The sequence below is a fragment of the Arachidicoccus rhizosphaerae genome, from assembly GCF_900107765.1.
In the GTDB taxonomy this organism is placed as follows: Bacteria; Bacteroidota; Bacteroidia; order Chitinophagales; family Chitinophagaceae; genus Arachidicoccus; species Arachidicoccus rhizosphaerae.
The window spans coordinates 1-57671 of record NZ_FNQY01000025.1; the positions used below are offsets into that span (position 1 = coordinate 1).

The window sequence follows — 57671 nt, forward strand, 5'->3', positions numbered from 1 at the left end:
AGAGTTCTACCGTATGTCCCGGTGTTGTAGTGCTTGGATATGCTTCCAGTGACGCTGAACTTAAACCGGCCGAAACAGTAACATCCAAACTAGCGACAGGTGAAGGATTGGCCACCGAAATATGAGCACTCCCATAAGACTCAGCTCCTCCAGAAGGTTGATTAAAACGGATGGTTGCCTGCGTGGAAGAAGAGGAAATTACGGTTCCATTGGTAACCGACCATACCGCTCCAGAATAACTGCCACTGAGCATATAAACATAATCGATTCCTGCTACCGGATTAAGTTCTCCGCTCAAAGTCTGCGCTTTGCATATGGACAACGATCCCGTTAAGAGTATCAACAGCAATATGCTTCTGTAAAAATATATAAGCCCACATTTAAACTTTATGAAGAAGGTTTTCTTAAACATAAGGCAATTAGTTTATTGGTTTACATAGTGATACCTGTGTGTCTCTAAAATATTGCCCTCATCATCCTTTATGGAAATCAGCCTTCCCAGTCCGTCATACGTGTAAAATATGAGGGTTCCATCAGGCCCGCACTCACTGGTGACACCTATACCCGGTAAATATGTATAGGTCCAGATTTGCGCACCGGACAGGCCTGTTCTTAGAGCATTTAGGGCGTTTCGCATGTTAGCGTCAGATATCTGACTGTTTTTCAGGGATGCCTCATTGAGCAGCGCAAATGCAGCCGCATAACTACTGCCAATAATCTTGGCAACAGGATATAGCCCATCGTATCCCCAAATAATGGTTGTAACAATACCATCATCACCTTTTTGCTCTGTTATATGCCCATAATTATCATAGGACAGGACTTCTGTTTTTTTGTATTCAGCGCCCGTTCTGTGAGAAAAATAAACAGCTCCCGGAAGCGGATAGGCTCCTAAATACCGGAATTCCTGACGAGCCGTATGCATCAGAACGCCATCAGTACTGTCCTTTTGCGCAATAGGAGCGCCAATCCTATTGCCAGAGGCAAGAGTAGAAAGCATGGTCGTTTGCGTGCCCGTATATCCGGGCACACTACTTTGAAAGGGATACCAATAATGCCGCACTTGAGTGAAGCCTCTGCTGTCCACCGTTTTGGAACCGGATGGCTGCAGATGCTGCGTTTCATATTGGTAATCAGTAACAGTAATGATTTTTTGTGCAGAATTTTGATTATCAAAGGAAGTGTCTGTTTCTTTAGTCAGCTTGAGGCCGCCACATAAAATATTATAACTGACATGCGGAAATTTATCGACACCAGTAATAGGTGGGACGTCATTAAGTAATTGTGATTCTACAGGGGTATACCAGTTTAGATAAGTACCGGCCGCCGGCACTTGGTTGGTAATAAAAGCACTGTATTCAAAATGCTTACTTTTTTCAGGTATATAACTCCCTCCATCATATCTGTAACTAGTCACCGACTGAAACTTAATGTTTCTCCAGGCGTCTCTTGTATCAGCTATTAAAGGGGTCATGGCTATACCCGCAGAGACTGTATTAGGATTGATATTGTAATTATAAACAGTTTTACCCAGCGGTTGATTATTCTTACCTGACAGACTATATTCTGTAACCTCAGGATAGAGGACCGCTGCTCCATTACTGTAGGCATTATTTAAAAATGGCTTTGAATTTAGATAGGTAATTTTTTTGAACGTATCCAGGGGCTGGTTTAACCCTGTAGTATTTATATATTGCTGGTATATGAAGTTATAATCAGACTGTTGATTTTTGGTAACACCATAGCCGTTTTCATTACTGGTACCATAAGTGTATTTTTTTATAAGAGAGTCTTGGCCCTGGCTTGTAATATAATGGATTGTTTTTATACGAACACCTCCTCCATATACTATCTTATCAGGAACCACAAAAGACTCATAGCGGTTCTGCTCAAATTCAAACCTTGCTTTGCCGCCCGTAGGATAACTGATGGTGGAAATTAGCCCAAATAAAGCCTGATATGACTGAGTGGTCTCTTCCTGATAGTCTCCCAAAGCCATCCATATAGGCGTCACACCGTTGGATCCAGTAGTGGAATCATTAGGATCAGCTGTTGGAGATCCCGTAAACCATCTATAACTACCGATTTGGTAGGGCATCCGGGGTACAATTTGATCGCCTCTGTAAGATTTTCTATAATCCCAGTAATCTGTATTATAGTTACTGTAAACACCTAAATCATCCGTATTATACGTAAATCCGTATTTAAGTCCAGGCGCATTACTATCCATACCTTTAATGGTCAGAGAGTCCAGAAAGAAGCGTTTGCAGTAATTATTGTACAGAGAAGAGGTTATAAATGGGGGTGCAACACTTTGACTTTGTACCTGATGTTGTTTTAGGATTATTTGTTTAATTTGTCTGCCAGCCAGACGATATAAAATAGTAGTTAGCTGATTATTTGCATCATAGCTAAGCACAACACCTCCTTCCCGAAAACTTATGGAATCCAGTCTTAATTGTTTAACATAGTTCAGTTTGACTTCACTACCTTCGCTATAGGAGGCTCCATAATTACCGGAATGTGTCCAGACGGCCTTCTGGTTGATACTTGCCTGACTGATCAGCGTGCGGTCTGGGATCATTTTAGCATCACTGGCACCAGGCTCTTCTGTAAGCATTAAATCAAATCCTGATAATCCGGAAAAAGAATTGATTTTGAAGCCTGGTTTTAATACTTCATGGCCGGCATGTCCCTCTAAAGTGGAAGGCTCCTGCAGGGACGCATTTGTTCGGTAAACCTCCGGTTCTTTAAGATGAGCCGCGTCCATATAGTCAGGATATTCAATTACCTTCCACTGTGCATTAAAATAGGGAATAATCTGATTATACCTGGCTTGATTGTAATAGAACCTTATGGTATCGGATTTATTATAAGATATAATCTCGGTTATTTTCCAACAGGTGGTAATATCTATCTGATTATTATTTTCATTGGTAAATTCTGTCTGAGTACTGCTACCTGTACTATATTTACCGAATAAATAACTCGTTCCGTCATCATCAGTAATTATAAAGCTATTATCATCTGGATGAGATATTTTGACAGGCTGATAGGAGAGCGGAACAAAACCTGTATTTTGCTTATAAACAAAACTACCGCTCTTGGATAATAATGAATAAAAAAAATCATCCGGCTGTTCATCTAAATTGCCTCTTGCTGCAGATAAGAGATAGGCGCTTGTTGTACTTCCTAACTGATTATTTGCCGGATAACCTGAGTTAAGCTTATCTTCCTCTCCCTGGATACTTCTGGTAATCCCAAGATCTGGCGAAATCGTCCATCCAGTCCCTGCTATACCTGATAAAACAGAAGGTTTTACCTTGCCCACCTGATAGTCCAAGGTAAAAGGTAGATCTCTGCTTCCAGCTTTGGCTGTAAATAGTGGGATACTAATCTGTGGAGCTCCACTTACATAATCTGTGGGATAGGTCTGATACAGCATGATGCTTGCGGCCTCGGGGGAAGAGGGCACGACTTGCTGGGTAACCGTTTTTAACAGGTCTGTACTGCTCTGTGAATGAGCTAGTATAAATGATAGACAAAAAATAATCAATAAGCAGCTATGCTTACAGGATTTTTGCTGTTTTGCTAATCTCATAATTTTTGATTATTGAATGGTTGCAAACACTAAGACCTGACTATTAAAATTACCTTTTTATCACTTTTACATTCTGACTCCCCTCATCATATACAATACGCAGGATATAGCTCTGTACACCTAGTGGCAATGATGGCTGGATGCGTATTTTATATACACCAGGATTTAGATTTTCTGGTGCCTTAGCAAACACCTTAATGCCGTTAATCGTATATAGTTCAACAGAAACCTTGGACGCTCTTGTGACTTGAAAAGCAACATTCAGAAAACTGGCAAATGGATTAGGGTAAGCACTAGTAATATAGGCTGCAGGTCCAGATGCGGTATTATCTGCGGTCTTGACTTTATTCTTGTTGAGGCTTAGGCTACTGTCTGCAGCTGCGCTGGAGACTGAACGGACAAGCGCAATGAGTATTGGTTTTGACGGTTCATTACGCTCTTCAGAAAACATATAAATATTCCCAGCTAGAAATACACTATCATCTTTTCTGACAAAATTTAATGCTGCATCTTTAAACTGATAGGCAATACCATCCGCTGAACTATAATGATCTTTTCGCCTATATTTTGTTTTTCTAAAGACAAGTGAATCGTCTTTAAAATCTGCCTGAATCTTTACAGAAGCGTCCTTCTCCATCCACTTGCCTGTAATCTGGCTATTTGTGGCAGTTGTAGTTGTATCCGGGCGAAGCTCTAAGTGCAGCTTATCAGTACTAACTATATGGCGACCACTCCAGTCGTAATTGATGATATAACCCCAATAATCTCCAAATACGAGTTGTGCTTCAGGAACGACTGGTTGGATGGCAATAAATTGATTGACAGGTATTTTAGCAGGCAAAGCCGCATTATGTATTTTTGCAAGCAGCGCCTCTGCTTCCTGGCTACCGGTATATTCCGGATTCTTCGTATTGAGTTCCTGGATGGCCTGTCGATAGCCCAAAGCTGCGGCTTTTTGTAGCCAATATTTTGCAGAATCCAGATGATTAGGTACACTTACATAATCATTCCTATAGCAGAGGGCTAACATATACATACTATTGTCTCTACCCGCATATGCCCCCTGTCTGAAGTAGTTAGCAGCCAAGTCATAATTTTGTTGGCAGCCTGTTCCTTTATAAAAACTCATACCTATGGCATAAACAGACTGAGGATCACCTAGCTCCGCTGCTTTTGAAAAATATAAAAACGCTTTTTTATAGTTCCTGGGCAGAGAATCTCCTGATCTATAAGCCAATCCTAACCTGTAATATTTTTTAATCAGGGCTTCTTTAGAGGCTTGTTCTTGTGGCAAAGAGCGGCTACTATCTTTTGTCAATGCTTGCCTGTCAGCGGAAACAAACTGACAGAAACCTGTATAACCAATCATTAATAAAGCTCCCAGCAAAAAAGTCCTGTAAAGTAGAGGAGCTAATCTAAAAGGCCTACCGGACAATACTATTCCAGGACCTTTCTCATGAAGCGTCTGGCTCATAAGCAAAGATTTTATGAACAATAAAATATAAATAGCCCAGTCTTAGATAATGTACAAATGCAGTCCCGTTAGGCGTCACTGTACAACAATGCCACATAACTGCCCAGATACCTTCCCTTTTTTTAAACCAAAAGAAAAAAGGGTTTTGCATATGATTATACCAAAACTTTTTTATGTTTAATCTTAAAAATCTTTGTTGTAATGGAACTTGACGGCTGCATCTCTCCATTTCTTCACATAATCCTTCACAATCTTATAGCAGGAGTGTTCCAATTGCACAACGAGATTAATCCAAAAAAATAATTTTACCAAATATTTTTCTGATTTTTTTTCACAATAGGACAAAAAAAGAGGTCAACATTATCCCTTGATGCTGTAATCCAGTAATAGTAGCAGTAACCGAGAATTTTTAAAATTCACTTTCATAATATTCCTATTAAAACCGTACCAATATTATGGAAATATCCTTATATCAGGTTCACTCAAACAAAACAGAACTCGTTAAAATTCCGTAACTTAGGCTTAGCATTATTATTGACGTTAAAACCTGGCATATGCGTACGTTAAAACCCCTGTTGCTTTTCCTGCTCTTAATAGTCATGGGAGTTTTTACCTGTCAATGGCTATCAACAAAAAAAAAGAGCAACCAGCGCTTTATCAGAACAACAAAAGATACCATTGATATAGGAAATTATAGCTGGCAGCACATGCCTGACAATGCCATAGGTATTACCAGAGGGGATTTGAGCTATTTAATATTAGCTTACAATGCGCAATCAGTTGGTCAAAAATCAACAACAGCAGTCACTTGCCTACCTGTAGAAAATGCCAGCGACCTTTTGACTGCTGCAAACTATCCATCCACCAGACATTATGTATATCGCAGTACAAAAACCTGGTTCAGGCAAAATAAAAAAAGCCATTTATTCTCCAAGACAAGTATTGATATCAACAATCTAATCAGTGCTCACTTACTTGACTCAAACAGCCTACTCGTGGTATCACTAGATACTTTACAAAATGCCCTCACTTTTACCACCTTAGACACAGCTAGTCAGATTCTAGATCAACAAAGCTTTGCAGCACCTGTGAACAGTCCATACAAAACACTTTTAAACGGGGCCAGCATGCTGCAAGTGGACAGTACCCTATTTCTTTTTGCGTGGCATCAACCCATAGCCTATAAGATTAACCTGACAAGTCATCATATCAAAAGCTATACAATAACGCCTGGCAGCAATCCACATAAATCCCAGGAAAATAACCCAGCACCTTCAAAACCCTTACAAAGCCCAATAGCACGCTATGACTTTACAAATCATTTCTTTTATATACTACGCAGTCCAACTGCGATACATTTACCTAAAAAAGAGGCCCCTATACAATATATCAGTTACCTGGATTTTTATAATAAGGATTTTAACTATCAGTATTCTATCGCCCTCAGCAACCTGAACCCAGCTATTATAAGCGACATAGCGATATTTGAAGAGGAGTTATATATCACTGCAGGCAGAGTTTACCTATCCGTTCCATTATAAAGTAAAAATCCATTTATTAGTAATCAATACCACCTCATCCATGCATAAAAAGCGACCAAGCATTCCAAATATATGCCGAACCTTATGGGCCGTAATAGTCATATTATTACTGGCACCAGCGAAGTCGGTAAAGGCGCAGGTATCCATACAGCGGAGTTTTTATGTAGAAGACAGCATAGACCATACGCCACTTGGCTTTGCTCTGATTAAATTCACTAAAATTGGCAATCCGGTACCTAAAACGATGGAATTAAGAGCCAATAGTGCAGGCATTATTGAGTTAACAGGCATACTGGCCAAAGACTCCATAGCTTTTACCATTGAGCTGCCAGGTTATCAAAGTTACAGGGGACGCTGTCTGGCAAAAGATTTATATTTACGGCACATTCCACTACAATCAGATACCCATGAACTCCATGGGGTTACTGTCCATGCGGACAGTAGACGCATCAGATTTAAGCCAGCAGAGATGCGGATAAACTGGAATAAATTTACAAAAAGTCCTTCGGAGCCTCTAGCCAGCGTTATTAAAAGAGTCCCCACCATCATTAATAAAAGCCCGGACAAAAATACACTATCCTTACAAACCGGTGGCGGTAAAAAAATCGCCATATTTTTAGATGGCCGCAAACTAAGCGACCAGGAAGTTCAGTCACTACCGGCTATGATGATTGCTAAAGCTTCTCTCGTTACTTTTCCCTCAGTCTTGGATGCAGCAGATAATACCGCTATTTTATATCTAAGCAGCAATATGTTCGCCTATAATTACAGCTTTGACGAAATCAACCTTAACTACGATATAGGCAGGACCGGCCCTAGCTTTACCTTTAGGCATACCCAGAAAAAGGGCCTGTGGAGCAATAACGTCTTTATAAACGGCTATCATTATAAAATGCCCGAGTCTTATACAAATATCAATATAGACGGACAAGATTTTCAAAGAGACACTAGTAAGTCCAGCGTAAATACGCTGCTGATCATGGCTTCCCTGACTAAAAAATCCGTCAAAAACAATCTGTTTACAATAGGTGTTTTAAGTAATCTTTTTAAAGGCGGTAGCGACAGCAGGCACCTTCAAAATGACAATACAAGTAGCGTTAGCAGCTTTAGCAGCCATGGCAATAATACGCTTATAAATGCTACGCTATACGCTGCCTGGCGCAATAAAGCGGCTAGCGGTAACACCTGGCAACTACACGCCAGCAGCACTTTCCAACCGAATTCAAAATCTGATTATCAACAAAAAACACCCACATCTATATATTCAAGCACCAATACCCAGGAGCAGCTATATGCTCTAAGTGGTAGATATCTACTCAAAAAGACAAAACTAGGAGATCTTGACTGGAGCAGTAGTTTCTCCTTAGGGGCTAAAGCCAGCTTTGATAAAACAGCCAATCTTTTTAATCAAAACACAAACCCGGCTACTTCCATTCAGAGCAGTCAGCAATATGCGACTTATGGCGGTGTGAGTAGTGCTATTACAGGGGAAAAGCTGAAAATAGAAGGAAGTCTGTTAGGTAATTACGCCTGGCAAAAAGGCTATAGTTTCACCCATTTTAGCAACGGGTATATATATCCAAAACTGGTCTTTTCCTACGCTCCTGATGACAAGCAAAGCATCTCATTATCGCTCACTGCAACAACTCTTCGGCCCAGCTTTAAAATGGCGGTAACAGACAGCAGCTATAGCAATAACTGGATGATCAGTAAGGGCAACCAAGGGCTTAGAACCGAGCATAATTATCACCTGGATTTACTTTATAATTTATCGCTGAGGCATTTTACCTTTGAAGCGGAGGGAGAGCAGATATACTACAATAACGGTATTGTCCAGGTATGGGACCTGCAAAAAACGCCTGTAATCCAGCTCACCAGTAGTTACCAGAACCTAAATTACATAGATCGAAGTTTGTCTGTAACGACCAGTTACGACCTGGGAGATGCACTATATTTAACATGGAGTGGACAGCTGCATCATTTAAGTTTTAAACAAAAAGAATTACCTGCTGATTTTCAAAACGGATATTACTTAAGTTCACAGTTAAATATAAATTATTACAGCAAACATGCAGGTAATTATGCACTCATTGGCAGCTGGGACGGCAATCCGCTTACCTATCTTAAGCAATCAAAGACGCACCCAGAACTTAATTTCAACTACGATTACGACCTGACTAGGACCCTTAATATATCAGCAGGACTATATGATATTTTAGGTACTGGCGGCTGGAGAAAAGTGGTTATCTATAACCGCTATAATCAGCTAACTGATGCCAATAAGCGAACCTTTAGTCTGGGGCTTACCTGGAAATTCGGGCAGTTGTTTGGCAATACACAGGCCGGCTCAGTCAATTCTGCAGCCGTTCCTAATGACACCAAAAAGTTGTGAAGGGGGCGAAAATTTAGGTAGTCAAAATTTTCAAAATCGAACAGAACCTGTTTCAAAACCGAACACATATTTATTTAAAAAATACACAAATATTTGTTTATCAATTGCTATATTTTTGATCTCTTTTTAGAGACCTGATAAAAAATTCCGGTCCACGAAAAAAAAATCAAATAATAATAGCTATTCGGTACATACTTAGGAGCAAAGCGTATAGCCTTGTTGAGATTATTGGCTTGACCATCGGTTTAACAGCTTTCTGGCAGGTACTTTTATTTGTCCAGAGAGAAACCAGTTATGACCATTTTCATAAAAAAGGAAATCAGATTTACAGAGCATCAACAGACATTGAAACTCAATCAGAAAAGTTGGAGACGGCCTACTATTCAGGGGCATTGACCATTGATGCCAGACAGGCATTCCCCGAAATACCATCAGCCGGCAGAATAGCTCCTGCCAGTTTCCATTCCACAAAGACCCTTTTCTTACTATTTTGCTGATGATTATTTTGAAAAACAATACCGCGCAGACGAAAATTTCGGAAAACTATTTATTTGTTTTTCCATCTTGACGATTCTCATCTCCTGCCTCGGTCTAATAGGGTTATCATCCTACCTATACCATTTTACAAAAAAGAAAAAAAAATTGGTATAAGAAAGCTCCTTGGCGCAACTATCTCCAGCATAATAAGCCTGTTATCCAGGGAATACTTACAACCTATTTTGATGGCATTTGTATTAGCTTCTATAACAATCTGGTATCCTATGCATACCTGGTTAGAGGCTTTCCCATTCAGGCGTCCCATTCACTGGTGGATATTTTTAATTGCCGGAGGCTTTGTTATCATCATCGCATTTATGACAATAAGTATTCAAATAATTAAAGCTGCTTTAGCTAATCCAGTCCATTGCCTGAAGTCCTCTGAATAGATTTCCTGCACTGAGAGTAGCCATTCCATACAAACGCCCGAGACAAAAGTCTTCGGGCGTTTGTATGCAATGGCTGCTTATATTTTACCAGAGGTTAATATTAAATCCGGTTCGGATAATGGCTGTAGGGCGGGAGCGGAGGGTTCCTGCATTATCATAATAATTTTCTCTATAGGGAGAATTCTTATTATTTAAAAAGTCCATGCCTACGCTAAAAAAGAAACTGGACTGTCCAAATATTCGGTTGGTATAACCGATAGCACCTATCAGGCTGGGCGCCGAAGCGTTTTGTCTGTCAGATTTTTCCCCTTCCTGGCTGATATATCTGGAGCTGACCAGGTTTTCCTCAAAGGATCCTTCAAAAAATAAAAAATCAATCGGATAAACCCGCACAAAGGGAGCCACCCCCAGGTTCCAGGTCCGCCATTTACCGCCGTTATAATAATCTTTATTGTAATTATATACGGCATTAATCCCAAGACCTACATCCACATAAGGACTAAGAGAGTAGCCTATGGAAGGGTTGATTCCAAATGCACCTCCGCCATCACCAAATGAGGCAATAAAATTCCCGCCTACAAAATAATGCCGGAACTTGGCCTGCTTTTGCGCCGCTGGTTGCGGCTCATCCGGTTGCTGGTCATATTCATCCTGATTGCCATATCTGTTATCATTCTGATATTGTCCAAAACTACTGTTTACCAGTAATGCTAAAGTGATCACCAGTAAAAACTTTGGCAGTTGTCTGAAGCTTCCTTTGTTTATGTGTCGCATGATAATCTATTATTTATTTACCAACAAACTAAAAAACGCTAAAGGTCAAAAATTTTGCCGGCATTTAGAATATTATTAGGATCAAATGCCTTTTTGATGCCCCGCATTAAATTCAGTTGTGCATCATTAAAGACAATAGGCATATATTTTTTCTGAATCAGCCCGATACCATGTTCACCGCTGATGGTTCCGCCCAGACTGTGTACCAGTTTAAACAAATCCTCCAGCACAGCGGTCATTTCCGGATTTCCAAAACTATTAGGCTGTCCTTCTTTATTAATACGGATATGGAGGTTACCATCACCAGAGTGCCCGTAGCAGACTACCTTAAAATCGTGTTCCTTGCCCAATGCCTTTACCCCTTTAATGAGTTTGGGCAATTCAGCTCTTGGCACAACAGTATCTTCTTCAATGGTGTAGCCTTGCATTTTTACCGCTTCCGCTACCCGGCGACGCAATTTCCAGAGTTCTTCTTTTTGCTGTGCATCTTCAGCAAAGAAGATTTCCCCGGCCTCAAAATCACCTAACAGCACAGAAATCTCTTCCATTTCCTGCATCAATACATCCATATTATTGCCGTCCACCTCAATGATCAGATGCGCTTCTATATCATCAGACACAGGCAGGCTGTGGCTATCGACCATTTCACTGACGATTTTAAGCGCGTTGATTTCAACCAGTTCCAAGGCACTAGGCGTAAATCCGGCTCTGAATATAGCACTCACGGCCTCACTGGCCTTTTCCACACTGGCAAAAGGCGCCAGCATTAAAAGATCATATTTAGGCAGCGGAATGAGTTTCAAAACGATTTTGGTCACTATTCCCAGTGTTCCTTCGCTGCCCACTAAAAGCTGCGTGAGATTATATCCGGTAGAATTTTTCAGTACATTGGACCCTGTCCAGATAATGTCACCGGTCGGCAACACGACTTCCAGATTCAACACATAATCCTTGACCACACCATATTTTACGGCTTTAGGTCCGCCGCTGTTTTCTGCAATATTGCCCCCGATAAAACAAGAGCCCTTACTGCTTGGATCGGGCGGATAAAAAAGATTCTTTTCCTTGACGGCCGTTTGCAAAACTTCAGTAATTACACCAGGCTCTGTGGTTACCTGCAGGTTGCGCTCATCTATGGACAGGATCTTGTTAAGTCTTTCAGTTGATAAAAGAACACCTCCCAGATTGGGTAAGGCACCTCCGCTCAGTCCGGTACCACCACCTCTTGGGGTAACAGGGATTTTATGCGTATTACACAGGCGCATGATTTGGCTAATCTGCTCTGTAGATGCTGGTTTTAAGACGACCCATGGCAGATATAACAATCTTTCTGTTTCGTCATGTCCGTAATTATTTCTTGACTCTTCATCGGTCAGTACATTCCCGGCACCTACAATACCGGTGAAAGCTTCCAATAGTTCTGCAGAAATCATGATAATGGATTTGCGTTTTTGTTATTTTGTTTATGAGATGATGATTTTTGATGTGCGGTTTGCCTTATTGTACCGGGTTGCCGGTACCGGATTAGCCAAACAAAACATCCCGCATGGAGTAAATTCCTTTTCTGTCATTTAAAAATTCAGCGGCCACCACTGCTCCTGAAGCGAAGCCTTTACGGTTATGAGCAGTATGTTTGATTTCAATGTCGTCGATGTCGCTGGTATAGGTAATGACATGCGTACCAGGCGCAGGGTCCACTCTTTTTGAAATAATGGACAGTTCCTCATTATTTGCAGCAGGCTGATTCACCCAGTCTTTTTTACGACCCAGATTTTCAAGTATCTGCCGGGCAAGACTGATGGCTGTTCCGGAAGGTGCATCTTTTTTCTGGGTATGATGGATTTCTTCCATCTGAACATCATACTCAGGATAGTCTTTCATCAGACGAGCCAGGTAAGTATTCACTTCAAAGAACAAATTGACACCAATAGAGTAGTTGCTGCTATATAAAAATGCCCCGTCCTTGTCTTTAACAGCGTCCTCCACTTCTTTTAATTTATCCAGCCAGCCCGTAGAACCAGATACCACTGGAACGCCGTTTTCAATGCATTTGATGATATTATCAAAAGCCGTTTCTGGCCCGGTAAATTCAATGGCCACATCTGCTTTTTTAATAGCATCTGTAGTAAATTCCTGGATATTATCAATATTAACTTTAAGTACGATTTCATGTCCTTTGGCCAGTGCAATTTCCTCAATGGCATGGCCCATTTTACCATATCCTATTAATGCTATTTTCATCTAAAATAAGTTTTCAATTTTATATTGCGCTTACGAAACAATTGTTGTAATCAGTGGTGGCTATCCGTCCAATTTACCAATGACTTATGGCCGTTTTATTTCAGCGTAAAGCTGACCCCGATACCCGGGATTTTTGCATACTGAAAATAAACCGGCTTTACCTGCATGGATAGATCATCGCTCACATCAAACCCGTATAAATGTCCAAAAACGGTTGCGTCCGCAATTTGCAGTCCCCATCCCAGCAGAGCCGCCACAACAGAATAGTCCCTGTATTGCCTGAAAGTATTGCGGTAACTTTGCAGTGTAGACAGATAATTGGTTACATAATTCCCACCTTGTTCTTTATAACTATTATAAGCATCCTGGAATTTCTGATCCAACTTGGCAAATTTGGCGGCGTCCAGCTTACCCTTCCCTCCGGATATGACCGGCATCTCCTCAAAGACCACATTATAGGCAGTTCTGGCAGAATTATATTCCTTACTATTACTAAAATACAGATAAACCGGTATACCTACTGCGGCCACTGCCAGCGGTACCTTCCAATACTCACGATTATAGGCCTGACCCCACCCGGGAAGAATCAGGGAACGAATCGTGGCTCCCTTGGGTGTATGCTCTTTACTGCCCGGCAGATGTAAGGAAAAAGGTCGCAGCGCTCTTTTCAGCGTGCTGTCTTGTTGTAAATGACTGGAATCCGTCTGGCTGGCTACAGGCAGCACAGCAGTGTCTGCCACTGAAACATTGACCGAACTCGGAGCAGTTGTATCTATTACTGCCTGGGCATTTGCGCAGCAAATACCTAAAAGCATGCACCCCCCCGTACCCAGCGTTGCCACACGCTGTTTAACCAGGGTAAAGATTTTTTTTTCTATTGTCAATTTATTATTCACTACAACTGCTGCTCTAAAGAATCCACGGAGGCGAAAGGCTGTCATTCAAGGAGTATTTTCCGCTAAATATACGGTTGAAAATCACATCTGTTCAAAGGATTTTCCCGATCCACCAAACCTTAACGTTGCCTTTGCCTTAATTTTTATTTTTCTTAGCCTACCTGCACATTCATGCTATCCAGCAGTTTATTTAATTCCTGTAAGGAATAATATTCAATCAGGATGCTTCCATTCCCTTTTTTGCTATGTGCCAGTTTGACCTTGGTTCCAAAATGGGATGCCAGCTGATCCTCAATTTTCTTATAGGCAGGAGGCAGGCTGGAAGGGCTGGTTGCCTTGGGCTTGTCTGTCTGAGCCCCTTCATTTTGCATCTGACGCACTAATGCCTCTGTCTGACGCACACTGAGTCCCTTATCCTTTATCTCCTTGTAGGCATATAACTGTTTATCTACAAGATCCAGACTAATCAGCGCCCGGGCATGCCCCATGGAGATAATGCCAAACCGGACTGCCAGTTGCACATCGGGCGGTAATTTTAATAGCCGGATATAGTTTGCGACCGTACTTCTTTCTTTACCCATCCGCTCGGCGACCTGCTCCTGGGTATAGCCCAATTCATCCATCATGCGCTGATAGCTCAGGCTAATTTCAATGGCATTTAAATCTTCGCGCTGCAAGTTTTCCAGCAGGGCCAATTCCAGAATTTCTCCATCGTCCGCATTTCTGATATATACAGGAACATCCTTTAATCCGGCAATTTTAGCGGCTCTGAACCTTCTTTCACCCGCAATTAACCGGTACCTGCCGGTTGAAAGCTTGCTGACCGTTAACGGCTGGATAATATCGTGAATGGTGATAGAAGCAGCCAGCTCTTTTAACGCTTTTTCATCAAAATCATTTCTTGGATTTCTTGGATTAACCTCAATTTCCTCCACCGCAATCCGAAGCGAAGTAGTAGCTTCTTCCACCACTTTAGGGTTCAGGTTACCGGAGGTTGTCTTCAGGTCCGCATGAATATTATCCAATAAAGAGCGGATACCTTTTCCCAGGGCTTCTTTGCCCTGTTTAGGTTTGGCTTTTGCGTTAGGATTTAAATTCAGACCTGTTTTAGGTTTTGATGTTGCCATGCCTTTAATTTAATTGTTCCAGATTGTCAGGGGTTTAGGTTATCATACAGCAAAACCGCCAGTGGCGGTTATCAGCTAAATAGCTACTGCTGAAATTCCTGTATTATTTAATAATCTTCTTTTTTTGCGGGATTTTTGTCATATTGTTTTTCTGTAACACCTCCTTGGCCAGATTCAGGTAATTAACGGCCCCTTTGGAGTCAGAATCATATAAAACGACTGGTTTGCCAAAACTGGGCGCTTCACTCAGTCGGGTGTTTCTGTGAATAATGGTATCAAATACCAGTTCATCAAAATGTCTGCGCACTTCACTGACCACCTGGTTAGACAGACGCAGCCGGCCGTCATACATGGTCATTAATATCCCTTCGATTTCCAAATCCGGATTTAGCCGGTTCTGCACAATTTTGATGGTATTCAGTAATTTACCCAGCCCTTCAAGTGCAAAAAATTCACATTGAACCGGTACGACCACGCTATTGGCAGCCACCAGCGAGTTCACGGTAATCAGCCCTAAAGAAGGAGAGCAGTCAATAATGATAAAATCATATTGATCTTGAACAGGTTCCAGTACCTTTTTGAGTACGTTTTCCCGGTTTGGCGAGTTGATCATCTCAATTTCAGCCCCCACCAGATCAATATGGGAAGGGATCAGATCCAGATAAGGTACATCACTTTTTAAAATCACCTCACTGGCAGGCGTTTCGTTTACCATTACATCATACAGACTGGTAGTAATATTATGTAAATCAAAACCAATCCCTGTCGTACTGTTTGCCTGGGGATCCGCATCAATTAATAACGTCCTGAATTCCAGCACAGCGAAGCTGGCCGCTAGGTTTATGGCTGTGGTGGTCTTGCCAACACCGCCTTTTTGATTGGCTACGCCAATGATTCTTGCCATATATTATAAAAATAAATTTATCCGCTTCAAAGATAGTATTTCTGGACGGAGTTAAAGATTCTATTTTAGGTTTTTATTGAGTAAAATTAGGCGTTCCACGTGAATTTTAATTTTCGTGGAACATTTTAGACCTCGGTTGTCTTCCCAACTTCAGGCAGAATAAGGGTTTTACCCGCCTGCTGAAAAAGGGATACGGCTGCAGCTGTGTCTATTTTAATGATATCAAAGGTATTATAATGAACCCCAATGATTTTATTGCACTTGATAAAATCCGAAGCGATAACAGCGTCCGTTGCATCCATGGTATAATTGCCACCTATGGGCAGTATGGCAAAATCCAATATGGACCAATATGGAATCAGTTGCATATCCATGGTTAAAGCCGTGTCGCCGGCCGCATAGAAATTACCTTCCGGACTGTTAATGACATAGCCCAGCGGATTGCCGGCATAAGTGCCATCTGGCAAACTGGAGGAATGTATAGCGCTGACGGCTTTTAACTTGCCAAATTCAAAATCAATAAATCCGCCCTGATTGACAGGATGCACATTTTCCACCCCCTGCGTAGGCAGCCAGTCTGCGATTTCAGCTGCCGCGATCACTGTGGCCCCCGTTCTTTTTGCAATCGGCACCAGATCCGCCACGTGATCCCCGTGTCCGTGGGTCACGATGATATAATCCGCCTGAATGGTATCCGCGCTAATTCCATTAGCAGCCGGATTGCCCGTAATATAAGGATCAAAAAGAATGTGTTTATTATTAATTACCAGAGAAAAACTGGCATGGCCATAATAGGTGAGTTGCATATGATTGAATTTTAATAGTTATCGTAATACTCAGGTAAGCAAATATAATTTTTGTCCCTGATTTAGCCGAATGTTTCACAATGTTTCACAGAACATTTACCGAAAATAAGGATTATAACATTTTCAGGTAATGATAAATGCTATTTTGCCTTTAAATTTGATAAGCACGAGCAAAGCACCCTTAAAAATCAAGCAAGATGTATAGATTTTTACACGTCAGAATCATCCTGGCGCTTTTAATAATTATCGTTGATACCTATTTATATTTTGTCCTGCGCTTTATCACCCAGAACTATGGCCCCAAAACCCGTCTGACCATATTCTCTGTACACTGGGGCATCAGCGTTATTAGTATCATCAGCCTGTTTTTTCTGGGAATGGTCCAAGAGGATATCCGCAGATATCTTATCACCTTACTGGTTGGTATCCTGGTCGCAAAACTGCTTACTTTAATTGTTTTACTGATCGATGAAACCAGAAGAGGTCTTTTTTGGACCGTTAAAAGGCTGGCGCCGGCAAAATCCGAGGCCGCAAAGCAGCTGCAGGAAAAGATTCCCAGGTCAACCTTTCTGGTATGGCTGGGTATGATTATCGGCGGAGGCTTTTTAAGTGTGTTCATGTATGGTATGACCAATAAATATAATTACAGGATCCGCCGCGTGAAGCTTAAATTCAACAATTTCCCCAATAGCTTTAAAGGGCTTAAAATTGTTCAACTCAGTGATATTCATAGTGGTAGTTTTTCAAATAAAGCCGCTGTGACCAGAGGAGTGGAAATGGTTTTAAAGGAGAGACCCGATATGATATTGTTTACCGGTGACCTGGTCAACGACCGGGCCACCGAAATGGATCATTACAAGGATCTGTTCAGCCGGCTTAAAGCGCCCATGGGGGTTTATAGCACGCTTGGCAATCACGACTATGGAGACTATGCACATTGGGATTCCGATGCAGAAAAGGCAGCTAACCTGGAAGCCTTAAAACAAGTCCATGCGGATATGGGCTGGGACCTGATGATGAATACCCATAAAATTTTTGAGAAAAACGGCGAGCAATTCGCGCTGCTGGGCATTGAAAACTGGGGGGCCAAAGGCAATTTCCCAAAATATGGCCGGCTGGATCTGGCCTATAAGGGCACGGAGGATATCCCGTTTAAGTTGCTGATGAGTCATGATCCCAGCCATTGGGACGCAGAAATCCGCCCTAAATACGGTTTAATTGACCTTACCCTTGCCGGCCACACCCATGGGATGCAGTTCGGGGTGGAGTTGCCGCACTTCAAATGGAGTCCCATTCAATATATGTATAAACAATGGGCAGGTCTTTATAAAGAAGGCCGTCAATATCTGTATGTCAATCGGGGCTATGGCTTTTTAGGCTACCCCGGTCGCGTGGGCATCCTGCCGGAAATAACGGTTTTAGAGTTTGTCTAAACTAAAATAACGGTATATTTACCTCAGCGGTAAACAATAAAAACAAGGTATCCTAATCAGATAGCCAGTAATAAAATCCAAATAAGACTATGAAAAAAACAACAACAAGGAACACTTTGATATTAAGCTTATTAATAGTGGCAGCCAGTCTTACGACCCCTAAGTTGTGTCAATCGCAACAGGCGGCGCCTCCGGTGGCCCACATTACGCAAGCGCCAGCTTCCGCCAAGCAAATCATGGAAGCGGCTAAGGCAAAAGCCAGCGCCGAACACAAAAACGTGATGATCATCTTTCATGCCTCCTGGTGTGGCTGGTGTAAGAAAATGGATGCCAGCATCCAGGATCCGAGCTGTAAGGACTATTTTGAAAAAAACTATGTCATTGAACATCTGACTGTCATGGAACATGGGGCCAATGCAGCCTTAGAAAACCCGGGAGCCGAGCAGATGCTGGAAGAATACGGGGGCGGAGAGTCCGGTATACCTTACTGGCTGATTTTCTCTCCCGACGGTAAGCTGCTGGCAGATTCTAAATTCCATAGTGATGACCCGGCCAATGAAGCCAATGGGCAAAATATGGGCTGTCCCGCACAGACAACAGAGGTGGACTACTTCATCAGTGTCCTCAAAAAAACTTCCCAGATGAGTGACAGCGAGGCGGCTGCCGTGAAAGCCCGTTTTTTAAAAAATAATCCCAGCAAATCGTAGCTCAATTAAGGGGGGAGCAGCAGGACTTTAATTTTTATTAAAGCCGGGCAAAAGAATGTACCTTTGCCCGGCTATTGACCCGCGCTATCGCGGCCGGTACCCTTAAAAAGTACGGTCGAGGAAAGTCCGGACAGCATAGAGCAGCTTACCGGTGAAATGCCGGGGATTCTTGATAAAAGAATCACAGCCAGCACCACAGAAAATAACCGCCTTATGGCCTAAGTGGCCTGAGGTAAGGGTGAAAATGTACGGTAAGAGCGTACGGGAGAGGCTAGTAATAGCGTCTTTGGGTAAGCCTTAAGCGCTGCAATGTCACATATAGTCGGGGTTGAAAGCGGCTCGTTTGATGTCCTGTTTACAGGGCAACCCGATGGGGTAGGCAGCTACATCAAAACAGTAATGTTTTGGGCAGATAAATGATAGTGTAGAAACAGAATCCGGCTTACGAGGTTGATAGCATTTTTACCCTAAAAGCAAAAACAGCAATGGTGGCAGTCCTTAAAAGACGGCCACCATTGCTGTTTTATAAGCGCTGTTAAAAACCGCTGTTATCTGGTTGTAAAAGCCTGTTTATCTTCCTGGGTAATTTCCCTGAGTACCCGGCAGGGATTGCCAACTGCCACTACATAAGCAGGTATGTCTTTAGTTACTACGCTTCCGGCTCCGATGACAGCCCCTTCACCTATGGTAACACCCGGCATCACCGCTACCTGTGCTCCGATCCAGACATGACTGCCAATGGTAATGGGATATCCATATTCCTGTCCGCTGTTTCTCAGATCCTTATCCAGCGGGTGGCCCGCTGTATAAAACCCTACATTGGGACCGATATATACATGGTCTCCGATACGGACTTTGCCTGGGTCCAAAATCACCAGATTCACGTTTGAATAAAAATAGTCGCCTATCTCTATATTATACCCGTAGTCACAATAAAAAGGCTGTTCAATCACGGGTTCCTTTCCTAATTTACCCAACAGTTGCCTTAATAGGGAATGGCGCTGTTCTTTATCAATGGGCGCAGTTTGATTGTAGGTAAAACAAAGCTGTTTGGCCCTTAAAAGTTCTGATTGCAATTGCGGGTCAAGGGCAGGATTGTATAATAAGCCCGCCGCTAATTTTTGCTTTTCAGTCAGGCCGGATCCATTTCCTTTTGGCGGATGTTCGGGGCATTGTTCCATCTGTCTTGTTTTGTGGCTAAGATAAGCTCCCTTACTTATACCAAAAAGTTAAACAAGGTATCATCCTTATTGAGCTCCGTATAATTAATATGATGCTCCTGCATTCTTTGAATCAGGGGTGCATAATCTTCTTTATTTAACAGTTCAATGCCTACAAGTGCAGTTCCATGCTCTTTATTGGTCTTATGCAGGTATTCAAAACGGGAGATATCATCCGTCGGTCCTAAAACGAGATTCAAAAATTCTCTAAGCGCACCCGGCCGTTGAGAGAATCCGATTAAAAAGTAATGCTTCAGTCCTTCGTATTGCAAGGACAATTCTTTAATCTCGGGCATCCGGTCAATATCATTATTGGAGCCGCTGACAATACAAACCACCTTTTTGCCGCGAATCTCATCTTTGAAGTTCTCCAGCGCTGCAATTGACAAAGCGCCTGCCGGTTCTGCCACAATTGCGTCCCTGTTATACAGGTCTAATATGGTAGAACAAATCCTGCCTTCAGGCACCTGTGTAGCGATACCGCCCACCTGCTGAAACACCTCCAGGTTCAGATCGCCGATTCTTTTAACCGCAGCGCCATCTACGAAACGGTTAATTTTATCCAGCGTGACCGGCTGTCCAGCTTTTAAGGCTGCCGTTAAGGAGGCGGCACCTTCAGGTTCCGCTCCGATAATTTTGGTTTGAGCAGAATGCTTTTTAAAATATAAACCGATACCTCCGGCCAGGCCACCACCACCTACCGGAATAAATACATAATCAATATCTTTTTCATCTTCCAGAATTTCTATGCCAACAGTACCCTGACCTTCAATAATTTTTTCATGATTAAAAGGAGGGATAAAGGTAAGGCCATGTTCCTGGGTATATATTTTTGCCGCGGCAGCACAGTCATCAAAAGTATCGCCCGTTAGAACGATCTGGAGTTCTGAACCACCGAACATTTTTGTCTGCGTTATTTTTTGTTTAGGAGTAATGCTTGGCATAAATACCACTCCTTTGATACCTAACCGGTTACAACTAAAGGCAAAGCCCTGGGCATGGTTGCCGGCACTGGCACACACAACGCCTTTGGCCCGGACATCTTCCGGCAAAGTGCTGATCATGTTATAGGCGCCCCTGATTTTATAGGAGCGTACTCTTTGCAGATCCTCTCTTTTTAAAAAGACCTGACAATCATATTTTTTGGATAAACCCTCATTAAGCTGTAACGGGGTACGGTTGACAATGGGTTGTAGTCTTAGGGCTGCTGCTTCAAAATCGATTTCCATGCTAATCAAATATGCTTTTTTATATTGTTGCTGCGCTCTGCCTGTGAGCATCTCTGCATTTAAAATCGGACAGAGTAGGGTAGCAAATTAAGTCTGGTTCAAACAATCGAAAAGGTAATGAGTGGTCCGCAATGGATTAATCTACCCAAACGCTCACCTAACTTTTACCTGAAAAAAATAACCATAAAAAAGGCTGCCGTCCTTTTTATCAGCCAGGATTTTCCTGATGCTGAATACAGCGGCAGCCTTTCTATTTTGAATAATATCTGTATTGAACCGGTATTAGTTATTCTCTGGTCTTAAGCTTCTTACAGTCTTACCAGCCTGCCATAATTCACTGTCACGCAGTTCTTTTAATTCTGCATCCAGTTTTTCACGGTAGTCTGCCTGACTGTTGGAGTCAATGGAACGCTGAGATTCTTTACCAGTAGCAACGCTTTCATATAAGTCATTGAATACAGGTAAGGTAGCATCACGGAATTTTTTCCACCAATCCAGCGCGCCACGCTGAGCGGTAGTAGAACAGTTGGCATACATCCAGTCCATACCGTTTTCAGCCACCAGCGGCATCAGCGACTGCGTTAACTCTTCAACGGTTTCATTGAAAGCTTCAGAAGGCATATGGCCTTTTTCACGAAGTACCTGATACTGCGCTGCGAAAATACCCTGAATACAACCCATCAGTGTACCTCTTTCTCCTGTCAGATCGCTTAATACTTCTTTTTTGAAGTCAGTTTCGAACAGATAACCGCTACCTACAGCGATACCCAGTGCGATTACTCTTTCATAAGCTTTGCCGGTTGCATCCTGATAAATAGCATATGAACTGTTCAGTCCGCGGCCTTGCAGGAACATACGACGCAGAGAAGTACCAGATCCTTTAGGCGCTACTAAGAAAACGTCCACATCAGCCGGAGGAACAATACCGGTTTGTTCGTTGAAGGTGATACCGAAGCCATGAGAGAAATACAGTGCTTTACCTGCAGTCAGGTGTTTTTTAACGGTAGGCCACAGTGCGATCTGGGCTGCATCACTTAAAAGATAGCAGATGATGGTACCTTTCTCCAGTGCAGTTTCAATATCAAAAAGGGTCTCACCAGGTACAAAACCGTCAGCTACGGCTTTATCCCAGCTTTTAGAGTCTTTTCTCTGACCCACGATTACGTTGATTCCATTATCTCTTTGGTTCAGTGCCTGTCCAGGTCCCTGTACACCATAACCGATAACGGCTACTGTTTCATTTTTCAGCACCTCCTGCGCTTTCGCCAGAGGAAATTCTTCGCGGGTTACCACATTTTCTTCAACACCGCCAAAGTTTAATTTTGCCATTGTTTCTAGTTTTTTGTTTTTTTCTGATTTAATTTTCTGTTTCTGATCTAATTTCTATTCAAAAATTTTAATAGTCACCTGTATCTATAATTAATTCCTTTTGTATCCTGCCTCACCTGTATACCGATTTTAACTGATGAGTGCGCGAGCCCTGATGACGGCTTTTTGAGCCTTGGCGATCCCCAAATGGAGATTTTCATGAGCCAGACAACAAATCAGCGTATTGTCAATGCTATCCATCGGAATCTGATAGGTATCAGTGGAAGAACTCACCAGCCTTTCAAACGTGCCAGCTTTGATATCCGCTTCAATCTGATTCAGACTGGTCGCCACCAGGTGTTTTATCTTCTCCACTTCCTCAGCGGTAGCTTCCTTTTCAGGACGGGTACCTTTACCGAATCTTCCGGGAAAGGGTAGTTGCAGATCCTGCTTTACCTGACTGCGAATATAGCAAAGTCCCAGTGTACTTATAGCGATATGCCCCAGATTCCAGATAATATTATTATTAAAACCTTCCGGTATCCGGTTAAGCTCTTCCAGCGTCAGATCTTCGGCCATCCGCAAAAAAATCTCCCTGGATTTGCGTAAATAGGCTAAACTAATAGCTGAACTCATTTTATATTATTTTTTTTTAAAATACAACTACATCGTAAAGACTTCGTCTCTTTTGTCAAGAAATTCATTTTCAATCACTTCCTGTGAAGGTTCGTGCTGTTCGAATTCTTTCAGTTTAGCATGAAAGCCCTCACTGTCCTTAATGATAGCCACCCGGGCACTGCGGACAAATTCAATTAAGCCGTAGGGAGCCAGCGCATTGAGCAACCCGTCCGTTTCTTCCCGGTGTCCTACCGTTTCAAAAACCGTATAATCACTACGGATAGCCACCGCCTGAGCGCCATATTCTCTTAACAGACGCTCTACCTTAGCCTTTTCAGAGATGACACTGGTGGGTACCTTATACATCGCCAGTTCCTGCCATACAATATCTTCATTGACATTGTAATAAGACTTCAGTACTTCCACCTGTTTTTCAATCTGACGGTTCAGTTTACTGACCACTTCCTCTACTTCTGAGATTACAATGGTAAACCTGGATATTCCCTCAATTTCGGTAGGAGAGACATTCAGACTTTCTACATTGATCTTACGTCTGGAGAACATAATAGCGATTCTGCTTAGCAGCCCGATCTGGTTTTCCGTAAAAACAGAAATCGTAAATTCTTTTTTCTGATGTGGGGCACTGCTGCTTTCTGCGGCAGGCGCATATTTAATGGATGCTTGATTTTTCATTGTTTTTAATTTACTTCCTGTAACGGCCGGATGGATAGATTTAACTGACTGTCACAGAAATTTTTACTAAAGGTCGGATGGTGATGCCACCTGGCTGATTCAAAATTATTTCAGGCGGATTTCACTCACACTGCATCCTTGCGGAACCATCGGGAATACATTGTTTTCTTTACCCACCATGACTTCCAGTACATATGCCCCATCATGATCCAGCATTTCTTTAAGGGCCGCTCTCAGATCTGCTCTCTGATCAATACTTTTACCAGGGATACCATAACCTTCCGCCACTTTAATAAAATCCGGAGAAGTGATATTTACAAAAGAATAGCGCTTGTCATTAAAAAGCTGTTGCCACTGACGCACCATTCCAAGAAAATGATTATTTAAAATCAGCGTCTTGACAGCAGCGCCAAACTGCATAATCGTTCCAAACTCCTGAATGGTCATCTGCAGACCACCGTCTCCACAGATGGCAACAACTGTCCTGTCAGGCGCCCCGTATTTAGCCCCGATGGCAGCCGGTAACCCAAAACCCATGGTGCCCAGACCTCCTGAAGTTATATTACTGCGGGACCTTTTAAAATCCGCATAGCGGCAGGCCACCATCTGGTGCTGGCCCACATCGGTTACGATAATAGCCTCGCCGCCAGTAAGTTCATTTAATACCTTGATCACTTCACCCATAGACATCACTTCGCCAGTCGGATTGAGTTCAGGGTCTATTACTTCCTTAATCTCCTCGGCTTCCAGTTCCCGGAACTTAGCCAGCCACTCCTTGTGATCTTTGCTGTCCAATAAAGCCGTCAGCATCGGCAGTGTTTCTTTGCAGTCACCCCAGACAGGTACAGTTACCGGTACATTTTTATCGATTTCTGCCGGGTCGATATCCAGGTGAATAATCTTCGCCTGCTTGGCATATTTATCCAGTCTGCCGGTCACGCGGTCATCAAAACGCATCCCTACTGCAATCAGTACATCACAGTCATTGGTCAATACATTAGGCGCATAATTACCATGCATGCCCAGCATACCGACATTTAACGGATGATCAGTGGGGATGGCACTTTCTCCCAGAATGGTCCATGCAGCCGGCAAACCTGCTTTTTCTATAAAAGCCTTAAATTCCTTTTCTGCTTCTCCCAGAATCACGCCCTGGCCAAAAATAACAAAAGGTTTTTTAGCTTCATTAATCAGTTTAGCAGCCTGTTCTACATAGCTTTTACGCACTTTCGGAGCGGGTCTGTAACTACGGATATGATTGCAAGGCGTATACCCTTTGAAATCAAATTTCTGGATCTGCGCGTTTTTAGTAATATCAATCAATACAGGACCCGGGCGACCGGTTCTGGCAATATGGAAAGCTTTGGCCAGAACGCCGGGAATTTCATTGGCATCTGTGATCTGATAATTCCATTTAGTGACAGGCGCCGTTATATTTACGACGTCAGTTTCCTGGAATGCGTCCGTTCCTAGCAGATGAGCAAATACCTGTCCCGTAATACAAACCAGCGGCGTACTGTCAATCATCGCATCCGCAACACCTGTAATCAGGTTGGTTGCCCCCGGACCGCTAGTAGCAAAGACGACGCCTACTTTTCCCGAGCTACGGGCATAACCCTGCGCAGCGTGGATACCACCCTGTTCATGGCGCACCAGAATGTGCTCCAGTTTATCATGATAGTCATATAAGGCGTCATAGATGGGCATAATAGCACCACCCGGATAGCCAAAGATGGTTGTTACCCCTTCGATCAGTAACCCTTCCAGCAGTGCCTGACTGCCGGTTAAGGTCGTTACCTTTTCCGTCTGGGGTGTGGCGGCTTCTTTAACTTCTAGCGTATCCATTTTAATACTTTTTATTTATGGTAAAATAATTTGAGTGGGTTTTATTAAGGCTTACAACTTCTTTAAGTCCTCCGGTAATTCATCCGTTACACAGCCATAAGCGGCAGAAGCTACTGTATTGGCATATTTATAAAGTACTCCGGAACTAACTTTTAAAGCGGGTTGTTTCCATAATTTACGACGACGGTCAATTTCTTCCTGTGGTACTTTTAATTCGATTTTATTGTTAACCGCGTCAATTTCAATGATATCATCGTCCTGAACCAAGGCAATAAGGCCACCTTTATGGGCTTCCGGAGTGATATGTCCTACGACAAAGCCGTGCGTACCACCGCTAAAGCGGCCATCTGTAATCAGGGCCACGGTCTTGCCAAGTCCTGCGCCAATAATGGCTCCGGTAGGCTTCAGCATTTCGGGCATACCCGGAGCGCCGACCGGACCGGTATAACGGATCACCACGACATCACCCGGATGTACTCTTTTAGAAGCGAGACCTTCAATCAGATGTGCTTCACCGTCAAATACACGGGCAGTACCTTCAAATCTTTCCCCTTCCTTACCGGTGATTTTGGCAACACTACCATCTTCAGCCAGGTTACCATATAAAATCTGCAGGTGGCCTGTCGCTTTAATCGGATTTTCCAGGGGATGAATAATATCTTGTTTTTCAAAATCCAGATCCGGTGCATCGGCCAGATTTTCAGCAACCGTTTTACCGGTTACGGTTAAACAGTCGCCATGAATCAGCCCTTTAGAATACAGGTATTTCATCACAGCCGGTGTGCCACCGTACTGGTGTAAATCTTCCATTAAATATTTACCGCTGGGTTTAAAGTCAGCCAGCATGGGTACTTTATCACTGATTGTTTGAAAATCATCCTGAGTCAACGGCACTTTAGCGGTTCTGGCAATGGCAATCATATGTAAAACGGCATTGGTGCTGCCGCCCAGGGCCATAATAACCGTCATTGCATTTTCAAACGCCTTGCGTGTCATTATATCGGAAGGCTTAATATCTTTTTCTAGTAAAAGACGGATGGCCTTACCAGCTGCTTCGCATTCTCTTTTCTTTTCTTCGCTCAGTGCAGGGTTAGAAGAAGAGTAAGGCAGGCTCATTCCCAGCGCTTCAATGGCACTGGCCATGGTATTAGCGGTATACATCCCACCACATGCTCCGGCGCCTGGACAGGCATGCTGAACAATTCCTTTAAAGTCAGCGGGATCCAGATTGCCTGCAATTTTTTGCCCCAGCGCCTCAAAGGCAGAGACGATATTTAAATCTTCCCCTTTATAATGCCCCGGTGCGATTGTGCCACCATAGAGCATAATAGAAGGGCGGTTCAGCCTGGCCATCGCCATAACTGAACCCGGCATATTTTTATCACATCCAGGAATGGTAATCAATCCATCATAATACTGCGCTCCGGCGTTCGTTTCAATGCTGTCTGCAATTACGTCCCTGCTCACCAAAGAGTAACGCATCCCATCGGTACCGTTGGCCATCCCGTCACTAACCCCTATGGTATAAAAACGAAGACCGACCAGGCCGGTGTCGTTAACACTTTTTCTGACCTCTGTAGCCAGATCATTTAAGTGCATGTTACAGGGATTACCATCCCAGCCCATAGCGGCAATACCTACCTGCGCCTTTTGCAGATCTTCATCATTCATGCCAATGGCATAATACATGGCCTGGGCACCAGGCTGCGTTTCGTCCTGGGTCAGTGTTTTAGAATATTTATTGAGATTTGATTCCATTTTTATTACTTGTTATATAATGAACAATTTGAATAGTCGAACGATGTTATTTGCTTTTGCCTTTGAATTTAAATTTTGAAAATCCCCAAAACGAAAAAACCACTTCCTTAATGGGGAAGTGGTTTTCTTAATTTTATTTTGTTCGTGTATTACAAAACAAATCCACCCCCTCTGAAAGAAGAAATAATGACCACCACAATAATAATGACCACCACAGGGATTATATTTTTTACACTTGTTTTCATCTAATGAATCAGTTTGCTTTCGCTAACCGTGAAACAAATGTAGAAAAAAAATTAAAACAAAGAACAATGCTGAAAAAAAATATTTCCCTCAGCCTTAAAAACCAGATCCAAAAAACTTTTAAATAATGGTTGATTTACCCAGTTCTACTGATTTTTTATTGATATCGGCCGGAATTTTCTGCTCGATAAAATCTTTAATCAGGTCTCCAATCACACTGGTGCCATAGTTATTGACGCTGTCAATATCCTGACTGACAAATCCTTGAGACAAGGTCCAGGCCACTGCTTTTCTAACCAGCGCTGCTTCCTCATTCATATTGAAATGTTCCAGCATCATGGCGGCGCTTAAAATAGAACCGATCGGGTTAGCAATATCCTTACCCGCCGCCTGCGGATACGAACCGTGAATGGGTTCAAATAAGGTGGTACCTGTTCCTACGGAGGAAGAAGGAAGCAGTCCCAGCGAACCGCTGAGTACACTTGCCTCATCGCTGATAATATCACCAAACATATTTTCCGTGAGTACCACATCAAACTGCTTGGGATTGACAATAATCTGCATGGAGGCATTATCCACGAACATATAATCTACTTTGATGTCAGGATAACTGGGTGCGATATCCTGCACTACCTTACGCCATAAACGTGAGGTTTCCAGAACATTGGCTTTATCCACCAGGGTCAGTTTTTTTCTGCGTTCAGGACGTCCGGCATACTGGAAAGCCAGATGCGCTATTCTTTCGATTTCCGGTTGGGTATAACTGCAAAGGTCAGACGCTTCAGTCTTTTCTTCGTTGATTTTCTTTTCTCCAAAATAAATACCCCCGGTCAGTTCCCTGAAAATAACAAAATCCACGCCATCCATTTTCTCCGGTTTAAGAGGAGAGAGATGATTAAGCGCAGGATAAGTAATCACAGGACGGATATTGGCAAAAAGCTGTAAGGATTTACGCAGCTTCAGCAGGCCCTGTTCAGGACGTACTTTAGCCGTAGGGTCGTTATCATATTTAGGATCACCAATGGCTCCGAAAAGTACTGCGTCGCTTTTTAAGGCAGATTCAATGGTGGCATCCGGTAGCGGATTACCGGTTTTGTCAATGGCAATGGCACCCATCAACTGGTAATCATATGTAAACTCATGACCAAACTGTTCGCCAACCGCATTTAAAATCTTAATAGATTGTTCCGTTACTTCCGGGCCGATACCGTCACCTAAAATGACCGTGATATTCTTTTTCATTATTGATATATTTTAAATCTTATTTATGAGGTCTGTTTTTTAATTATTATTCAAAGATTTGATTGACCAGAACACAGGGCTTTTATCTAATGATCTCAGAAGGCTGTTTAACTTTTTCCATCCGGGCCACTTTAAAAATATGATATCCCCCCTTACCATCACCTAAAAGTTCCAGTACACTGGTCACCACCGCCGGAATTTCCGATGCATAATGACTGATATAAATCAGGGACGCGCCCGTTTTTTTGCAATAGTCCTCCACCAATTTTACAAAGGCCTCCGTCTGCCACTGATCCAGCCCCTGACAGGGTTCGTCCAGTATCAGTAAAGGCGGATTTTTAACAAAGGCTCTAAGTAACATGATCAGTCTTTGCTGGCCTGTAGAGATCTCAGAAAGTCTTTTTTGTTGGATCTGTGTCAGTCCAAGTACGGTTAACCAGTTATGGATGAGCTCCGTCTGTTTCTCGGAGAGTTTTCTATACAGGCCCATGGTATCAAAAAAGCCACTGGCCACCGTCTGAAAGACCGTAATATTTTTATCAAAAAAAGCGTGCAGCTCCGGAGACACAAACCCCATTTTCGCCTTGATATCCCAGATACTTTCACCGGTTCCTCTTTTTTTGCCAAATAGATAAATTTCATTGGCATAGGCTCTCGGGTTATCGCCATAAATAAGGCTTAGCAAAGTTGATTTACCGGCACCATTAGGGCCTTTCAATAACCACCTTTCACCAGCCAGCACCTGCCAGTTGAGATCATCAAAAATGACTTTGTCTGCATAGGCAATATGCAGATGCTCCATTTTAATGATGGCGTTATCAAATGCTGTCCCTCCATTAACGTCACTGTCTGCACCTGCCGCTTCTAAGTCTAAGGACGAAAGATCATAGCGCTGCACGGCAGGGTGAAAACCAGGCTGATAATCTTTTAATTCACCAAAATAACTGGCATTACCCTCCATTAGTTCTAATACGTGGGTAGCCACCACTGGAAAATGATCTCTGGCACCCGTTAGTGTGATCAACTGGATGCCGCTGCGGGTTAAATTCTCCAGAAACAGATTCAGCGAAGCTCTTGCCTGAATATCCAGTCCAACAAAGGGTTCATCTAAAATCACGACAGGAGCCGGATCGAGCAGCATTTTAACCAACTGAAAGCGTTTATGCTCGCCACTGGAAAGGGTGAGCAACGTCTTATCTAAAAGGTAATCAATACCAAAGGAGGACAAATGCGCTTTGATAATTTCCGGGTTATCTATAATGGTCATCAGCTCTTCAAGCACCGTATACGCATCCTCATTATCCAGGCTGTTATAACGCTGCTGATAATAGCCATCCACCGTATTACTTCGGTTTTTGATGGTATAGCGCTGATCCACCATCTGAACTTTTCTGCCGCCGGCTGATTTGGCATCCGTCGAGAGGTTTACTTCCAGCTGGCCGGTTACAAATAATTTTCCGGCAAGGGCCATGCCCAAACTGGTCTTACCGCTGCCGGAAGGCCCGGTAATCACCAGGTTCGCCCCCTGGGGCAATTCCATATTCAGATTATCCAAACCAAACCCGCCGGGTCTGGTCAGTTTAACTTGTTTTAATATAATACTTGATGTACTCACGCTAAACAATTCACTTTATGTTGCTGCTATCCGCGTGCCTGTTCAAAGGCCCCGATTTCTTCCCGCATATTCAGCAGGTAGTCAATATCATCAAAACCGTTGATCAGACAATCCTTTTTATAGTGATTGATATCAAAGCTTTCTTTTTCTCCCGTCGCCTCAATGGTGATGGTCTGATCTTCCACACTGACCGAAATTTCGGACTTAGGATCTTTTTCCACCTGTTCAAATATCTTTTGTAAGAAGCCTTCACTGACGGTTACTGGCACCAGAAAGTTATTCAGGGCATTATTTTTAAAGATATCGGCAAAAAAGCTGCTGACTACAACGTCAAAACCATAATCCTTGATGGCCCAGGCCGCATGCTCTCTGGAAGAGCCACAGCCAAAGTTTTTGGCTGCGACCAGGATTTTCCCGGCATATATCGGATTATTTAAAACAAAATCCTTTTTAGGCTGATCAGGATCATTATTTTCAAAACGCCAATCCCGGAACAGGTTTTCACCAAATCCTTCCCGGCTGGTTGCTTTTAAAAAGCGGGCCGGTATGATCTGATCCGTATCTATATTTTCAAGATTCAGGGGAACGACCGTAGATTTTATATGATTAATCGCTTTACTCATGACTTATTTAATTTACGCTTCTGTTTTAAAATTTTAAATGAAATAACCGGAAGGACTTACCTTTTATTTTTTATAAAAGGGGTTATACCAGCTCTCTTACGTCACAGACCTTACCAGTCACCGCCGCGGCAGCAGCCATCAGCGGACTGGCCAGCATGGTACGGGCATTAGGTCCCTGACGACCTTCAAAATTTCTGTTAGAAGTTGAAATACAATATTTTCCTGCCGGAATCTTATCCTCATTCATCCCCAGGCAGGCACTACAGCCTGGCTGACGAAGCTGAAAGCCTGCAGCTTCCAGGATTTTATCAATTCCTTCTTCCTTAGCCTGGGCTTCTACCTGTTTACTACCTGGTACCACCCAGCAGGTAACGCCTTCAGCCTTTTGTTTGCCTTTGACAAAGGCAGCCACCTGACGCAGATCTTCAATGCGGGAATTCGTGCAGCTCCCTATAAAGACATAATCAACAGGGTGTCCTAATATATGCTCACCGGCAGCAAGGCCCATATATTGAATGGACTTTTCAAATGCAGGTAAATCACCGGATTTTATCTCACTCAGCTCAGGAACATGACCGGTAACGCCTATACCCATACCCGGGTTGGTACCATAGGTAATCATCGGTTCAATATCCTCTGCCTTAAAATTATATTCTTTATCAAAAACCGCATCCTCATCAGAAAACAGCGTTTTCCACTCTGCCAGTTTTTTGTCCCATTCAGCCCCCTGGGGAGCAAATTTACGTCCTTTTACATAGGTAAAAGTTGTTTCATCCGGTGCGATCATGCCGCAACGTGCGCCCATCTCAATACTCATATTACAAATGGTCATGCGCGCCTCCATACTCAGTGCACGGATGGCACTGCCGGCAAATTCCACGGCATAGCCTGTGGCTCCGCTGGCAGAAATCTGACTTAAGATATATAAAACGATATCTTTAGAGGTAACACCTTTACCCAGCGTTCCGTCCACATTGATACGCATCAGTTTGGGTTTGCTTTGCAAAAGACATTGGGTAGCCAGTACCATTTCTACTTCACTGGTACCAATACCAAAAGCAATGGACCCAAAGGCACCGTGGGTACTGGTATGGCTGTCTCCGCATACATAAGTACATCCGGGCTGGGTTACACCCAGTTCTGGTCCGATGACATGAACAATCCCCTGAAAAGGATGCCCCAGACCATACAGCTCAATGCCGAATTTAGCACAATTGTCTTTTAAAGTCTGCACCTGGATTCTGCTCAGCTCTTCTTTAATAGGCAGTTCCTGATGCAGTGTCGGTACGTTATGGTCTGCTGTCGCGACCACCTGCTTTGGACGGAAGACAGGCAAGCCTCTTTTTTCCAGGCCCTTAAAAGCCTGCGGACTGGTGACCTCATGAATAAAATGACGGTCAATATATAATACGGAAGGCCCATCCTGAATCTTTTTCACGACGTGGGTATCCCAGATTTTATCAAATAATGTTTTGTTGCTCATATCACTGAATAAATAAACTTAAATAATTTGAATAGAAATATCAGAATCCTGATTTAAACGGTTTTAGCCAATTCAATCAAATCCTCATCGGTCACCTCTTTTTTCTCATCTGCTACAGCCAGAAACCTTTCATAAAGTACATCCACCTGATCTCTGGTAAAATCGTGCCCCAGTTTTTTAAACCGGTAGGCAAGGGCGCTTCTGCCACTTCTTGCGGTTAATACTATTTTGGAGATATCGGCACCTACTTCCAAAGGATCGATAATTTCATAGGTAGTCGCTTCTTTAAGAAAGCCGTCCTGGTGAATCCCGGAGGAGTGCGCAAAGGCATTGTCTCCGACAATGGCTTTATTGGGTTGCACCGGCATACGCATGGTATCTGACACCTGCTTGCTAAGTCCATGCAAACGGGTGCTTTCAATATTGGTATACAGTCCCAGTTCAGGGTGTTTTTTAATGGCCATGGCCACTTCTTCTAATGAAGTATTGCCCGCTCTCTCTCCAATGCCGTTAATGGTACACTCAATTTGACGGGCACCGGCGATAACGCCTGCCAGCGAATTGGCCGTTGCCAGCCCCAGGTCATTATGACAATGGCAGGAGATGGTTGCTTTTTCAATACCTTTTACATGATTGACTAAATAAGAGATTTTTTCTGCGTATTGATGTGGCAAACAAAAACCAGTAGTATCCGGAATATTAACAACGGTGGCACCCGCTGCAATAACAGCTTCTATTAGCTGCGCCAAAAACACAATATCTGCTCTGCCGGCGTCTTCGGCATAAAATTCCACATCAGGAACCAGGTTGCGCGCCAGCTTTACGGCAGCTACTGCACGTTCCACAATATTTTCCCGGGTGGTATTGAATTTATACTTGATATGGTTGTCAGAGGAACCGATACCGGTATGAATACGGGGACGGCGGGCGGGCTTTAACGCCTCGGCAGCCACTTCAATATCCTTTTGCACTGCCCGGGTAAGCCCACAGACCGTAACCTCCTTTACCGCCTTGGCAATCTGTTCAACAGACTGAAAATCACCGGGACTTGAAATAGGAAACCCGGCTTCAATTATATCCACACCCAGTTGTTCGAGTTCAAGGGCCAGTTTAACCTTTTCTGAGGTATTGAGTTTGCAACCCGGCACTTGTTCGCCATCTCTGAGCGTAGTATCAAAAATATCAATTTTGTGTTCAGACATAATCTTAGCGTTATTTAATGGTCATTTATTTGTTAGGTAATCTTGAATAATTAAACAAACAAATGTAAGTTTTTATGATCGTTTTTCTTTATTTTTCAAATGTATTTACACTACTTTTTACAATCAAATCAAATTATGCGGTAATCTACGGTGAAAAACGTAGCTTTGTAAGGCTCAAACCTAGTAGCATCAGGGGTTTGCTAAATTGATTATTACTATGCCCAATCGAAGAAATGACGAGCTTTTTCAACTGATTAAATCGCTGGAAAAGAGTGAAAAACGCCATTTTAAGCTATTTATAAAAAGATCCTCCGGCGCGGAGGATCTGAAAATTGTACAGCTTTTCGATGCTTTTGACAAGATGGAGGACTATGATGAGCAGGCACTGCTGCGTAAAAATAAGTCGATTAAAAAGCAACAGCTCTCCAATATGAAGGCGCATTTATCGCGTCAGATCCTGGCTTCTCTCAGACTGCTTAAAGATGACAGCAACCTGGAAATGTGGCTCAATGAACAAATGGCTTATGCACGGATCTTATACAGCAAGGGGCTATATATCCAAAGCCTAAAAACCCTGGAGAAAATAAAACAGCAGGCAACCTTATACCATCAGAATGTCTCGCTATTACTGTCACTTGAACTCTCCAAGAAAATTGAGCTCTTACATGTAACCCGCTCCATGCAGGACAGGGCCGAACAGCTCTCAGAAGCTGTAAATCAGGTTACTAGCAAAATCACACTACAAAACCAACTCTCGAACCTGGCTTTGCAAATGTATGGCTGGTATATAAAAATGGGACATGCCCGTGATCAGAAAGATGTGCTGGCCGTACAGTTGTTTTTTAAAGCGAATTTACCGGAGATCATAGAACCGCAGTTGTCCTTTTATGCTAAGATGCATTATTACCAGGCTCACTGTTGGTATCATTTTATTTTGCAGGACCTGCGCATGTTTTACCGGTACACGCAAAAATGGTTTGATCTGTTTATCAAAGAGCCTTTGATGCAACAGATAGAACCGGTCCTTTTTGTCAAGGCCATGCACAATCTGCTCAGTGCTCATTTTGACACCAATAACCACGACAAATTTGTGGAAGTACTCAAAGTATTTGAAGCCTTTAGTCAAAAACCAATTGCCGGCAGCAGTATCAATATTAAAATACAGGTTTTCATGTATTTGTATACTGCAGAAATTAACCGCCACTTTCTGGAAGGCAGTTTCAGTAAAGGCATTGAGCTCATACCGCTAATAGAAGAGAAGCTGGAGGCCTATAAAAGCCATCTGGATACCCATAGGGTGCTGGTATTTTATTATAAAATAGCCTGTCTTTATTTTGGTAGTGGCGACAATAGCAAGAGTATTGATTATCTCAATAAGATTATCCACCAAAAGTCAGATCTGAGAACAGACCTGCAATGTTATGCCCGGTTATTACACCTGATTGCGCACTACGAACTGGGCAATATGGAACTGTTGGAATACCTGCTCAAATCTGTTTACAGGTATATGGCCAATATGAAAAACTTAAATATTGTAGAAGAGGCCATTTTTGCGTTTCTAAGAAAATCATTTAAACTATCACCAGGCCGCATTATAGTAGCATTTAAGGCGTTAAAAGAACAGCTGGATAAGCTGGAAAAAAACTCCCTGGAAACCCGTTCATTTATGTATCTGGATATCCAAAGCTGGCTGGAATCCAAAATCCGCAAAGTACCCGTACAAAAAGTGCTCAGAGAACGTTATTTAGCCACCCAGCGTCAGCTACAAAAAAGAACAATTAAAGCAAAAGCTCCACAACCCGTAAACCTGGATAAAACCAAGAAGCGAGTCTCATAACTCATTAACAATAAATTACTTAAGTGCATAGCTGATCCACAGAGCGGATCAGACTGCCTCCATTTATAAAAAATGGTTAATGCTGATGCCCCCTTTACCTTAAGATAGTGGTAATCCACCTCATTTTAACAAATAGCGCCCAACATTCAGAGGAGCTGCCGGCTGATGACACCAATTCTTCCGAAAAAAACGGGTAAGATCATACCAAAAAGGCGACGGTCAATCCACAACCAACAAAAAAGTACAGTACTTCAGTAGTACTGTACTTTTTTGTTGGTTGTGCCCTCTTTTTACGGATAGGGATACCGCTGCGTTTTAAAAATTAAAGATGTGCTTTAATTTTCTGATCCAATACGGATTTAGGAACTGCACCTATTTGTTTGTCAACTACTTCACCGTTTTTGATAAACAAGATAGCTGGAATGGAAGTAATACCATACTTAACGCTGACATCCGGGTTATTATCGACATTTAATTTGCCTATTTTAACCTGACCATCGTATTCTTTAGCCAGTTCTTCAACAACGGGACCGATTGCGCGACATGGCCCACACCATTCTGCCCAAAAATCAACAACGGTTAATTTATCGTTTGCAATCACTTCATTCTGGAAGTTGGCGTCGGTAAATTCTAAAGCCATAACTTTTACTTTTAAATTTAATTAATTACTAGGTTGAAATACAAAGATAACTCCAATTTCTGATTGTCGCCTCTTTTGACATAAATGGCCCTGGAATTATAACAATTGGGTGACAGAAAGGCATGAATGAAAAAAAATACCGTCCACTGTGTCATTTTTATGCCTAATTTTGCCCACCAAATAGATAGATTATGGCCAAAATAGAATTAATCAGGGCCGGTGCCAATTATGCCTTTGATTCCATTGATGAGAACGGAGTGATTACCAGAATGGATACCAAACCAGAAATGGGAGGGGAGGGATACGGAGCGAGACCCATGCAATTACTACTCAATGCACTGGCCGGTTGTGCCAGCATCGACATACTGTCCATTCTGAAAAAAAGAAAACAAGAGATTACCGATTACAAGGTAACCGTGGATGGCCAAAGAGAGGTTGGCAAAGAACCCTCTTTGTGGACGGAGATTTTCCTGACTTTCAGCATTGACGGAGATGTGGACAGGCTGAGTGCCAAAAAGGCCATCGACCTTTCTTTGGATAAATACTGTTCCGTGGCTGCCACCCTGCGTGCAGCAGGGGCTACTATCAAATATGAACTTATTTTAAATGGTCAATAGTATCATCAGGGATCATTTATAGCCGTTCATCTGAAGCCTAGCAATTATCATCACATAATATTAATCAATACATGTCAAATAGAAAATTACACCCTGAGACCGAGGCGGTCCGTCTGCAGACCCCGACAACGGCTCAACATGAACATTCCACGCCCTTATTTCTGACCAGCAGTTTTGTTTTCGACAAAGCTGATGATATGCGGGCAGCCTTTGCCGGAGAAACCGACGATAATATTTACAGCAGATACAGCAACCCGAATGTGGATGAGTTTGCGGCCAAAGTTGCGGCAATGGAAAAATGTGAGGCAGGTTATGCAGTAGCCAGTGGAATGGCAGCTGTATTCAGCTCTTTTATGGCACTTTTGAAAACCGGTGATCACCTGTTATGCTGCCGCTCTATTTTTGGTGGAACGGTTACGGTTGTAACCAAATTCTTAGACAAATTTGGAATAGAATATACTTTTGTTCCGGCTAATGATGTCAGCAGTTGGGAACAGGAAATCCGCCCCAATACCAAAATGATTTACCTGGAAACGCCTACCAATCCGCAGCTGGAATTAGTGGATCTGGAAGCCGTGGGTAAACTGGCTAAAAAACACAACATCATTTTTAACGTGGATAACTGCTTTGCCACCCCGGTATTACAGACACCCGTTGATTTTGGTGCCGATATCGTCCTGCATTCCGCTACCAAATGGATGGACGGACAAGGTCGGGTACTTGGAGGTGTTGTCGTTGGCAAAAAAGAATTAATTCACGAGATTTACCTGTTTTGCCGTAACTCCGGACCAGCGCTGTCTGCCTTTAATGCCTGGGTGTTAAGCAAAAGCCTGGAAACTCTTTCCATCCGCATCGACCGTCATTCGGCCAGTGCTTTAAAAATAGCGGAAAAACTGGAAAAAAATCCGCAGATTGAATGGCTGAAATATCCGTTTTTACCCAGCCATCCGCAGTATGAGATTGCTAAAAAGCAAATGAAAGCCGGCGGTGGTATCGTTTGTTTTGAGATCAAAGGTGGCGTAGAGGCGGGTGCCAAGTTCATGGACAGCCTGGAGTTATTATCGCTGACACCGAACCTGGGCGACTCAAGAAGTATCGCTTCACATCCGGCCAGCACGACACATGGTAAGTTGACGGAAGAAGAAAGAGCCAAAGTAGGCATCACTCCGGGACTGATTCGTATTTCTGTTGGTCTGGAACATCCAGATGATATCCTATCTGATATTGAACAGGCCCTGGCCAAAATCTAATAAAATCAAAGGCCTATCATACGGCCAATCCTTTATGTATTAGACGATTAAAAGGCATGCATCCTTGAGGATACATGCCTTTTTTCATGGCAGGTTTTTTGTTATAATGCTGGCAGATAACATCAAAACAGAGAATACATGACTCAAAAGCGACGCTTCATTCATTCTTTTTTCGTATTTTTTCCCTTTTGCACCTTGCTTTTTATTTCACAAGGCCCCCTTTTTGCTCAATCAGCAGATGGTATCTGGGGGTTGGACATTTCCCATCATCAGGGCAGCATTGATTGGAAGACGGTTGGGGAAAAGAAGCCTGATTTTATTTATTTTAAAGCCACGGAAGGAAGTACGCACGGCGATGCTAATTATGAGGAAAACAGAGCCCAGGCACGTAAATATGGCATTGTATCCGGCGCCTATCATTTTTTCTCCTTTACCTCACCAGGCATCCGGCAGGCTTTGCATTTTGTCCATAGCGCCAAACTAAAAAAAGGAGATTTACCCCCGGTACTGGACGTTGAATGGATTAAGCCCATGCCTTCAGTCAGTGCTGTGCTCAGAGAGGTAACGACTTTTTTAACCACTGTAGAAAAAGAAACCGGTGTTCGACCGGTTATTTATACAGACTGTATGCTGTATAATCAATTTCTGAAAGCCGGGCTCCCCAAGCCTTATAAGTTATGGATTGCCAGCTATCAGTCCAGGCCCAGTTGTGATTGTATCTTCTGGCAAAAAAGCAACAACTACAAGATAAGTGGCATTGATGGGTATGTGGATTATAATGTCTTTATGGGCAGTAAAAGCCAGTTTCAGGCCATTAGAATCGATTAATCCTGGAAGGTATTGACAAAATATATGTAAGTGATCATGCACAAATAATAAAGCCAGTCATTTGTTGACTGGCTTTATTATTTAAGGCTACCGCCTGATGGTACGTATTGCCCGCTGCTGCGATTAAGCTTCCTGTCCGATTACTTCACTGGAGAAGGCGAAATGAATATCCGGATTATTGCTGATTTCCGTATTTAAAAACCATTCACTTTGCGCCAGATAGACAGGGTTGCCGTCTTTATCTTCCCCTGTATTTTGTTGTTTAAAACGCATAAAATCGGCCAGCATTTTCCCATCATTACAACTCAGCCAGCAGGCTTTGTAAAAGGGTAAGGTCCTGAATTCCACCGCAGCTCCATATTCTTGTAAAAGACGATATTGAATCACCTCAAACTGCAATTCTCCCACACAACCAATAATTTTTTTGGTACCTCCGTATTGGGTAAATAACTGCGCCACTCCTTCATCGGTTAATTGGGCAATTCCTTTTTCCATCTGCTTGGTCTTCATCGGATCCTTATTAACCAGTTCCTTGAAGATTTCAGGGGAAAAGGAAGGTATGCCGGTGAAATAAAACTTCTCACCCTCTGTTAAGGTATCTCCGATTTTAAAGTTGCCTGTATCAAACAGACCAACCACATCACCAGGATAGGCATCCTCAATAATATCCTTACTGCGCGCCATAAAACTATAGGGATTGCTAAAGCGCAGATCCTTATCCAGACGCACGTGTTTATAATACTTATTGCGTTCAAATTTGCCGCTGCAGACTCGCAAAAAAGCAATACGGTCTCTGTGTTTAGGATCTAAGTTGGCGTGTATTTTAAATACAAATCCGCTGAACTTATCTTCTCCGGCCGACACCTCTCTGAGCGTCGTATTTCTATCTCTTGGAACGGGTGCAATATCAATAAAAGTATCCAGCATTTCTTTAACCCCGAAATTATTGACAGCACTCCCAAAGAAAACAGGTGCCACCTGACCGGCCAGATAAGCTTCCGTATCCAGGTCTCCATACACTCCTTCAATTAATTCCACATCCTCTCTTAAGGTTTCTGCATCCTTTTCTCCCAGTTTTTTATCCAGCACCGGATCTGTAAGATCTTCGATTACGACGCTTTCGCTATCCGCTCTCGTGCCAGGTGTAAAGAGTACCAGATTCTTTTCCCTTAAGTTATAAACACCCTTGAAATCCTTACCACTATTAATAGGAAAGGTCATAGGATGCAAGGTCAGTTTTAATTCTTTTTCAATTTCTTCCAACAGATCAAAACGGTTTTTACCGTCCCTATCCATTTTATTGATAAAGACAATGACAGGTGTATCACGCATGCGGCAGACTTCTATCAGCCTTCTGGTCTGATCTTCCACACCGTTTACGCTATCGACCACCAGCACCACGCTATCCACTGCCGTCAGTGTGCGATAGGTATCTTCGGCAAAGTCCTTGTGCCCCGGAGTATCCAGCAAATTGATTAAAAAGTCCTTATATTCAAAGGTCATGACGGAAGTAGCCACCGAGATACCACGCTGACGCTCAATCTCCATAAAGTCTGAGGTCGCATGTTTTTTAATCTTATTACTCTTAACGGCACCCGCAGTTTGTATGGCCCCGCCAAATAGCAAAAACTTCTCGGTCAGCGTGGTTTTACCCGCATCCGGATGAGAGATAATGGCAAAAGTCTTACGACGGTTAATTTCTTTTTCGTATTTCATCTTTATAAATAGCTGGCAAAGTTAATTATATTTCAGGCGATAGCAAAGCCATAAACAGGAAAATCCTGACTGGGCCCCGATCATCCTTATTCCATTAACTCACTGAGTTCCAGCCAGCGCATTTCTTTTTCTTCCAAAAGTGCCAGGATTTCAGAAATCCTTTTACTATGCAGGCTCAGCTGTTCAAATTCCAGATTGCCCGCAGCAAGGAATTCTTCCAGATTAGCTTTTTCGGCCTCCAGATCAGCTATTTCGGTTTCCAGTTGTTCAAATTCCCGTTTCTCCTTATAAGAAGGCTTTTTTACTGTATTTTCTTTTTTTGGAGACGCTATCTGTATTTCTTTTTTAATCTCCTGATTTTTAACTTCTTGCTGATCTTTAAGTAATTTTTCTTTTGCTTCCTGCTGTTTCTGGTAGAGTCTATACTGGGTATAATTACCCGGAAAATCTCTGATTGTACCTTCCCCTTCAAAAACAAAAAGATGATCCACCAACCGGTCCATAAAATAACGGTCATGGGAGACAATCAGAATACAGCCCTGATAATCCATTAGGAAATTTTCTAATACCGAAAGTGTTGGCAAATCCAGATCATTGGTCGGCTCATCCAAAATCAAAAAATTTGGATTTCTAAACAAAATGGTCAGCAATTGCAGCCTTTTTTTCTCTCCACCGGAAAGTGATTCAATAAAAGTATATTGTTTATCCCCTGGAAATAAAAACAGCTCCAGAAACTGTGCTGCTGACAAAGACCCTCCACCGGCTAACGGAAAACTCTCAGCAATGGATTTAACGTATTCAATCACCCGTACGTTATCTTTAATTTCCAGGCCCTGCTGGGAGAAATTACCGAAAACAACGGTTTCTCCTATATTCACCTTACCACTATCCGCCAGTTCTATTTGCTGTATAATATTTAGTAGGGTAGATTTACCTGCTCCGTTTTTACCGACCACACCGATGCGTTCACCTTTGGTAAATGTATAATCAAATCCCTGGATAACTTTTTTGTCCCCGTAACTTTTATACACTTTTTTCAGCTCCACCACTTTGCCGCCCAGTCTGGTCATTTTAGCTTCCAGCTGTAATTGAGATTCCTCAATTTTCTGACCGGCCTTTTCGGCTACCTTATAAAAATTGTCCTGCCTGGATTTACTCTTAGTGGTTCTGGCCTTGGGTTGCTTGCGCATCCATTCCAATTCTTTTCTATAGGTATTGCGGGCCTTTTCAATGCTGGCCTGTTCGCTTTCCATGCGGGCCGCCTTGGCCTCCATATAATATTCATAATCACCACGGTATACCTGAATATCAGAGCGGTCCAGTTCCCAGATCACCTCACAGACACTGTCCAGAAAATAACGGTCATGCGTCACTAACAGCAAGGTGACCTTCTCCTGATTTAAATAATGCTCCAGCCATTCTATCATTTCTACATCCAGATGATTGGTCGGTTCATCCATCATCAGCAGCGTGTGACCAGGTTCAAAACCGATATCAACCAGTGTCCGGGCCAGTGCGACACGTTTGCGCTGACCGCCACTGAGTGTAGACACTTTCTGATGATGTTGCCTGATATTTAATTTGGCAAAAATCTGCCCTACTTTAGCGTCAAAAGACCATCCGCCGACCTCGTCCATCCATTGAAAAGCACTGGCCAGCTGATCTGCATCCTCGGATTCCACAGCCGCTTCATAGCTTCTGATGGCCTGAATCACCGGATGTCCGTCATGCAAAACATTTTCCAGGATAGATCCATTTTCATCAAATTCGGGCTGCTGTTCAAAAAGTGCCACTTTAACATCTTTATGAACCCAGAGTTTGCCTTCATCCGGCACTTCCTTACCCGCCAGGATTTTAAGTAAGGTACTCTTACCCACACCATTACGGGCGATAAGGCCGATTTTATCCCCTTCATTGATATTAAATGAGATATTTTTAAACAGTGGAATAATTCCGTAACTCTTGGTAAGCCCTTCGGCAGATAAATAATGCATTTTGCAAAGATAACTCCGGTAAACTGATATGCAAGTTCTCAAAACAGAATTAAAGAAATCTGTTTGATTTTAACGGTAAAGCCAGCGTCACTTATAATTAAATAACAAAATTTAAAATATGTAAATGAATATAATCTGATTTCGTTCATTTGCTTTTTTGCAAGTCGCCATCATCAACCATTTGCAGAATACATCTTATATTTGGGCCAATATTTACACAAAAAGTTATCTATGGCAATATGGGGTATCGATCTGGGAGGCACTAAAATAGAAGGCGTCATTTTATCTTCGTTAAATGACACGACACCTATTGTCCGTCAAAGAATTCCAACTGAAGGGGAGAAAGGATATGATCATATCATAGGCAGAATCGCCCAGGTACTTGAGCTATTGAAGACTAGTTCAGGCCTTGTTCCGGAGCGAATAGGAATATGCACGCCCGGTGTACTGGATCCCGGTATGCAGACCATGAAAAACTGTAATTCCACAGCCCTGAACGGTCGCCCTTTATTAGCCGATCTGGAAAGAGTTTTACAAATCCCGGTAAAAATGGCCAATGATGCCAACTGTTTTGCCCTGGCAGAAACCCACCTGGGCGTCGTTAAACAACAGGCTCCGGATGCTAAAACTGTTTTTGGGATTATCATGGGAACAGGCGTGGGCGGCGGCATAGTCGTAGACGGGAAAATCATAGAAGGCCATCATGGCATAGGAGGGGAATGGGGGCATAATTTTCTGGATATCAGCGGGGGCCCCTGTTATTGCGGTAAAACAGGTTGCGTGGAAACTGTCATTGCAGGCCCTTCCCTTGAAAGATATTATGCGCAGCAGTCGGGCCAGAAAAAACTGTTGAAGCAAATGGTGGCAGACCAACATACCGATCCATATGCAGGCGAAACCTTAAATCGTTTGTATGAACAGTTTGGCAGAGCCTTGTCCGTTGTGATTAACATACTGGACCCGGACGCCATCGTCATTGGCGGCGGTGTCGGTAATATTGAAGATTTATATACCAAAGGAAAAGAACGACTGGCATCTTATATTTTTAACGACCGGGTGGAAGTCCCTATTTTAAAACCACAACTGGGAGATAGCGCAGGTGTCTTTGGGGCCGCCGCATTAGTAGGCTAGAACCAGGAAGTGTTTGCGGAACCCGGTTATTTACAACAGCAGGCTCCGCTACCTATAATATAAAGAAGAAAAGAATTAATATATGCTGCATATAGACCATTTAATTGAAGAAGCATTAAGAGAGGATATCGGCAGTGGGGACCACTCCACTTTAAGTTGCATACCTCAGGAGGCCAAAGGCAAGGCGTTACTTAAAATTAAACAGGATGGTATTCTGGCCGGCATGGAAGTGGCCGAAATTATCTTTAGAAAAATGGAAAAAGACTGTCAGTTTTTTCCCTATAAAAAAGACGGGGATAAAATGGCAAATGGTGAAATTGCTTTTGAGGTAAGTGCCCATGTACATACTATATTAAGCTGCGAAAGGTTGGTTCTTAATTGCATGCAGCGTATGAGCGGTATCGCTACTTTGACCAGGCAGTATGCCGATATCCTGGAAGGCTATCATACGCAGATACTGGATACCCGCAAAACGACACCCAATTTCCGAATACTTGAAAAAGAGGCAGTACGCATAGGCGGGGGCATCAACCACCGTTTTGGACTGTATGATATGATTATGCTTAAGGACAACCATATAGATTACGCCGGCGGCATAGAACAGGCTGTTAACCGTGCGCATCAGTATGTCATAGCTTCTGGTCTGCCACTTAAAATAGAAGTAGAAACAAGGACGCTGGAAGACGTAAAAAAAGTGATAGAGATAGGGGAGGGCAAAGTATTCAGGGTCATGTTGGATAACTTCAGCCCTGCACAGTTAAAAGAAGCTTTGACTTTAATTGATCACCGGTTTGAAACGGAAGCCAGCGGTGGTATCAACTTAGAAAGTTTGCGTCAGTATGCAGATACAGGAGTTGACTTCGTCAGTGTAGGCGGGCTGATTCATCAGGCCAAGAGTCTGGATCTGAGCCTGAAGGCTGAAATTGAAAAGTAAAACAAGCGGATAGGTAACCAATTTTTCTAACCCAAAATCTTCCAATGCAATATGGCCAAGCATAAAAAAGATTACAGCAACACAGCCGGCGGTTATGTATATAGTACCAACCCCGATTTTAAACTGGAAAATGAAACCGAGCAGGTCCTCACACCTCCTGCCAAAGAGCAGCGGTTACGCATCTGGCTGGAAACTAAAAACCGGGGCGGAAAAGCTGCCACCGTTATCAAAGACTTTAGCGGCAATGAAGCAGACCTCAAAGACCTGGGTAAAAAACTACAGAAGTTTTTAGGTACTGGCGGCGCTGTTAAGGACCGGGAGATTATAATCCAGGGTGACCAAAGAGAAAAAGTCCTGACCTTTTTAACAAAAGAAGGATTTTCAGGAACTAAAATTGCAGGAAAATAATAATCACAATCACTCATGCGACTCAATCATTTAATAGATCATACGGTATTAAAACCGACCACGCTGATTAGCGATGTAGAGAAATGTTGTAAGGAGGCTAAGCAATACGGATTTGCATCGGTATGCATACCGCCGCCTTTTGTAAAAATGGCTAGTAGCCTGCTTAAAGAGACTAACGTCAAGGTGGGTACTGTAATCGGCTTCCCTTTTGGGTATAGTGCTATTGAAGCCAAACTTGCGGAATCCGTACTAGCAATGGTAGATGGGGCCGATGAGCTGGACGTGGTCATTAACTTAATTGCCCTGAAAAATCAGGACTGGACTTATCTGGCAAGTGAGCTGAATCACCTGATGCCGGTCATTAAAAAAGAGAAGAAAACCCTTAAAATTATTATTGAAAGCGGTATACTGACCGACGAGGAAATCATCAAATGCTGCCAGCTTTACGGCGTGGCAGATATTGACTTTTTAAAAACCTCCACCGGTTATGCTGAAAAAGGAGCCAGCCTGTATGCGGTAGCGTTATTCAAAGCAAATCTGCCAGCAAACATGGGTATTAAAGCCTCCGGCGGCATCAGGGATTATGCATTTGCCGCAGACCTCGTTCAGGCAGGTGCCACCCGGCTTGGCTGTAGTGCCAGCGTGGCCATCGTTACAGACCCTGCCAATACATAAAAAAATTGAATGTCCTAAGCAAGCCGGACATTTTCATCCTATTACATTCCTTCTATTATGCTGAAAGATAAAATAAAAGAACTCGCAGAAGCTTATCACAGTGAGTTTATAGATATACGCAGACATTTGCACGCCCATCCTGAGCTAAGCTATCAGGAATTTGAGACCTCTAAATTTGTGCAGCAAAAGTTAAAATCATTTCAGATTCCTTTTCAGGTCATGGCTGAAACCGGCGTTATTGGACTAATTGAAGGTAAGAATCCCACCAGTAGAGTGATCGCCTTAAGAGCAGATATGGATGCGCTGCCCATACTGGAAGCCAATACGACCTCTTATGTCTCACAAAATACCGGTGTCATGCATGGCTGTGGCCATGATGTACATACGACTTGTTTGCTTGGTGCTGCAAAAATCCTGGCTGAGACGAAGGATTTATGGGAGGGAACTGTAAAATTAATTTTTCAGCCGGGAGAAGAAAAAAATCCGGGCGGAGCCAGTCTATTGATAAAAGAAGGTGTGCTGGAAAATCCGGCTCCGGCGGGTATTATCGGCCTGCATGTGCATCCCGGACTGCCCGCCGGCAGGCTCAGTTTCAGAAGCGGCAGAGTGATGGCCAGTGCAGATGAGATATACATTACCATTCAGTCCGAAGGCGGTCATGCCGCAGCGCCGCACCTGACCGCAGATACGATATTGATTGCATCTGAATTAATTGTCAGCCTGCAACAGTTGATCAGCCGCAACTGTGATCCGTTTTCACCTTCCGTATTATCCATTTGTTCTTTCCAGGGAGGACACACCACCAATGTAATACCTTCCGAAGTAAAACTAAAAGGAACTTTCAGGGCCATGGATGAGACCTGGCGCTATAAAGCACATGATCTTATTAAAAAAATGGCTGAAGGGCTGGTCAGTTCAATGGGCGCCAAAGTGGATGTTCATATCGACATAGGCTATCCCTCTGTTTATAACCAGGCGGCCCTTACGGAAACCTGCAAAACGCTGGCGGAAGATTTTATAGGGGCCGATAAGGTGGAGGAAACAGAATTAAGAATGGGCGCCGAGGACTTCGGACATTATACGCAACATATTCCAGGCTGTTTTTACCGCCTGGGCGTACGCAATGAAGCGCGCGGTATTATCCATAATGTTCATACACCTCATTTTGATGTGGATGAATCCGCCATCAAAACGGGCATGGCCATGATGGCCTGGCTGGGGTCCCAGACTGGCAATATATAACTTACTGAGTAGCAAAGAGAAACGAATTCCTAAAATATCATCTTTTTTTTTGCTTATCTGAGGCTTTTTATACCTTCGTATCCACAACACATACAATATAATTATGTCAGATGCTAAGAAACAGGACGCTTTGCTTTACCACAGCAAAGGGCGTCCGGGAAAAATTGAAGTCATTCCAACAAAAGAAGCCAAAACCCAAAGAGACCTTTCACTTGCCTACAGCCCTGGAGTCGCCGAGCCTTGTATGGAGATCCATGCCAATCCGGAGGATGCCTATAAATATACGGCCAAAGGAAACCTGGTAGCAGTAATAAGTAATGGTTCTGCCGTACTGGGTCTGGGAAATATCGGCGCGCTTGCCGGCAAACCCGTTATGGAAGGCAAAGGTGTGCTGTTTAAAATATTTGCGGATATTGATGTTTTTGACATCGAGATCAATGAATCCGATCCTGAGAAATTTGTACAGATCGTCAAGTCTCTGGAACCTACTTTTGGAGGAATTAATCTGGAAGACATCAAGGCTCCGGAGTGTTTTTATATTGAACAAAATTTAAAAAAGCAACTCAGCATCCCGGTCATGCACGATGACCAGCACGGGACAGCCATTATCAGTGGTGCGGCCCTGCTGAATGCCCTGGAGATACAAGGTAAAAAAATTGAGGACATTAAATTTGTGATTTCCGGTGCCGGTGCTGCCGCCGTTGCTTGTGTACAGATTTATGTTGCGCTGGGTGCCAAGCATGAGCATTTTACTATTTTTGACATTGACGGTGTGCTGCATAAAGGGAGAACAGATTTAGGGGATATCCGGGCACAGTTTGCAGTCGATAACGCCAGCTTAACACTGGCGGAAGCCATGAAAGGCGCGGATGTATTCATTGGCCTTAGCGCACCTAATGTACTAAAACCAGAAATGGTAGCGTCGATGAATACCAAGCCCATTGTCTTTGCGATGGCCAATCCGACGCCAGAAATCTCTTACGAAGCGGCCAAGGCGGTCAGAGATGATATTATTATGGCTACTGGCAGAAGTGATTATCCTAATCAGGTAAATAATGTACTTGGCTTCCCTTATATCTTCAGAGGAGCCTTAGATGTTCGCGCCACCCAAATCAATGAGGCCATGAAACTCGCAGCAGTGAAAGCATTGGCAGAATTAGCTAAAACACCGGTTCCCGACATCGTTACCATGGCATACGGGCAAAAGAATATTATTTTCGGACCGGATTATATTATTCCAAAGCCTCTGGATCCCAGGCTACTGGCCTCGGTATCACCTGCAGTAGCCCAGGCAGCAATAGATAGCGGCGTTGCCAAACGTCCTATTAGTGACTGGGAGGGTTATAAAGTGGAACTCAATAAAAGGCTGGGACTGGACAATCAGGTCATCCGGGCTATCGGCGGCCAGGTGCGCCGCAATCCTAAAAGAATTGTATTTGCTGAAGCGGATAATCAGAAGATCCTTAAATCTGCTTCCATCGCTTATGAGGACGGCATCTGCTATCCGATATTACTGGGAGAACGCTCTAAAATTGAATCCATCGCCAGGGACAACGGCATTAATATTGAAGATTTTCCAATTGTGGATACCAGAGACCCCAATCTGGAGGAAACCCGCCAGAAATTTGCCGCTGCCTTCTTCACTAAAAGACAGCGCAAAGGCGTTAATTATTATGAAAGCCGTAAACTCATGCGCGACCGCAACTATTTTGGCTGCATGATGGTTGAAATGGGAGAGGCGGATGCAATGATTTCCGGTTTGACCAAGAACTATGCGGATGCTATCAGGCCGGCCCTGCAAACCATCGGTGTTGAGCCTGGTGTCAAGAAGATTGCCGGTATGTATCTGCTGCTGACTAAAAAAGGTCCGTTATTTTTGGCGGACACCACGATAAACTTTAATCCGACAGCAGAGGAATTAGCCGATATTACGCTGATGGTGGCTAAAGAAATCCGCAACTTTAATATCACGCCCCATATTGCCATGTTGAGTTATAGCAATTTTGGAAGCAATCCCTCCGATGAAGCCAAACTTGTGGCTACTGCGACTAGGATTGTCAGAGAAAAAAATCCGGATCTGGTGGTGGACGGTGAAATGCAGGCATGGCTACCATTTAACAAGGAAGTATTAAAGGAAAACTACGGATTCAGCCAACTGGTGGATAAAGATGTCAATACCTTGATCTTCCCTAATCTTACCGCAGGTAACGTCGCCTATAACTTGCTTAAAGAAGTGGGTGGAGCGGAACTGATTGGACCGATTTTGTTAGGGCTTAAAAAACCCGTACATGTATTACAGTTAGGAAGTTCCGTCCGCAATATTGTCAATATGGCCAATATTGCAGTTCTGGATGCCCAGCTTAAATGTGCAGATCATTCCAACAAGGCACTCTTAGATTCTAAATACTGGCAGAAACTAAAAGCCAAAATGAACCTGATTAAATAGGTCAAATAGACTGGTATGCATTATAAAAAGTGTGCAGCTCGTTATAAGCTGCACACTTTTTTCCAGTAAAAGGTGAAAAAATCATCTTTTAGATAAAACAAGACTAATCCCTTTCTTTATAATGATAGCCGTTATGCATTATCACTTTATTGTCTTTATCTAAAACATCTGATAGTCTATTAAAATTGTCATATTTATATTTTTTGATCACTCCATTTTCATCTGTTTCCATAGTTAGGCCTACCAGAGGTAAATAGATATAGGTCTTCACCAATACATCAGTTTTGTTTTTCAATTGTGTGCGGAGTTGGCTTAAATACGGGGAGATATCGTCATCTGTTTTATTATAAATGGCAGCAGTATCTATCAAAGGATTTATCTCATTAAAGGAGGCTCCTTTAATTTGTGCGACCGGATATTGCCCTTTGTATCCCCAGATTAAAGTCGTAGGAGTACCAGCTACGGTGTATTGCAACAGATTATTATTTCCATCATATATGTCATACGTTGCATTTGTCGTTTCTGGGTTAATATTGCCATAACGTTCAGAAATGGAGGACAGTAAATAGGAATTAGGTCTGTTCCCAGCTATAAAATGGTTACTTATTGAGTGTTCATAATGACCTGTCATGTCTCCCTTTAAATCAGAAGTATTTACAACTTCGGCAATTCTATTGTCATTAACCATTTGGGTATACACAACATTAGAAGCACTATAATCAAATGGATAATAATATGCAGTTGAATTAGAAGCACCTTTCGAATCCTGATAGACATTTCGGTGTATCAATCGGTATTGTGATTCGTAAATATTGGTTTCTTTCATTTTAAGCGAATCATTTAGTGAATAATTATAAACAATGGTACTATCCGGTAGGGTTTCTACATCAAATACAGGATACCAAACTAAAAGGTTATGAGGATTAATTACATAATGAGAACATTCATTACCAACAGGGTCATTTACATTAACCAAAGCAGGATACCCTGCAACCATAACACTGTAATAGATAGGCGAGCTGTGATTAGAATAGTAATTGAGCGTCCTTTTTGTTAAAACCTGATTACTATCTCTTATATCTTCTTTGGCAACGGAACCACTTTCGGGTTCTTCCGGAGATTTAAAAGAGGGGACAGAGAATATGACTGCACTTCCACTAGTAATACCAGCATTACCTAGGATATCTTGACTATTATTGAAATAGGTATCCACAGTACCTATATTATTGTCAAGGTTATCCAGATTGTATTGAATCACTTCTGAATATCCAACACCAGCGTGGCTCCCAAGTGGATTAGAGGATAAATATTGTGAGCCGTTTATAACAGTCTGGTCATAAGTATATAGGCTATAATACCCGTCAATTAATTCTCCAGTTTTCAATACGGACAACTGCTCGTCTCTAAAAAATAATTTTGGTGAGTTATTGATTCCTCCAAAATATCCATAAGAGATTCTTTTTGAAGGGCTTATTGACCCATTTGTATAAAAATATATAGATTTTGTACGCAGCCCTTCCCCTTTGGTTATAACATTATTTAGAGAGTCTTTGTCAGGAGCAAAATAATTATTGAAGGTATTCAACTCATAGGTAAAACTAGTTTTTCCACCAGTAGGATAAGTAATGGAGGTTAATATACCTGCTTGGCTGTAAACAACATCCGCTCCATGGTTATTGTGACTATCGCCAAGAGAACTTTTTAATGGAAACCTAACAGGATTAGGAATCAGCGTGATATTGGTTAACGCTCCATTATAGAATCCCCAAAAATCAGTGGCACAGCTATTTTTATGGGGTAATTTCATTGGGTTATAGTCAAACTGGTACCAGTTGGAATCATTTTGCTTTATTTGATTCAGTTGCATTCTAAGATATGAATATTTACTAGTATCATTATAATAAGCTCCATTAGATATTACATGATCATTTACTGCGCTTGAGTTGATATAACTATAATCAAAACTAAATCGGTCAATGGTTTGTGCGTTTTGATTAATGATAGATAGACTATCTAGGCGCACACCTCCATTAACATCCAGCCTCGGCGAGACATGAAATGTCACTGTGGCAAACTTAGATTTGATTTCTGTTAAATGACATTCTGGTTCCCTGAATGTAATTATAGTGGTTAGCGGGTTTATCGTATCGAATCCAATATTACAAGAAAAAAGCATACCTGTGCTGGAACCGGAAACATAACCTGTAAATGAGTTATAGCTGATACCATGGGAAGAAGCACTTTTTTGAACTACAGCGGATTGATTATTTTGTGGGAAAGATCTATAAAGACTGTCCGATTGTTCATAATGAAAGCTGATTGTATCTTTATTTAATGATACAATTTTAGTGACCATCCATTTTTTGCTGGTAGGCTTTATATAGGTCGGAGGAATGGTACATCCATTTTTATCGGAATTATCTGTATATACAGGTACGTATTGGGCAAATATAAACGTTTGTCCCGTTGGGATCGTGATAGCAAATGCATTTTGTTGAAATTCAATTTTATAGCCTTTTTTATTAAGAGATACAAAATTATTCGTCACGACATCGTAGATAAAATCAATAGAGTTGCCCAGGAAATTGGCTTTAAAAATATCATGTTCTGAATCAAAGTACTCATGTGTTTCAAAAAAATATTGGTATTGCTTATTGATGTTGCCATTATAAGGCATATAATACCTGAGTGTGGTAGCCGCTCCATAAGCAGCAATGGGTGTTTGTGGAGTATAAGTCGGTGTTGTGGCGGGCATATAGGTTCCGCACGCATCATGGTTATAATTGTACAAAACAGAAAAAGGCCCATGTATAAAGTCTGGTTGCAGCCATAAAGGATTAGCGCTAGTCCCTTTGGAATTTTGAGATGCAAGATAATAAACATCCGCTAAGTCATCTTTGTCCATGACAGTTTGAACGATTTGCCCTAAAGGCAAGTTCCATCCAAGACCGACCCAGCTAGCTTCTTCATTCACTTTAATGCCGCCTGTGTGATAATTGATTGTAATAGGTATAGTTAAATCGCCTTGCTCAATGGTATATAACGGAACCGTAACATCAGCAACACCAGTATATTTACCAATGGGCAAATCCTCATATTTAGTGAATTGGTAGGTAGTAGGAGAGACGGGAAGCAATTTATCTTCTACCGTTTGAGAAAGTTGTGCCCTGGATGATGAAGTTAATAATAATGACAAAATAATAAGAACGTACAAGTGAATAAAATGACCTCTCATAATGTCTTATGTTTTAATGAATAAACACAGTTGATTGCTATTTTAACTTAAAAGTACAAAAAAATATAAAAATATGCAAAATATGTAATTATTTAATTAAATTGCATATAGCTATAGAGATTAGTTGCGCTTTCTTATTTATTACATGTTGACTAAAACGTAGATTATGAGGATAACCTTATTATTATTGCTATTGTCAGTATTTTATAGTTCAGTCCTAAATGCGCAGGTAAGCATAAGAACAAGTATCACAAAAGCGCTAGAAAAACGGTCTTCAACGGCCCTAGAAGTGTACAGAGAAGGTGTAAAATATTTAAAGAATGGACCTAATGATTATGAAAAGGCCTTTTTATCTTTTAAGACGGCAGCCAATATGGGAGATGATCAGGCCTGCTTCGCAACGGCGTACTGTTTATTCAAAGGAATTGGATGTAACCAGCAATACGAACAGGCGGTGCAACTTTTTAGAGAAGGGGCAATCAAAGGTAGGGATAATTCCATGTATTTTCTGGGTTTGGCCTTTAAAAACAATTATGGAATCCAAAGAGATGAAGACTCAGCTAAATATTGGTTGGGGCGGGCAGCAACACTAGGCTATAAACAAGCTATTGAGGAGTTGAAAACGACTGAAGCGGAAAATGCAAATAATATAGCCGCAATCCTGATGGAGAAAATTAACCGCGCAAAATCTCCAAAGCTTGCCACATTAAATGAATTTAAAAGGGTAGAGGGAGGCATCCCATCTAAAAGATTGATTGCCGGAACATATCAAGGATATACGCTACATTATGACTGGAGCGGAAAGTATTTAATCAGCAGTACGCCATTAAAATTAGTTTTGCAGGATTTTCCAAAGGGAACTTCGGACTCCATCAGTGGGACCTGGACAGATAAAACGGTCTCTCCAATACAGCTGTCAGGGTACCTGACAGGAGACTCCGTATTATTTGAGCATACCTCCTACAAAGTAATAGACCACTATAGTTGGGGTAAGCCCATTAATTATGATTTTAAATCTGCAACACTAAGCTTGACCCAGTCTGGAGATAGTGTATATCTGTCAGGCATGCTGTCATTATTTTCTCCAGATAGAAACGAACCTAGCAAACCTACACTAATTGCTCTTGTCAGGAATAACGCTATTGCCAAAAGCTTACGTGATAGCCTTGGCAATCAAGAACTTGATGACATCTCTAGTTCCAGTAATGTCATCAGCAGTGTACGGGTATACCCAAATCCTTTCAGCACAGCATTTACCTCAGAGTTTATATTGAAAGAGGATGCCTCCATACAACTTGCGCTGTATAATATGGTTGGAGATCGGGTATATACGAAGGATAAGACACCCCTTAAAGCTGGAAAATATGCCATTTTAATAAGTCCAGGTAGATTAGCTTCTGGAATGTATATACTAAAATTGCTGTTAGAGGACGGTCGAAATGTTGACCTAAAGGTGATTAGAAGATAACTACAGTCAACTGGCAATTGGCTGAACAGCTAGCTATTTATTGGCTAATATGTTACCTAAATCATTAATAACAGGTAATCACAACAATCTTAAACTAATTGAAAACATTATTACATGCTTAGCAATATTAAGTCCAGAACGCTGTTTCTTAGTTTTTGCCTGGTACTCCTTTGTTTTAGTCTTACTCAAGAGGCAATCTCTCAGTGTACCTTTAGCAATTATAGCCTTACACCCTCTGGTAATATCTGCGGAACTACGACTACGATAACGATGTCTGGCTCCCAGTCGGGCGTTACTTATCAGTTAAAAAATACTTCTGGTAATCTGGGAAGCACTGTTGCCGGGACCGGAAGCTCTATTAGCTGGAGTAATGTCAGTTTGGTTAGTGGCGGAGCCAGTTATGCAGTGGAAGCTACTAAAAGTGGCTGTTCTAATAGCACAATAGTGGCCACCACCTATATTACTTCCTCCTCACCAGTTACTACAAGTGACGTTGTGATTACGGCCAGTGATGCAGTGCTTTATCAAAACGACTCCATCGTTTTTACGGTAGGTAAAGCTTCTGGATCTGGAGCGGTATTTACCGGCTATCAGCTCTTTGATGGTTCACCCATCGGAATCCAGAGCACCAGTAATACCTTTGTTGTTAAATCTATGCCCGCACACAGCTATTCTATTTTGATAAGTTCCAGCTGTGGCTCTGCAATGGTCTCCTGCCCGACTTTTGTTGAGGGCGGGATAAGACCTGCAGATACTAGCTCGCCTACGGCATTGAGCAATCAAAACTATATCGCCATCTGGACAGCAACAGCACCCATTACAGACCCAGATCTACTCATTACCCGCCCGCTTTCAGACGTCAAACTCTCTGTTCAGTATTTTGACGGTCTGGGCAGACCTATCCAGACAGTTTTAAAACAAGGTTCTCTGGTAACAGCTACTAATACCAGCGCAGACCTGATTACCACCACACTCTATGACAGTATGGGTAGACAGAATAGCACCCTGTTGCCCTACGCTGCCAGTGACGCTGCCGATGGCCATTTCCGCCCTAATGCAGAAGCTGACCAGATAAGCTGGTATAACGGCAGTAGCCCCATCTCTAAGCCCGGTCAGGGGGTAAATGCCAGAACGCTTACCGTCTTTGAACCCTCCCCTTTAAACAGAGTACAAGAGACCTTTGCGCCAGGTGATAGCTGGCTGGGATCAGCCGGCGAACCTGCTGAAGCCAGTCGCCACTCTGTCAAACAAAAATACTGGATTAATACCGCTACAGATGCGGTTAGAGTCTGGGATGTCAGCTATGTAACTACACCCGGTTCCGGTTTTGGCACCTATACCCTTAACCCCCTTGGCACTTACCCTGCAGGCAATCTTTATAAGAATCTTACGGTAGACGAGCAAAACAGACAGGTAATTGAGTTTAAGGATAAAGAAGGGCATACCATCCTTAAAAAGGTTCAATTATCCGCTACGGCCGATAACGGCAGTGGCAGCCCGCATGCGGGCTGGCTCTGCACTTATTACCTTTATGATGATTTTGGTAATTTACGCTGCGTTATCCAGCCAGAAGGGGTAAGGCTACTTGAAGCGAACGCCTGGAGCTTTACGAACACGGTAGGGCAAAATATCCTAAAAGAACAATGCTTCCGTTATGAGTATGACAATAGAAACCGGATGATTATAAAACAGGTCCCTGGTGCGGGACCTGTCTATATGGTCTATGATAACAGGGACCGGCTGGTAATGACACAAGACTCTCTAATGAGAGTAAGTCATAAATGGCTGACTACCCATTATGATAACCTGAACCGGGCTGATACTACCTGGCTGTACAGCAGCTCCACAGCGCTTACCAGTATCCTTGCCACCGCAGCAGATACCAGTAAATACCCATATACAGCACCTACTGCTTCCACAATACTAACCGAGACGCATTACGACGACTATACAAAGCTGCCTACTGGGCTAAGTAGCAGTTATTTAGCTACCTGGAACAGCTATTTTGTTCCTGCCAGTACCACCAGCTTCCCCTATGCAGAGACGCCTACACAGAATAGCACTATTACCACCAAGGGCCTGGTGACCTGGACCAGGGTAAAGGTGCTGGACAGCACCCTTACCCTGGCAGCAGTGAACATCTATGACGATAAGGGGAGGTTAATCCAGACCCAGAGCCAGAATATTACGGGTGGGGTGGACGTTACCACCACCCAGTACAGCTGGGCTGGCTGGCCACTGGTCACTGTCCAGAAGCAAGAGGAGAAAAAGGGCAGTACCACCCAAACTACGGTTGTGGTGACCAAAATGACGTATGATGACCTAGGTAGAGTCGTAAAGACTGAGATGAAGCAAAGCAATAGCCATGTTAAATCTGGAGCCATGCCGGCGGCCTATGCTATAGTCAGTGAAGTAGGCTATGATGCACTGGGGCAGGTTAGTGAGAAAAAAATCGGAAAAAGAAGGTCTACTACCGTCGTAAGCGGTGAAAACAGCTATACCACCACGCCGCTGGAGACCCAGGATTATGATTATAATATCCGAGGCTGGCTGCTGGGTGTAAACAGAGCTTACGTCAGGCAAAACAGCACTACGGATAGCCTAAATACAGCTACCACTACAGGCGTAATCAGTGGTGAGATGTTTACAGAGAGCTCCTCTGACTTACAGACTGTTACGTTCCCTGACTCGCATTATTTTGGCTTTGATTTAGGCTATGACCAAAAGCAAAATGACAGAATCAATGGCATTCCCTATGACACTGCCCGTTATGATGGTAATATTACTGGTATGACCTGGAAGGGAGCTAATGATAAAAAGATCCGAAAGTATGACTTTGGCTATGACAAAATGGGCCGACTGACGTCTGCCCATTTTGGTCAGTTTACCAATTCAGTTTTCAGTAACGCTCTGGTTAAATATGATGTAACGGGCTTAACTTATGATAACAATGGTAATATTCTAACCATGAACCAGTACGGGTTAAAACCAACTGGCAGTTCTGCTATTATCGATCAGTTGACCTATCATTATAAGCCCCAGAGCAATAAGCTGCAGTATGTCGTTGACGCAGCCAACGACCAAAACAGCACACTGGGGGATTTTAAATATCCCAGTGTTACTAAGACCAGTGCGACCGTCGACTATACATATGATGGTAATGGGAATATGACCAGTAATCAGAACAAAAATATCTCTCAGATCAGCTATAATATCTTAAATTTACCCAGTCAAATTTGGGTACCCGGTAAAGGGACTATCAGGTATTACTATGATGCTGCTGGCAATAAACTACAGAAGCGCACCTTAGATTCTACCGTTAGCCTTATAACTCCTTCAGTAACCACTT

General features: G+C 42.7%; 45 protein-coding genes and 1 other RNA gene (1 of these 46 running past the window's edge). 20 read left to right on the plus strand and 26 right to left on the minus strand.

Annotated features, from left to right (window positions below; translation table 11 throughout):
• The 3 genes from BLU80_RS16035 to BLU80_RS16045 all read right to left on the minus strand — a co-directional run.
• The coding region (locus tag BLU80_RS16035; RefSeq protein WP_139188177.1) for a hypothetical protein at positions 1–298 on the minus strand (298 nt) is incomplete at its 3' end.
• Positions 299–424: 126 nt separating this feature from the next.
• The gene (locus BLU80_RS16040; protein WP_091400506.1) at positions 425–3601 is read right to left on the minus strand and encodes an RHS repeat domain-containing protein; all 3177 of its coding nucleotides are present in this window, start codon (positions 3599–3601) and stop codon (positions 425–427) included.
• 49 nt (positions 3602–3650) lie between these two features.
• Positions 3651–5075: a T9SS type A sorting domain-containing protein gene (locus tag BLU80_RS16045; RefSeq protein WP_091400508.1), complete on the minus strand. Its 1425-nt coding sequence runs from the start codon at positions 5073–5075 to the stop codon at positions 3651–3653.
• Positions 5076–5629: 554 nt separating this feature from the next.
• Here BLU80_RS16045 and BLU80_RS16050 point away from each other — a divergent pair.
• The 4 genes from BLU80_RS16050 to BLU80_RS20165 all read left to right on the plus strand — a co-directional run bounded on the left by BLU80_RS16050 (position 5630) and on the right by BLU80_RS20165 (position 9934).
• Complete coding sequence (locus tag BLU80_RS16050) at positions 5630–6616, plus strand: hypothetical protein (RefSeq protein ID WP_139188178.1); 987 nt, start codon at positions 5630–5632, stop codon at positions 6614–6616.
• A gap of 40 nt (positions 6617–6656) precedes the next feature.
• Positions 6657–9008, plus strand: coding sequence for a TonB-dependent receptor (locus BLU80_RS16055; protein ID WP_139188179.1), 2352 nt, complete (start codon positions 6657–6659; stop codon positions 9006–9008).
• Between the two features lie 233 nt (positions 9009–9241).
• The gene (locus tag BLU80_RS16060) at positions 9242–9505 is read left to right on the plus strand and encodes a hypothetical protein (protein ID WP_091400514.1); all 264 of its coding nucleotides are present in this window, start codon (positions 9242–9244) and stop codon (positions 9503–9505) included.
• Positions 9506–9559: 54 nt separating this feature from the next.
• The gene (locus BLU80_RS20165; protein WP_170831265.1) at positions 9560–9934 is read left to right on the plus strand and encodes an ABC transporter permease; all 375 of its coding nucleotides are present in this window, start codon (positions 9560–9562) and stop codon (positions 9932–9934) included.
• 84 nt (positions 9935–10018) lie between these two features.
• On the opposite strand, the gene BLU80_RS16070 is transcribed toward BLU80_RS20165, so the two are convergent.
• From BLU80_RS16070 to BLU80_RS16100, 7 genes are all read right to left on the minus strand, one after another.
• The gene (locus tag BLU80_RS16070; protein WP_091400519.1) at positions 10019–10708 is read right to left on the minus strand and encodes a hypothetical protein; all 690 of its coding nucleotides are present in this window, start codon (positions 10706–10708) and stop codon (positions 10019–10021) included.
• A gap of 38 nt (positions 10709–10746) precedes the next feature.
• The gene (locus BLU80_RS16075; protein WP_091400521.1) at positions 10747–12141 is read right to left on the minus strand and encodes an FAD-binding oxidoreductase; all 1395 of its coding nucleotides are present in this window, start codon (positions 12139–12141) and stop codon (positions 10747–10749) included.
• 91 nt (positions 12142–12232) lie between these two features.
• Positions 12233–12949, minus strand: coding sequence for a 4-hydroxy-tetrahydrodipicolinate reductase (gene dapB, locus BLU80_RS16080; RefSeq protein ID WP_091400523.1), 717 nt, complete (start codon positions 12947–12949; stop codon positions 12233–12235).
• Positions 12950–13044: 95 nt separating this feature from the next.
• On the minus strand, positions 13045–13890 hold the full coding sequence (locus BLU80_RS16085; protein WP_091400525.1) for a DUF5683 domain-containing protein: 846 nt from the start codon (positions 13888–13890) through the stop codon (positions 13045–13047).
• Between the two features lie 107 nt (positions 13891–13997).
• Positions 13998–14972, minus strand: coding sequence for a ParB/RepB/Spo0J family partition protein (locus BLU80_RS16090; protein ID WP_091400527.1), 975 nt, complete (start codon positions 14970–14972; stop codon positions 13998–14000).
• 103 nt (positions 14973–15075) lie between these two features.
• Positions 15076–15876 (minus strand): ParA family protein, encoded by an 801-nt coding sequence (locus tag BLU80_RS16095; protein ID WP_091400529.1) that lies wholly within the window; start codon positions 15874–15876, stop codon positions 15076–15078.
• Between the two features lie 125 nt (positions 15877–16001).
• Complete coding sequence (locus BLU80_RS16100; protein ID WP_091400531.1) at positions 16002–16682, minus strand: metal-dependent hydrolase; 681 nt, start codon at positions 16680–16682, stop codon at positions 16002–16004.
• A 197-nt stretch (positions 16683–16879) separates the two neighbouring features.
• On the opposite strand from BLU80_RS16100, the gene BLU80_RS16105 reads away from it, so the two are divergent.
• The 3 genes from BLU80_RS16105 (at position 16880) to rnpB (ending at position 19283) form a co-directional block, all read left to right on the plus strand.
• Entirely contained in the window at positions 16880–18115 is a 1236-nt protein-coding gene (locus BLU80_RS16105; RefSeq protein WP_091400533.1) for a metallophosphoesterase, read from the plus strand.
• Positions 18116–18204: 89 nt separating this feature from the next.
• A complete protein-coding gene (locus BLU80_RS16110) occupies positions 18205–18822 on the plus strand; it encodes a thioredoxin family protein (RefSeq protein WP_091400535.1) in 618 nt (205 codons plus the stop codon).
• A 71-nt stretch (positions 18823–18893) separates the two neighbouring features.
• Positions 18894–19283: RNase P RNA component class A (gene rnpB, locus BLU80_RS16115), an RNA gene on the plus strand.
• An 87-nt stretch (positions 19284–19370) separates the two neighbouring features.
• Here the strand turns inward: rnpB and BLU80_RS16120 are convergent.
• Together BLU80_RS16120 and ilvA are read right to left on the minus strand one after the other, a co-directional pair.
• Positions 19371–20003 carry a sugar O-acetyltransferase gene (locus BLU80_RS16120; protein WP_091400537.1) on the minus strand — a complete coding sequence of 211 codons (633 nt, stop codon included), beginning with the start codon at positions 20001–20003 and terminating at the stop codon, positions 19371–19373.
• Between the two features lie 35 nt (positions 20004–20038).
• Entirely contained in the window at positions 20039–21322 is a 1284-nt protein-coding gene (gene ilvA / locus BLU80_RS16125; protein WP_262482938.1) for a threonine ammonia-lyase IlvA, read from the minus strand.
• Positions 21323–21388: 66 nt separating this feature from the next.
• Between ilvA and BLU80_RS19780 the strand changes: the two genes are divergently transcribed.
• Positions 21389–21574, plus strand: coding sequence for a hypothetical protein (locus BLU80_RS19780; RefSeq protein ID WP_091400539.1), 186 nt, complete (start codon positions 21389–21391; stop codon positions 21572–21574).
• On the opposite strand, the gene ilvC is transcribed toward BLU80_RS19780, so the two are convergent.
• The 10 genes from ilvC to BLU80_RS16180 all read right to left on the minus strand — a co-directional run bounded on the left by ilvC (position 21554) and on the right by BLU80_RS16180 (position 33901).
• Positions 21554–22600: a ketol-acid reductoisomerase gene (ilvC, locus tag BLU80_RS16135; RefSeq protein WP_091400541.1), complete on the minus strand. Its 1047-nt coding sequence runs from the start codon at positions 22598–22600 to the stop codon at positions 21554–21556. The two genes, BLU80_RS19780 and ilvC, sit on opposite strands and share 21 nt — an antisense overlap.
• Positions 22601–22729: 129 nt before the next feature.
• Positions 22730–23215, minus strand: a complete 486-nt coding sequence (locus BLU80_RS16140; protein WP_091400543.1) for a DinB family protein — start codon at positions 23213–23215, stop codon at positions 22730–22732.
• Between the two features lie 27 nt (positions 23216–23242).
• Entirely contained in the window at positions 23243–23890 is a 648-nt protein-coding gene (gene ilvN / locus BLU80_RS16145) for an acetolactate synthase small subunit (protein ID WP_091400544.1), read from the minus strand.
• A gap of 105 nt (positions 23891–23995) precedes the next feature.
• Positions 23996–25735: a biosynthetic-type acetolactate synthase large subunit gene (gene ilvB / locus BLU80_RS16150; RefSeq protein WP_091400546.1), complete on the minus strand. Its 1740-nt coding sequence runs from the start codon at positions 25733–25735 to the stop codon at positions 23996–23998.
• A 51-nt stretch (positions 25736–25786) separates the two neighbouring features.
• Positions 25787–27493, minus strand: coding sequence for a dihydroxy-acid dehydratase (gene ilvD / locus BLU80_RS16155; RefSeq protein WP_091400548.1), 1707 nt, complete (start codon positions 27491–27493; stop codon positions 25787–25789).
• 363 nt (positions 27494–27856) lie between these two features.
• Positions 27857–28978 (minus strand): 3-isopropylmalate dehydrogenase, encoded by a 1122-nt coding sequence (gene leuB, locus BLU80_RS16160; protein WP_091400550.1) that lies wholly within the window; start codon positions 28976–28978, stop codon positions 27857–27859.
• Positions 28979–29060: 82 nt separating this feature from the next.
• Positions 29061–30593 carry an ATP-binding cassette domain-containing protein gene (locus BLU80_RS16165; RefSeq protein WP_091400552.1) on the minus strand — a complete coding sequence of 511 codons (1533 nt, stop codon included), beginning with the start codon at positions 30591–30593 and terminating at the stop codon, positions 29061–29063.
• A gap of 26 nt (positions 30594–30619) precedes the next feature.
• Positions 30620–31216 (minus strand): 3-isopropylmalate dehydratase small subunit, encoded by a 597-nt coding sequence (gene leuD, locus BLU80_RS16170; RefSeq protein WP_091400554.1) that lies wholly within the window; start codon positions 31214–31216, stop codon positions 30620–30622.
• Between the two features lie 82 nt (positions 31217–31298).
• Complete coding sequence (leuC, locus tag BLU80_RS16175; protein ID WP_091400555.1) at positions 31299–32699, minus strand: 3-isopropylmalate dehydratase large subunit; 1401 nt, start codon at positions 32697–32699, stop codon at positions 31299–31301.
• A gap of 53 nt (positions 32700–32752) precedes the next feature.
• Positions 32753–33901, minus strand: a complete 1149-nt coding sequence (locus tag BLU80_RS16180; RefSeq protein ID WP_091400557.1) for a 2-isopropylmalate synthase — start codon at positions 33899–33901, stop codon at positions 32753–32755.
• 217 nt (positions 33902–34118) lie between these two features.
• On the opposite strand from BLU80_RS16180, the gene BLU80_RS16185 reads away from it, so the two are divergent.
• Positions 34119–35738, plus strand: a complete 1620-nt coding sequence (locus tag BLU80_RS16185; RefSeq protein WP_211481884.1) for a hypothetical protein — start codon at positions 34119–34121, stop codon at positions 35736–35738.
• A 322-nt stretch (positions 35739–36060) separates the two neighbouring features.
• Here the strand turns inward: BLU80_RS16185 and trxA are convergent, their stop codons facing one another.
• Positions 36061–36378: a thioredoxin gene (gene trxA / locus BLU80_RS16190; protein WP_091400558.1), complete on the minus strand. Its 318-nt coding sequence runs from the start codon at positions 36376–36378 to the stop codon at positions 36061–36063.
• 191 nt (positions 36379–36569) lie between these two features.
• Between trxA and BLU80_RS16195 the strand changes: the two genes are divergently transcribed.
• The 3 genes from BLU80_RS16195 to BLU80_RS16205 all read left to right on the plus strand — a co-directional run bounded on the left by BLU80_RS16195 (position 36570) and on the right by BLU80_RS16205 (position 39073).
• The gene (locus BLU80_RS16195; RefSeq protein ID WP_091400560.1) at positions 36570–36995 is read left to right on the plus strand and encodes an OsmC family protein; all 426 of its coding nucleotides are present in this window, start codon (positions 36570–36572) and stop codon (positions 36993–36995) included.
• 71 nt (positions 36996–37066) lie between these two features.
• Entirely contained in the window at positions 37067–38245 is a 1179-nt protein-coding gene (locus BLU80_RS16200; protein WP_091400562.1) for an O-succinylhomoserine sulfhydrylase, read from the plus strand.
• A gap of 138 nt (positions 38246–38383) precedes the next feature.
• Positions 38384–39073 (plus strand): glycoside hydrolase family 25 protein, encoded by a 690-nt coding sequence (locus BLU80_RS16205; protein ID WP_091400564.1) that lies wholly within the window; start codon positions 38384–38386, stop codon positions 39071–39073.
• Between the two features lie 123 nt (positions 39074–39196).
• On the opposite strand, the gene BLU80_RS16210 is transcribed toward BLU80_RS16205, so the two are convergent.
• Entirely contained in the window at positions 39197–40789 is a 1593-nt protein-coding gene (locus tag BLU80_RS16210; RefSeq protein ID WP_091400565.1) for a peptide chain release factor 3, read from the minus strand.
• A gap of 86 nt (positions 40790–40875) precedes the next feature.
• A complete protein-coding gene (locus tag BLU80_RS16215) occupies positions 40876–42783 on the minus strand; it encodes an ABC-F family ATP-binding cassette domain-containing protein (protein ID WP_091400567.1) in 1908 nt (635 codons plus the stop codon).
• Positions 42784–43014: 231 nt separating this feature from the next.
• Here BLU80_RS16215 and BLU80_RS16220 point away from each other — a divergent pair, with 231 nt between their 5' ends.
• From BLU80_RS16220 to BLU80_RS16245, 6 genes are all read left to right on the plus strand, one after another.
• On the plus strand, positions 43015–43914 hold the full coding sequence (locus tag BLU80_RS16220) for an ROK family protein (RefSeq protein WP_091400568.1): 900 nt from the start codon (positions 43015–43017) through the stop codon (positions 43912–43914).
• 82 nt (positions 43915–43996) lie between these two features.
• Entirely contained in the window at positions 43997–44848 is an 852-nt protein-coding gene (nadC, locus tag BLU80_RS16225) for a carboxylating nicotinate-nucleotide diphosphorylase (RefSeq protein ID WP_091400570.1), read from the plus strand.
• 51 nt (positions 44849–44899) lie between these two features.
• Entirely contained in the window at positions 44900–45256 is a 357-nt protein-coding gene (locus BLU80_RS16230; RefSeq protein WP_091400572.1) for a translation initiation factor, read from the plus strand.
• A gap of 15 nt (positions 45257–45271) precedes the next feature.
• Positions 45272–45931, plus strand: a complete 660-nt coding sequence (deoC, locus tag BLU80_RS16235) for a deoxyribose-phosphate aldolase (RefSeq protein ID WP_091400573.1) — start codon at positions 45272–45274, stop codon at positions 45929–45931.
• A 57-nt stretch (positions 45932–45988) separates the two neighbouring features.
• Positions 45989–47173 carry a M20 metallopeptidase family protein gene (locus BLU80_RS16240; RefSeq protein WP_091400575.1) on the plus strand — a complete coding sequence of 395 codons (1185 nt, stop codon included), beginning with the start codon at positions 45989–45991 and terminating at the stop codon, positions 47171–47173.
• A 103-nt stretch (positions 47174–47276) separates the two neighbouring features.
• Positions 47277–49619, plus strand: a complete 2343-nt coding sequence (locus BLU80_RS16245; protein ID WP_091400576.1) for an NADP-dependent malic enzyme — start codon at positions 47277–47279, stop codon at positions 49617–49619.
• A gap of 103 nt (positions 49620–49722) precedes the next feature.
• Here the strand turns inward: BLU80_RS16245 and BLU80_RS16250 are convergent, their stop codons facing one another.
• Positions 49723–52854 carry a hypothetical protein gene (locus BLU80_RS16250; RefSeq protein ID WP_091400578.1) on the minus strand — a complete coding sequence of 1044 codons (3132 nt, stop codon included), beginning with the start codon at positions 52852–52854 and terminating at the stop codon, positions 49723–49725.
• A 166-nt stretch (positions 52855–53020) separates the two neighbouring features.
• Between BLU80_RS16250 and BLU80_RS16255 the strand changes: the two genes are divergently transcribed.
• Complete coding sequence (locus BLU80_RS16255) at positions 53021–54322, plus strand: T9SS type A sorting domain-containing protein (protein WP_091400579.1); 1302 nt, start codon at positions 53021–53023, stop codon at positions 54320–54322.
• Positions 54323–54436: 114 nt separating this feature from the next.
• On the plus strand, positions 54437–57671 hold the 5' portion of the coding sequence (locus tag BLU80_RS16260; RefSeq protein ID WP_139188180.1) for a DUF6443 domain-containing protein. Its footprint extends 1019 nt past the window's final position; only the first 3235 of its 4254 coding nucleotides appear in the window; its start codon is at positions 54437–54439; its stop codon lies beyond the right edge, outside the window.

What these genes read in the sequence shown, in the direction of transcription:
- BLU80_RS16040 (WP_091400506.1), bottom strand. Translation starts at nt 3,601, where the DNA reads ATGAGATTAGCAAAACAGCAAAAATCCTGTAAGCATAGCTGCTTATTG.
- BLU80_RS16045 (WP_091400508.1), bottom strand. Translation starts at nt 5,075, where the DNA reads ATGAGCCAGACGCTTCATGAGAAAGGTCCTGGAATAGTATTGTCCGGT.
- BLU80_RS16050 (WP_139188178.1), top strand. Translation starts at nt 5,630, where the DNA reads ATGCGTACGTTAAAACCCCTGTTGCTTTTCCTGCTCTTAATAGTCATG.
- BLU80_RS16055 (WP_139188179.1), top strand. Translation starts at nt 6,657, where the DNA reads ATGCATAAAAAGCGACCAAGCATTCCAAATATATGCCGAACCTTATGG.
- BLU80_RS16070 (WP_091400519.1), bottom strand. Translation starts at nt 10,708, where the DNA reads ATGCGACACATAAACAAAGGAAGCTTCAGACAACTGCCAAAGTTTTTA.
- BLU80_RS16075 (WP_091400521.1), bottom strand. Translation starts at nt 12,141, where the DNA reads ATGATTTCTGCAGAACTATTGGAAGCTTTCACCGGTATTGTAGGTGCC.
- dapB (WP_091400523.1), bottom strand. Translation starts at nt 12,949, where the DNA reads ATGAAAATAGCATTAATAGGATATGGTAAAATGGGCCATGCCATTGAG.
- BLU80_RS16085 (WP_091400525.1), bottom strand. Translation starts at nt 13,890, where the DNA reads ATGACAGCCTTTCGCCTCCGTGGATTCTTTAGAGCAGCAGTTGTAGTG.
- BLU80_RS16090 (WP_091400527.1), bottom strand. Translation starts at nt 14,972, where the DNA reads ATGGCAACATCAAAACCTAAAACAGGTCTGAATTTAAATCCTAACGCA.
- BLU80_RS16095 (WP_091400529.1), bottom strand. Translation starts at nt 15,876, where the DNA reads ATGGCAAGAATCATTGGCGTAGCCAATCAAAAAGGCGGTGTTGGCAAG.
- BLU80_RS16100 (WP_091400531.1), bottom strand. Translation starts at nt 16,682, where the DNA reads ATGCAACTCACCTATTATGGCCATGCCAGTTTTTCTCTGGTAATTAAT.
- BLU80_RS16105 (WP_091400533.1), top strand. Translation starts at nt 16,880, where the DNA reads ATGTATAGATTTTTACACGTCAGAATCATCCTGGCGCTTTTAATAATT.
- BLU80_RS16110 (WP_091400535.1), top strand. Translation starts at nt 18,205, where the DNA reads ATGAAAAAAACAACAACAAGGAACACTTTGATATTAAGCTTATTAATA.
- BLU80_RS16120 (WP_091400537.1), bottom strand. Translation starts at nt 20,003, where the DNA reads ATGGAACAATGCCCCGAACATCCGCCAAAAGGAAATGGATCCGGCCTG.
- ilvA (WP_262482938.1), bottom strand. Translation starts at nt 21,322, where the DNA reads ATGCTCACAGGCAGAGCGCAGCAACAATATAAAAAAGCATATTTGATT.
- BLU80_RS19780 (WP_091400539.1), top strand. Translation starts at nt 21,389, where the DNA reads ATGAGTGGTCCGCAATGGATTAATCTACCCAAACGCTCACCTAACTTT.
- ilvC (WP_091400541.1), bottom strand. Translation starts at nt 22,600, where the DNA reads ATGGCAAAATTAAACTTTGGCGGTGTTGAAGAAAATGTGGTAACCCGC.
- BLU80_RS16140 (WP_091400543.1), bottom strand. Translation starts at nt 23,215, where the DNA reads ATGAGTTCAGCTATTAGTTTAGCCTATTTACGCAAATCCAGGGAGATT.
- ilvN (WP_091400544.1), bottom strand. Translation starts at nt 23,890, where the DNA reads ATGAAAAATCAAGCATCCATTAAATATGCGCCTGCCGCAGAAAGCAGC.
- ilvB (WP_091400546.1), bottom strand. Translation starts at nt 25,735, where the DNA reads ATGGATACGCTAGAAGTTAAAGAAGCCGCCACACCCCAGACGGAAAAG.
- ilvD (WP_091400548.1), bottom strand. Translation starts at nt 27,493, where the DNA reads ATGGAATCAAATCTCAATAAATATTCTAAAACACTGACCCAGGACGAA.
- leuB (WP_091400550.1), bottom strand. Translation starts at nt 28,978, where the DNA reads ATGAAAAAGAATATCACGGTCATTTTAGGTGACGGTATCGGCCCGGAA.
- leuD (WP_091400554.1), bottom strand. Translation starts at nt 31,216, where the DNA reads ATGAGTAAAGCGATTAATCATATAAAATCTACGGTCGTTCCCCTGAAT.
- leuC (WP_091400555.1), bottom strand. Translation starts at nt 32,699, where the DNA reads ATGAGCAACAAAACATTATTTGATAAAATCTGGGATACCCACGTCGTG.
- BLU80_RS16180 (WP_091400557.1), bottom strand. Translation starts at nt 33,901, where the DNA reads ATGTCTGAACACAAAATTGATATTTTTGATACTACGCTCAGAGATGGC.
- BLU80_RS16185 (WP_211481884.1), top strand. Translation starts at nt 34,119, where the DNA reads ATGCCCAATCGAAGAAATGACGAGCTTTTTCAACTGATTAAATCGCTG.
- trxA (WP_091400558.1), bottom strand. Translation starts at nt 36,378, where the DNA reads ATGGCTTTAGAATTTACCGACGCCAACTTCCAGAATGAAGTGATTGCA.
- BLU80_RS16195 (WP_091400560.1), top strand. Translation starts at nt 36,570, where the DNA reads ATGGCCAAAATAGAATTAATCAGGGCCGGTGCCAATTATGCCTTTGAT.
- BLU80_RS16200 (WP_091400562.1), top strand. Translation starts at nt 37,067, where the DNA reads ATGTCAAATAGAAAATTACACCCTGAGACCGAGGCGGTCCGTCTGCAG.
- BLU80_RS16205 (WP_091400564.1), top strand. Translation starts at nt 38,384, where the DNA reads ATGACTCAAAAGCGACGCTTCATTCATTCTTTTTTCGTATTTTTTCCC.
- BLU80_RS16210 (WP_091400565.1), bottom strand. Translation starts at nt 40,789, where the DNA reads ATGAAATACGAAAAAGAAATTAACCGTCGTAAGACTTTTGCCATTATC.
- BLU80_RS16215 (WP_091400567.1), bottom strand. Translation starts at nt 42,783, where the DNA reads ATGCATTATTTATCTGCCGAAGGGCTTACCAAGAGTTACGGAATTATT.
- BLU80_RS16220 (WP_091400568.1), top strand. Translation starts at nt 43,015, where the DNA reads ATGGCAATATGGGGTATCGATCTGGGAGGCACTAAAATAGAAGGCGTC.
- nadC (WP_091400570.1), top strand. Translation starts at nt 43,997, where the DNA reads ATGCTGCATATAGACCATTTAATTGAAGAAGCATTAAGAGAGGATATC.
- BLU80_RS16230 (WP_091400572.1), top strand. Translation starts at nt 44,900, where the DNA reads ATGGCCAAGCATAAAAAAGATTACAGCAACACAGCCGGCGGTTATGTA.
- deoC (WP_091400573.1), top strand. Translation starts at nt 45,272, where the DNA reads ATGCGACTCAATCATTTAATAGATCATACGGTATTAAAACCGACCACG.
- BLU80_RS16240 (WP_091400575.1), top strand. Translation starts at nt 45,989, where the DNA reads ATGCTGAAAGATAAAATAAAAGAACTCGCAGAAGCTTATCACAGTGAG.
- BLU80_RS16245 (WP_091400576.1), top strand. Translation starts at nt 47,277, where the DNA reads ATGTCAGATGCTAAGAAACAGGACGCTTTGCTTTACCACAGCAAAGGG.
- BLU80_RS16250 (WP_091400578.1), bottom strand. Translation starts at nt 52,854, where the DNA reads ATGAGAGGTCATTTTATTCACTTGTACGTTCTTATTATTTTGTCATTA.
- BLU80_RS16255 (WP_091400579.1), top strand. Translation starts at nt 53,021, where the DNA reads ATGAGGATAACCTTATTATTATTGCTATTGTCAGTATTTTATAGTTCA.